This is a genomic window from Shewanella inventionis (genome assembly GCF_014641855.1).
GTDB lineage: Bacteria > Pseudomonadota > Gammaproteobacteria > Enterobacterales > Shewanellaceae > Shewanella > Shewanella inventionis.
Window position 1 is genome coordinate 1 of the sequence record NZ_BMII01000003.1, and the last position, 57,671, is coordinate 57,671.

The following is a 57,671-nucleotide window of genomic DNA, read 5'->3' on the forward strand; positions in this document are numbered from 1 at the left end:
TTACTTCAGGCACTTGTTTACCGAGTTGCCCAAGCGTCTACCTACCGACGATTTGACCGATTTAATGCCGTGGAATGTTGATCTAAGCAATATCGATTAACGCTTCACTGCTTCATTTACCGCTTACCAGTCAGCGCCGTGTTTAAGCCTGTTAAACTCTCGCGAAGTCATCACTTATTAACGTTATTCAGGCTAATAAAAATTGAGAAACATAAAAAAATACCGGATGATTTCTCATCCGGCATTTTCAAATAAATATGATATTGAGCAAGCTTACTTCAACCAATGCTTCACTTTAGTCCGGTTATTATTGTCACGGCTTTGTTTTATTAACTCATCATCCGCTTTAATTTGCGTTGTCTTAGCGAGGCGATCATAAAGCAGCACATTCACCGATGCGGCAAGGTTCATGCAGCCTACTGTCGGCACATAAACAACGTCAGTCGCGGCGTCAATTAATTGCTGCGGGATCGTACCATCTTCAGGTCCGAAGATATAAAACGCATTGTCGGGATGAGTAAATAATGGCAAAGGTGTCGCGCCAACCACCAAGTCAACGCATACGATTGTTGCGCCTTGAGGCACGCTTTCAAGTAAGGACTCAACACCCTCTAACGGAATGCGTTTAGCCGCATCTTTGGTGTCGACATCATATTGAGCGTCGCCCGACTTAGCCGCTAACTCATATCGCTTACCTGTGTAACAAACACGATTAACACCATAACAGCCAGCAGCACGCATAATACCGCCAACGTTTACCGGTGTTTTAGGGTTAACTAACCCAATTGTGACTTGCGAAGACGGATTTACCATAACACTCTTTGTTTGTTCCACACTTAAGCTGCTTGAGCAACAATACGTTGACGCAGTTGCTGCCAGGCAGCTTCAACGAGGGCGTAGTCTTGCGCATTTAATTCTTTGTCTGCTAAGGCTAGGCAACTTAATAGTTTTTTATCGAGTGCGGCTAAATCTTGCTCAGCTTCGACTTCTAACTCGGCTAACACAACAGCAACATGACCTTGTAAGTAACCACAAGCAAACAATGCATCATCATCACTGTTATTTACGCTTTCTTCAATCCAAGACTCTAATGCTGCATCGTACTGTTCTAACATGGTTTAGTTCTCCACCAAATCTGGGTTGGCCACTTGATACATCACGTAATCGTGGTAGCCAGTGACTATTTTGTAATAGCCAGTGAGTGCTTTGTCTAATTCAGGGTCGCCACTATCCACAATTAATGGCCTACCTTCAAGTGCTTTGAGCTTAGTTTTTGTGGCTAAGATTAAAATATTGTCTTTTGGGATGCGTTTTATCAGCTCAGGTGACAATTGCTGGTTACCGCGGCCTAATATATGCCCTTGTCCACCGATGAGGGTAATCACCAGCTTAACCTTGTCGGCAGGCATATCTTTGCTCAATTCGAGCAATTGATTGGCGCTGACATCTTGAGCAATTAACATGTTGTCTTGAATAACATCAACACCGAGTAAGGTATTGTCTATCCCCAACTCTTCCATCACAGCAGCAACGGTACTGCCCGAACCCATAATAAATAACTCATCGTCCATTGATTCAATGATGTCAGCTGCAATATCAGCTAACACTAGTTCATCAACTTCTTTGCCGCCCATTTTTACTGCTTGTATGTAACGCGGCTCTGCTGGCACGGTCATTTCACCAAACCGTTTTGCTCTAACGTTGCCTTGCCTAAAGGCGACTTCATCAATGTCCATCACATCAGCCGACATTAAACTCACCAGCTCACCCTGCAACAACATACTCACCACCAAGCCTGAAGCGTGTGGCGTAATACCGTAAACACCCGAGTGAATTTTAACCCCCGCAGGTACACCTAATACGGGCAAACTATCGTCAACCACAGCATAAATATCACGTGCGGTGCCATCGCCTCCGGCAAACAGCAATAAGTCTAATTGCTGCTCTAACAAACAGGAAACTGCATTTTGGGTATCTTGTGAGGTAGTGGTGCTATCACTGCAATAAACTTCAGTGGTAGAAAAGCCCATTTGTCGACACAAGTTTGCACCCATGTCGCCCGATGCAGTAATGATATCGAGTTTTTCTGCAAAAGGTAATATCACCGCTAATGCTTGCTGCATACGCATTTGAGCTTTAGGGGTTGCACCTTTGGCAATGGCTTCTAACGCCACACCATCAGACCCTTTTAGTCCTACACTGCCGCCTAGTCCGGCCAATGGGTTGATGATTACCCCTAAGCGAAAACGTTTCACAATAACTCCTTGCGACTCTTTTTAGATGTTAATTTTGTATTGCATTAGCGGTGACTTCACCATTGATATTGGGGATCAGCAATACCGCAATCATAGATAAAAACGCGCAGCTCGCAGCAAAGACCCATACCCACATGGTTTGGCTGCCATCGCCCCAAATCATACCGCTTATCCATGTACCAAGTGCACCACCTACACCAAAACTCACGCTGGCGTATAACGCCTGCCCAGTGCTGCGATGGCTAACATTAAAATGACGATGAATAAAATGAATAGACGCAGCGTGCACTAGGCCAAAGGTAAAGGCATGAAGAATTTGGCTTATGATCAACAACAAAAGCGATTCAACGCCAAAAGCCAACAATAGCCAGCGAATGGCTGTCAGTAACATACTCACCACCAGCAACGCTCGAATACCGTACTGGCGAATTAAACGTGACGAATAAAAGAAGATAATAATTTCAGCAAATACGCCAAGCGCAACCAGTATGCCTGCAATGGTTTCTGAATAACCAAACTGCTTTAAGTACAATACAAAGAAGCCATAAAAAGGCCCTACGCTCATTTGCAGCAGCATTGCTGATACCATAAACCAAATAAGTGATGCATCGAAGGTTAATTTGGGACGATCTGACTTATTAATCACTGCACTGCGATTAGCCGGTAACGGTAATGAACAGGCAAACAAGCCTAGAAATAATATCATGCCCATATAAGGCAGCACTTCAGGGCCCCAATAATCAATGGCAAAACCACCACTTATCACTAACACAATATAGCCGACACTACCCCAGCTACGAATTGCACCATAACGCTCAGCTTTGTCACCTAAGGTTTCTAAGGTAATCACTTCTAACTGCGCCAGAATTGAGTTCCAAAAAAAGGTATAAATGGCCAAGCTAATGGCAAGGTATAAAAAGCTGCCGTCAAAGAAAAAGCTGATGTAGGTCATTGCCGCAGCGAACGAGCCCAGCTTAATCAGCTCGGCGCGCATCCCTGTTCGGTCGGCAACAGCAGCCCAAATATTAGGCGCAACAATGCGCGTGGCCATTAATATAGCCAGTAAAAAACCAATCTCTTGCGCATTGAAGCCTCGACTATCAAAAAAGACCCCTAAATAGGGGACCATAATGCCGAGAATAGAAAAGAAAAAGAAATAACAGGCGCCGAGCCAGCGTAAATCTGGTTCAGCGCGATGATTTGAGGGCATTAACGCATACCAATCACAGGAGTTTGACGAACCACATCTTGGTTTTGCGCGCGGTGTCGTAATAAATGATCCATTAATACAATCGCTAACATGGCTTCAGCAATAGGCACTGCACGGATACCCACACACGGGTCGTGTCGACCTTTAGTGATCATATCAACCGTATCACCCTGCACTGTCATGCTTTGACCCGGTACACTAATGCTAGATGTGGGCTTTAATGCAATATGGGCTACAACAGGCTGGCCTGATGAAATACCGCCTAATACACCACCTGCATGATTAGAGGCAAACCCCTCTGGTGACATTAAATCACGACCTTCAGAGCCTTTTTGGGTCACAACACCAAAACCATCACCTATTTCGACACCTTTAACGGCATTAATGCCCATAAGCGCATGGGCAATATCAGCATCTAAACGATCAAATACTGGCTCACCTAAACCCACAGGTACGCCGGTGGCTGCCACGGTAATTTTGGCGCCAATTGAGTCACCCGATTTACGTAAATCGCGCATGTACTCATCTAATGCGTCTAACTTAGTTGCATCAGGAAAGAAGAATGCATTTTGTTCAATTTGGGTTAAATCAATTGTATCAGCAGTAATGGGGCCTAGTTGAGCAAGGTAGCCATGAATTTCAATACCATGCACTTGCTTAAGGTATTTTTTAGCCACGGCGCCCGCCGCAACACGCATCGCAGTTTCGCGCGCAGATGAACGCCCACCACCACGGTAATCACGCATGCCATATTTTTGCTGATAGGTATAGTCAGCATGGCCTGGGCGGAAGGTATCTTTAATGTCAGAATAATCTTGGCTGCGTTGATCGGTATTTTCAATCAACAAACCAATAGAAGTACCCGTGGTTTTACCTTCAAACACTCCTGATAAAATTTTCACTTCATCAGGCTCACGCCTTGCAGTGGTATAACGCGATGTGCCTGGACGTCGTCTGTCTAAATCATGTTGCATGTCTTCAACGGTTAATTCGAGCCCTGGTGGGCAACCATCAATGATACAACCTAATGCAACACCATGGCTTTCACCAAAGGTTGTGACTACAAAATTTTGACCGATACTGTTTCCTGACATGCGCGTTAACTACCTCTAAAATTGATTAATACACAGCTAAATGCTCTTATGCTTATTATTCACCATCTTTGTATATTGCGAAAAGTGATTGATTTTCAACTAGCTGATCACGAGTCAATACAAACACACCATCACCACCAAATTCAAAATCTACCCAGGTGAACGGCACATCAGGGAATTGCTCCATTAAATGCACCATTGAATTACCCACCTCAACGACTAACACGCCGTTTTCGGTTAGATAATCAGCTGCATTGGCTAAAATGCGTTTGGTTAAATCTAAACCATCGCGACCCGATGCTAAACCAATGGCTGGCTCATGATGATATTCATCTGGCATGTCACCAATATCTTCGGCATCCACATACGGCGGGTTTGAAACGATTAAATCGTAATGTGGCCCTTTAGGGATCGCTGAGAATAAATCAGACTGGATGGGGAAAACGCGCTCCATCACATCAAGTGACTCAATGTTAATTTGCGCAACGTCTAATGCATCTTCACTGATATCAAGCGCATCGACTTCAGCATCTTCAAAAGCATAGGCACATGCAATAGCAATACACGCACTGCCAGTACATAAGTCCATAATACGATGTACAGGCTTGTTGTATAACCACGGGCTAAATTGGTTATTAATCATTTCTGCAATCGGTGAGCGCGGCACTAACACACGCTCATCAACATAAAATTCAAGACCGGCAAAACTCGCTTTATTGGTTAAGTACGGCACAGGCAAACGTTCACGGACACGGCGAATAATTAACTCAACAATTTTATGTTTTTCACTACTAGTGAGGTTACTTAAGATAACTTGTTGACCGATTTCTTCGGGTAAGTGTAAAGCATGAAAAACCAATGCAATAGCTTCGTCCCAGGCATTATCTGTACCGTGACCATAATAAATATTGGCATCATTAAAACGGCTAACCGCCCAGCGCAACATATCACCTATAGTACGTAACTCAGTGACCGCTTCATCTACAAAGATTTTATCCAAAACACGCTCCTAAAAAATTGTTCTGCACTATTGTAACTGATGTCTATTAAGATGACCTAGAATTCAATACAATACCGTCATGAAAGACGAAAATTACCCAGACAACTCGCTGTTTAGTCAACTGATAGACGGTATCAAACCGCTTAAGCAAGATACCCACCATTTTAAACAGCCAGTCAAACCCAAACAACAATTCGAATTTAAAGAGCGTCAAATTCACGTTGACAGCTATTTTTCGGATACCTATCAGCCGCTGCTGCCGGTCGATGGACCTATGCGTTGGATTAATGACAGTGCAGATAAACTTGAGCTAAAACGCTTGAGGCGTGGTGACTATACACCCGATTTGCTACTCGACTTACACGGATTAAGGCAAGCAGAAGCCAAACTCGAGTTAGCGGCTCTTATACAAGCCTGTGTAAAGCAAAGCAGCATTTGTTGTTGTGTCATGCACGGATACGGAACTGGCATTTTAAAACAACAACTGCCCCTGTGGTTAGCACAACACCCCAAAGTCAAAGCGTTTCATCAAGCACCAAAAGAATGGGGCGGCGATGCTGCGTTGCTAGTGTTAATTGATATTGGGGAGCACCCCCACCGACGTTAATCGCAATAGCATAATTCGGGCTAAACTAATTTGGTATGGCTTTAAAAACGCAAAAAGGTAAGTTCACACTTACCTTTTTGTCATGTTTGTACCCAATTTACTCAATAAATGCACGATTTCAGCATCAATAATCTACCAACTCATAGTTGGGCATAATGTAGGCTGCATCATTAAGATACAACTTGATGAGGAGCGGTCATTGCAACAAAACTACATTGTTCCATATGCTTATCAATTTGCGCAATGGCAGAGGTTGCAAACAAAGGCGGCTCAATGCCCGCAACCAGCTCACTGACCATAAAACCTAAAATAGGCATGTGAGCAATCACTAACACTTTATCCGCTTTAAATTGGTCAGCATAAGCAAGTACTACATCAACCGCTCTTTTAGCATCACCAGAAGGCGTTACATCATCAAGAACAACAAACTTTCGAGGTTCGGGTAAATGTTTACTCACCTCTTGCCACGTTTGTTGAGCACGTAGATAGGGGCTCACTATTACCAGATCAAAATAACTATTATTTTTGACTAACCAATTAGCCATATAGCCACTGTGTACACGGCCAATTTCAGTTAATTTACGCTCTCTGTCTGACGGTGCATCAAAACTTGATTCACCATGTCGCATCAAAAATAGCTGCATACTTCTCTCTGGATGTTTTTATTATCATTCTTAGGCAATTGTAGCGCTAAATAGCACAACAACAAACCCTAGTATCACCGATAATTCGCTAAACTTTAGTCGATAAAGGCATAAAACATGCCTTCGCTATTTGCTAAAAACCCATAAGAAGATCAATATATAACAAGTTATGTTTTCTGGAGCCTTCTTTTGCCTGATTATCCAGCAGTTTATAAAAGCCAAAATGACCATCGTCAATATCAATATCGAGTATTAAGCAATCAATTGCGAGTACTACTGGTTGAAGATATGCAATCAAACCAGGCGGCAGCGTCTATGGCTGTCGGTGTTGGTCACTTTGACGATCCTATCGATCGCCCTGGCATGGCGCATTTTCTTGAACATATGTTGTTTTTAGGTACCGAAAAATACCCAGACTCTGGCGAATATCATGCTTACATTAATCAACATGGTGGCAGCAATAATGCTTGGACAGGTACCGAGCAAACCAACTTTTTTTACAGCCTTAATGCCGACGCCCTAGAAGGCTCTCTTGACCGTTTTAGTCAGTTTTTTATCGCACCTAAATTTGACTTAGCGTTAGTTGACCGCGAAAGACAAGCCATTGAATCTGAATTTAGCCTTAAGCTTAAAGACGACATTCGCCGGGTTTATCAAGTACAAAAAGAAACGGTCAATCCAAAGCATCCATTTTCAAAGTTTTCGGTGGGCAACTTAACCACTTTAGCTGGAAAACAAGCAGACATTCGTGATGAGTTATTAGCGTTTTACCAACAACATTACAGCGCTAATATCATGACATTGTGCGTTGTCGCGCCCCGTCCCATTGCTGAGCTAGAGATAATTGTTAATCGTTATTTTTCCAGCATTCAAAACCGAAATGTAAGTAAACACTATCCACAAGAGTCTTTGTTATCAAAAGAGCAACTGCAAAAACACATTCAAATAGTGCCATTAAAAGATCAAAAAAGAGTGAGTATTTGCTTTGCACTACCACCGATAGATCAATTTTATAAACGTAAGCCTCTCACTTTCATTAGTCACTTACTGGGTAACGAAAGCCCAGGTAGCTTATTGTCATATTTAAAGATACAGGGCCTAGCAAATAATTTATCGGCTGGCGGTGGTGTCAATGGATACAATTTTAAAGATTACTCCATCAGTATTCAGTTAACAGACAAAGGTCTAAATGAGCTAGATGAAGTTGTAACCTGTGTATTTGAATATATTGAACTAATAAAACAACAAGGCGTAGAAGCATGGCGCTACCAAGAGCGAGCCAATTTATTAGACACTGCGTTTCGCTTTCAAGAACAAATTAAAATTTTAGATTTAGCCAGTCATTTAAGCATCAATATGCACCATTACGACACCGAAGACATTATCTATGGTGACTACCGCATGGATGAGCTGCTAGAGCATGAAACAAAACAGCTCTTATCAATGATGTCAGCTGACAATATGCGTTTAATGACAGTCGCAAAAGAGTCGCAAGTTGACAAACAAGCAGCTTGGTACGACACACCATACAAAGTTAATGACTTAACGCCTGATCAACTAAAAAAATGGGCCACAGTAAAAACGAGAAATGCGCTAAAACTGCCTGAAAAAAACCCTTTTATTGTCGCCAATCCTCAAGCAAGGCCCGAGCCAAGCAACACCCTTGTGCCCAAAATTGTGGCGGAGGGTGAAGGTTATCGAATTTGGCATAAAAAAGACGATGAATTTAACGTGCCTAAAGGGCATTTATATTTATCGCTAGACTCAGATGAAGCCAGTTCAACCCCAAAACAGGCTGCATTAACACGGCTTTATGTCGAAATGCTCATCGACTATTTAACAGAGCCAACTTACCAAGCAGAAGTCGCTGGGCTTAATTACAACATTTACCCGCATCAAGGTGGTATAACGTTACACTTAACAGGGTTTACAGGTAACCAAGAAAGATTACTCACCTTAATTATTAACAAAGCGCGCGAACGTAATTTTACCGAACAACGCTTTAGTATGATTAAAAAACAAATTTTGCGTAGTTGGAATAATGTCGCCCAGGCAAAACCTATATCGCAGTTATTCACCAGCCTCACGGTAACATTACAAAAACGCAGTTTTGAGCCCGCCAGAATGGCAGAAGAACTGTCTAGCCTTACGCTAGAAGACTTACATAATCATGTCAGTGCATTTTATAAAAAAGTGTATTTAGAGGGTTTAGTCTACGGAGATTGGTTAGAGGAAGAAGCCCAACAACTCGGTAAACGCTTAAAACATTTATTGTCATTAGTCACCAAGCCAAGCACAGAGTCCTCTCGAGAATTAGTCAATTTAGATAAAAGAGGCTCACTGCTACGTGAAAAGAGCATTGCCCATCAAGACAGTGCCATCATTGTATATTATCAATCACGCTTTGCTACTCCAGAGCGTATGGCACTGTTTAGCTTGTTGAATCACACTATGTCTTCAACCTTCTTTCACGAACTGCGCACTAAGCAACAACTTGGCTATATGGTTGGCACCGGTTATTTACCACTTAATCGACATCCTGGGATAATATTTTACGTTCAATCCCCTACTACAGGGCCCAGACAATTACTCGAGGCAATTGACGAGTTTATCGCAGACTTTAATTACGCCGTGATGCAAATCACCAATGAACAGTGGGAAAGCACCAAACAAGGCATGATCAGCCAAATAATGGAAAATGACACAAACCTAAAAACCCGAAGCCAGCGCTATTGGGTTAGCTTAGGAAATCGAGATTATCACTTTAACCAGCGAGAACTTGTGGTGGCAGAAGTGATGAAACTCACCAGAGCTGATTTAATTAAGTTTATGGTCACTCACATGCGCAGTAAAGATTGTGATCGCTTAGTGCTATTTAGTTGCGGTGAACAACATCACAGCCAGGCGAGTCTTCGCACAGACAACATGATTGTTGACTTAAAAACGTTTAAACAACAAGCAGAAAAATTTCAGTTTTAATAAGATATTTAAACGAATACAAACTAAAGAGGCCTTAGCACATATTGAGTAACTAACGTGATGAGGCCCCATGTTATGCAATGTAAAGAATGTAAACACTGTTTACTGAACTTCATTCCATATAAAACTTTAGTATGACTAAGTTATTGATAAAAAACTAACTCTAGACCATCTTCTTTAGAATAATTGCTCAATAAACTATCAACCTCGTGATTTTTGTTAACATGCTTTTGACAAAGACGCAGGTTTCTGAAAAAGTAGACAATTCTTCTATATTATTGCGGCATCGAAAGAGAATAAACATAACAATTATGCCTAAAATTTTACTCAAACTCTGTGTCTACGCCAGTTTATTGTTAAGTTCATTTGCCCACGCCTTTGATAGCAATGGCACAGAATCAAACTTTGACCTTTTACTGAATCATACAAACTACGGTGTAGCCGACGGCTTGTCACAAGATACCGTCACTGCAATCGTAGAAGACAGCGAAGGTTATGTGTGGGTTGGCACCATAAATGGCTTGAATCGCTTTGATGGTAATGAGTTCAAACAATTTTATGCTGCTGATGATGGCAAATCTTTACCGAGCTCTTTTATTCGTAACCTACTTATCGATAATAAAGGTGCCCTGCTGGTTGGAACAGATAAAGGCTTAGTTCAATTTGATAGTGAAACTGAATCTTTTTCAAAAAACAGTATTTCTGAACATATCGGAGAACAAGCTGTTTGGTCATTATCGCAACAAGGTAATGAAATTTTTGTTGGGTTGAATAATAAATTTATTATTTATGATCTTGCAAATAAAGTTGTTAGTTTGCTTTATGAAAATGAAGAACTACATGAAATAAAAAAAATATTGAAACATGACAAAACTTTATACATAAGAAATTATGACGGTAAAGTGTTCACCTTAGAATCTTCAACATTTAAACTTAAATTACAAAAAAGTAACGAAATAGAGTTATTTAACAACGAAGTGTTTGCATCAACTAAAGATGGGATAATAAACCTAATAAATAACAAAAAAATATCAACAATAGGGATGTCAAGTTTAAGTAAATCAAAGAATTCACTAATCGGGATTTATGAAAACAAAGTTTACAGAATAAAACCAGAGGAAAACGAATATAAATCTTCCAACCTAGGGTTCATCAATCTAGAAAAAGAAAAACTTAATAAAAATTTCCTAACCGAAATCAACGATAGCATATACATTTCAAATTATATAGAAGGGTTTTTCAAAGTATCGGAAAGCAACAACTATATAAAAAGAATAATTTCCGACACAGAAAACATTTGGTCATTATCAAAAGATGGCGATGAAATATACATTTTAAATGATGGAAGCGATGTTGTTATTTATGACTATGTATTTAAAAACAAAAAAACAATAAAACTAAACCTACCCCATGGCCCAAAATCTATGATTACAAACAGCAATAACATATTCATAGGCACAACCATTGGATTATTAATAGTCAACAAGAAAGATAAAAGTATTACCACAGTTATAAATGAACCCATTTATAGTTTAAAATATTATGAAAATATCATATATGCTTCAACCTCTAATGGAAATGTCCACAGCATAGATAGTAATGGTAACTTGTTAAACACTTTAGAAACTGAGAAGGGTTATCCAGTATATGATTCTCTTAAAGTAAAAGATGAGCTTTGGCTAGCATCACAAAAAGGTTTATACCACTATAAAAATGGTATTAAAACTCATATTTTTAAAAATGATTTCGTTTTCAACTTACTTTATTTAAATAATACATTATATTTTGGAACTAGGAACTCTATATATACCACCAACTCAGATAAAAAGCATATAACAAAAAAAGTATTCAGTAGAAATAAAATAATATACTCATTGACAAGCGTAGACAATATAATAATCGCCCCATCAAACAGAGAAGTAAACATATTAGACACAAAAAACCTTACTAATTACACATTACAAATCAGCAATGGTTCTCTTAAAGAATACAACACACAAGCATCCCTTAACGCTGGTGATAATATTTTAATTGGTGGCACTGAAGGTATAAGTATCTTAAACCCCAAAAAAATTATAAACAAACTGTCAAACTCGAATTCAAAAAAAATACACTTCCAACAGCTTCTTTTATTTAACACACCTGTTAATATTGACGGAAGCATTTTAAAAAAACCACTCGAAAACTCCAGGGAAATCAGCCTTAAATATTCAGAGTACCCTTTCACTATAAAGTTTAATGTACTCAACGAAAATAATAATGATTTTGAATTCTTTTATTACCTAGAAGATCTTGAAAAAAACTGGCTATCTACAAATGGAAGCAACTCCGTTACTTACACAAATTTATCTCCTGGCAACTACACCTTTAAAATCTATGCTGAAAATAAATTAACAGGAAATAAAACAGATATTAGAGATTTAAAAATAATTATTACACCACCATGGTGGTTGTCTAATTTAGCTATTGGTATCTACTCTATTATTACTATTATTATTATATCTTTATTTTTTAGAAGCATGAATCGTCGCCGCCAAACACAAAAACAAATAGCCAAAAGTGAAGAGCGCTTAAAACTGTCGCTATGGGGCAGTGGCGATGAAATGTGGGACTGGGATATTGAAAGCGGTAAAATTTATCGTTCTAATATATGGGGCTCACTAGATTTCCCTCAAGATGGGCAACGCTCAGGCAAACCAGAAGAAGAAAGCAATATACATCCTCAAGATAGAGAACGGGTCACCAAAGCATTGAACGATCATTTCAATGCGATAACTGACCACTTTGAAATCGCCTATCGGGTTAAAGCACGAAACCAACAATGGGTTTGGATTTTAGACAGAGCAAAAATTGTTGAGCGAGATCAGAAGGATCGTCCGCTGCGTATGACTGGTACTATTAAAGACATCAATAATATTAAACAAGCAGAAGAGCAATTACGTTTATTTGCCAGAGCCATTGAAAACATTTCTGAAGGCATGTTTATTCTTAATGAAAAATACCAATATGTTGAAGTAAACCAAGCTTGTTGCGAATTAACGGCCTCAACACAAGAAAAGTACCTCAATAAAACCCTAAGCTTTAATCGTTATCCAGAAAGTTACTCTGAACAAATACTAACCCTATTAAAGCAACAAGGTCGTTGGAGTGGCGAAATTGAAGCTTGCCGAGGTAATGATGACTTTTTCCTGATGGAACTTACAATTGACGCCATCTACAATGAACAGGGCGAAGCAAGCCACTATGTTGGTGTTTTCTCTGACATTACTCGCCGTAAACAACAAGAAGAAGAACTCAGAAAATTAACCAATAATGATTTACTCACAGGATTACCTAACCGCTCTAGCTTGCAAGTAACCTTAAGTAACCTGGTAAAAAAAGACATTCACCATACTCTTATGGTGCTGGATCTAGACAACTTTAAGCGTATTAACGACTCTTTAGGGCACCAAATTGGCGATGATTTATTAATTGGCGTGTCTGAGCGTATTAAGCTAGCGATCCCTGCTCATGCCAGCCTTTACAGATTAGGAGGTGACGAATTTGCCTTGCTAGTTGATCAACATCCTGATATTGGGTCGTGTGCAGCCATTGCTACGCAGGTAATTAATTGCTTAAAACCGGCTTTTAACCTCAATAACGAATCTTTAGTGTTGGGGATCAGTATCGGTATTGTGCTATATCCTGAAGATGAACAAAATGAACAAGCTTTACTGAGAAAAGCTGACATTGCGATGTATCATGCAAAATCGGCAGGGGGTAACCGATATCAATTCTATTCAGAATCCTTAAACCAGAATGCGTTACGCCAACTCGAAATAGAAAACCTTATCAGAGAAGCATTAAAAGATGATTTTTTTGAGGTTTACTATCAACCTAAAATTGACGTTAAAAAAGATCGCTTAACGGGAATGGAAGCCTTGGTTCGCTTAAACCACCCAACGTTAGGCATCATTGGCCCAAATGAGTTTATTCCACTTGCTGAAGAAAATGGATTAATTGTTGAAATTGGTGATCTTGTGCTTCGCAAAGCCTGTTTTGCAGCTCAAAAATGGTTAGACGCAGGCCTGTTTAGTGGTCGGGTTGCCGTCAATTTATCGTCAAAGCAGTTTGCACTTCCTGATTTACAGCAACGTATTGAGTCAATTTTACGACTCACTAAACTGCCAGCTAAACACCTAGAATTAGAAATTACCGAAGGCACGGTAATAAAAAACCCAGAACAAGCCATTAAAGTCATGCAGCAACTGGCAAAAATGGGGGTAAGTTTGGCACTTGATGATTTTGGAACGGGTTACTCATCATTGTCGTATTTAAAACGCTTCCCGATTAATTGTTTAAAAATTGACAAAACCTTTGTTGACGATATCGACAAGTCAGATCGCGACTTAAAAATGGTTGATTCAATTATTACCATCGCTCATAACATGGGCCTAACCGTTGTGGGAGAAGGTGTTGAGCAAACAGCTCAACTCAACATTCTAAAAGCCTTAAATTGTGAAGAAATACAAGGCTATATATATAGCAAACCAATAAAGGAAACTGAGTTTGAGTTAATGCTCACAGCAGATAAACTCAAATTTGAGTCGCTTTCGCAAACACAAATAAAAAAATAAATCATTCTCTCTTATATTTGGCACAACAAATGCTAATACAGACTCAGTTGTCAAAAAAATAATGTTTTTAACCCTGAGCTTGAATTACTAAATATAAGAGAGAATAAAATGATTAAAGGAATAATTTCACTAGCAGTTTTATCGGCGTTGTCTGTTGGTAGTTTAGCTATGACTAATGTCAATCAAACTGCACAAATCCCTGGCCTTAAAGTACTAGACACTCAAGTTGCACAAATCCCTGGCCTTAAAGTACTAGACACTCAAGTTGCACAAATTCCGGGTCTTAAAGTACTAGACACTCAAGTTGCACAAATTCCGGGCCTTAAAGTACTAGACACTCAAGTAGCACAAATTCCAGGCCTTAAAGTACTAGACACTCAAGTTGCACAAATCCCTGGCCTTAAAGTACTAGACACTCAAGTTGCACAAATCCCTGGCCTTAAAGTACTAGACACTCAAGTTGCACAAATTCCGGGTCTTAAAGTACTAGACACTCAAGTAGCACAAATTCCGGGCCTTAAAGTACTAGACACTCAAGTTGCACAAATCCCTGGCCTTAAAGTACTAGACACTCAAGTTGCACAAATTCCGGGTCTTAAAGTACTAGACACTCAAGTTGCGCAAATTCCTGGTCTTAAAGTACTAGACACACAAACCGCTTAAGGAGTCTATGATGTTTACTTCTCTTAAGATAGCATTAGGTTTAGCAAAACCAGCACGTAAGAAAGTGAAACTTCCAGAAGGGTTAAACCACTTAGAAGTTATACCTGCCAAGGCTTGGTGGAAATAACCTTTGTCGGTTATCCCCATAAAAAAAGGAGCTCAGGCTCCTTTTTTAGTGTCATACAATGGAGTTAACACTGTATTTTATACCCGCCTTGACGCAATAGTTTTACATCTGCAAGTCGCTTGTGAGTGCTAAACAACGGATAGGTCAATGGGCCTAATAATAATGCTAAAAAGCCCCATCGCTTGACTCCTAGCCCTTGCCTGTAAGCTGCCACCCCAAAACCAATACAACTGGCTGCACTCGTTAAAAGCAGAACCACTAACCAACTAAACTGCATATATAAAACCTCAAAAAGTAAGCGAGCTCTCTATCACACTGTCGCTCAAGCTATCTATCGCACTATCTATAAAGCTGTCCTCAAACCTCCATGATGATTTATAACAGCTCAAGGTATCCGATGTTCACTATTAATAACGATCATTTAGCACCAATGTACGATTAAATATCGTAATAGCATCACTAAAGTCCAAGCATTATAGCGAAAAGCATAACAAGAATCGATTAAAAATACGGCAAAAGTATGCCTTATTTAGGTGGTATTCCGGCAAGCTGTTGCCGCATTTTTGCGCCATGTTAAATAACCACTATCACAATATTACTGTTACAAATACATCACTCCACTAAGAGTGTTTTCTAACTTAATTGAGCGACTTGAAAACCTGGAGTTAGATTACGGCGTTATCGTTGTCTTAAGTAACAATGGCTTAAAAATACTAGCCCGAATAACAGGCCCGTCATTTTACAATACCCATTGGTATTTTTAGCATCAATATGATGAATTTAAGCGATAAAAAAGCCGCTCTTACATGAGCGGCTCATAACATATTTTAAACTCTAGTTAGGGTAAAACTGGCTACCCTCGGTTGCCATTTTCACCAAGGTTTCGCAAGGCGCAAAACGCTCACCATAAAGAGTTTGATACCCTCTTAAGGTTGCCACTAAATTACCTGCTCCTAGGGTATCAATATAACGGAACGGGCCACCTAAGAATGGCGGAAAGCCAATACCAAATATTGCGCCAATGTCACCATCTCTTGCTGAAGCAATAATGCCCTCTTCAAGACAACGAACGGCTTCGTTTAGCATTTGGACAGTACAACGCTCTGCAACATCTTTTGCTTCTTTGTCTGACGCAATTAAAATATCAAGTACTTTGTACACTGACTCATCGACCAGTTTGGCTTTTTTAGCTTTAGGTCCATACTGATAAAACCCTTTGCCATTTTTACGCCCTTTACGCTCATCGGCTAATAACTTGTCAAAGGCCGCAGGCGCTTTAAAACGCTCACCTAACTCTTTTTCTAAAATAGGCGAAATCTTACCGCCTACATCAATACCCACTTCATCGAGTAATGTCATCGGGCCGACTGGGAAACCAAACTTAACAAGCGCTCGATCTAAGTGCTCAACACGTTGACCTTCTAATAACAGTTGCGCGGCTTCATTCATATACAAAGCTAAGATACGATTAACATAAAAACCGGCACCGTCTTGCACAACAATTGGGGTTTTACCTTGTTTGCGTGCAAAGGCCACTGTCGTTGCAATGGTTTCAGGCGAAGTGGTTTTATGGGCAATCACTTCCACTAACGGCATTTTTTCTACTGGTGAGAAATAATGCAAACCAATCACGTTTTCAGGACGGCTCGCTGCTGCAGCAATTTGGCCAATAGGTAGTGATGATGTGTTCGATGCAAAAATAGTGTTTTCACCGCATTCACGTTCTACATCTTTCACCATTTGATGCTTTAGGGCTAAATCTTCAAATACCGCTTCAACCACGATGTCAGCATCTTTAATACCTGTGTATTCGGTTGTTGTGGTCATCAAAGACATAATATTGTCACGTGCCGCTGGCGTCATATGACGGCGCTTAACGCCTTTATCTAATAACTTGTAAGCATAAGATAACGCGTTGCTTAAGCCCTGCTCTGAAATATCTTTAACACGCGCAGGAATTTTAGCTTTGGTGGTGGTAACAGATGCAATGCCACCGCCCATTAAGCCACCGCCAAGTACCATCACTTTTTTGACCTTGCGTGGAACAGCCCCTTCGGCGCCAGTTTCTTTCTTCATTTCTGTCGTGGCAAAGAATAAGCTACGTAACGCGGCAGATTCTTTTGACATCACCAAGTTTGCAAAATGAGTGGCTTCAACCTCAAGCCCTTTTGCCATGCCTTTATTCATACCTTGGCGAACACAGTCAATGATTTTAGCCGGTGCAGGATAATTACCCTGGGTTTTCTTCATAACCTGCTTACGCGCTTGATCAAACATAATATCGCGCGTAAACGAACTCGACTCTAAAAATTGATTCATTTTAGATTGTTTGACAGGTTTGGCTGCACCCTTGCCTTTTTTAGCTAATGCAACCGCAGTTTCAACTAAAATTGAATTAGGCACAACATCATTAACCAGCCCCATTTTCAAGGCTTGTTTAGGGCGAATTTGCTTACCTGTTAGCATCATATCTAATGCTGTGGCAATACCGACTAATCGAGGTAAACGCTGGGTTCCGCCGCCACCAGGCAATAAGCCTAATTGCACTTCTGGTACGCCTAACATGGTCTTTTTATCGTCACTACACACACGTAAGTGACACGCTAATGCGAGCTCTAAACCACCACCTAAACACGCCCCATTAATGGCAGCGACAACAGGGATCGACAAACCTTCAAGCTCAGAAAATACCACATGGCCTTGCTGAGACAATGCTTTTGCTTGTTCTTCACTTTTACATGCCGCTAGCATAGTAATATCAGCACCGGCAACAAAAGAGTCAGGCTTGCCAGAGGTGATCACCAAGCCTTTAATGCTATTGTCAGCTTTGATCTCAGCTAAAATCTCAGTGATTTCTGGCCCAAATTCGGCTTTTAAGGTGTTCATGGTTTCGCCAGGTACATCCATTGTTAAAATGGCAATACCATCTTCACGGCGCGCTAAATTAAATGTTTTTTCCATGCTCATTACTCCACCTCTAAAATCATTGCTGCACCTAAACCACCCGCGGCACACGCTGTTGCCAAACCAGTACCACCGCCGCGGCGTTTTAATTCACGACACACTTGTGTAATTAAACGCGTACCGGTTGCAGCAAATGGATGGCCATAAGCTAGTGAGCCACCTAACACGTTAAATTTGCTCATATCAATTTCGCCAATCGCGCGGTTGCGCCCTAGCTTTTCTTCAGCAAACTTTTTAGAGCCAAACATCTGCATGTTCGCTAATGTTTGTGCTGCAAATGCTTCATGCATTTCAATTAATGTTAAATCTTCTAACTCCATTCCAGCGCGCTTAAGCGCTAATGGCGTTGCATAAGAAGGTCCCATCAACATGTCTTGCCACACATCAATAGCAGTAAAGGCATAGCTCTTAATGTAACCAATAGGTTGATAACCTAACGCTTTCGCACGGCCTTCGCTCATTAAAATAATGGCTGAGGCACCGTCGGTTAATGGCGTACTGTTTGCGGCTGTTACGCTACCGTGTTTGCGGTCAAACGCAGGGCGCAATTTAGCGTAAGATTCTAAAACTGAATTTTCACGAATATTATTATCACGATCGATAAATTGTTTATACGGCGGAATATGTGCCGTCATCACCTCTTGCTGAAGCACACCTGAATTCCAGGTTTCAGTTGCTAAGGTATGCGAGCGATGCGCTAATGCGTCTTGGTCGGCGCGGCTAATGTTATACGTTTTAGCCATTTGCTCAGCCGTTTGCCCCATAGACAAGCCCGTTGAGTATTCGGCCACCGCAGGCGGTACAGGCATTAAATCTTTTAAGCCTAAACGGCGAGCAATAGCAAACTTGTCCTTAAAAGTACGAGCCTTATTAAGGTCAACTAATGCGTGAGCTAACTTTTTAGACACACCAATCGGTAACACCGACGAAGAATCAGAACCACCTGCCAAACCAATTTCAATATTACCAGTCATAATTGACTCAGCAACGTTTACCGCAGACTGAAAGCTAGTCGCGCATGCACGTGTTACAGAGTATGCATCAGTTGACACATTCATACCTGTGCCTAAGACAATTTCACGGGCAATGTTTGGCGCCGCAGGCATTTGTACTACCTGGCCATAAACAAGCTGCTCAATTAATTGAGGGTCGATTTCAGAGCGAGACAGCAACTCATTTACCACCATTTTGCCCATATCTAGCGCAGATACGCCATGAAAAGCTGTCGCTTGTTTCGCAAATGGAGTTCGTAAACCGGCAACAATCGCTATGCGTTCGCCCCGGGCATTTGTTACCTGTTGTCTATCACTCATATGTCACCCTTCTATTATTGTTAGCTCATCAAGGCAGAGCCGATAAGTTTTCTATTTTTGCCAGATTATCTGGTCAGACCATCAAAGTGTGACCTGATTCTAACTTTTTATTGAATAGTTTTAAACAGGCGTTTACAACTATCTGCTTCATTAATAGTTAAAATATGTTAATCCTACTAGCCAAAAACCAATAGAATTCATAACATAGGCTTCAATAACCCCAATGCCAACTAAATAAATTGAGTACAGCTATGCCGTTAAGTCGTTTCCACTCACTGCGCACCTATTTAGATACTGTTGTGTTAGGTCAACCTGTATTAACCGAAAACTTATTAATCGCACTTATCGCCAATGGCCATTTATTAGTAGAAGGCCCACCAGGTTTAGCAAAAACACGTGCAGTAAAAGCACTTTGCGACGGTGTTGAAGGCGAGTTTCACCGCATTCAATTTACACCCGATTTATTACCTGCTGATTTAACAGGGACAGATATTTACCGCCAACAAACCGGCACATTCGAGTTTGAAGCTGGGCCGATTTTCCACAATCTCATTTTAGCTGACGAAATCAACCGTGCACCGGCAAAGGTGCAATCGGCATTGTTAGAAGCCATGGCAGAAGGACAGGTTACAGTAGGCAAAAACAGCTACCCATTGCCACCGTTGTTTTTAGTGATGGCGACCCAAAACCCACTTGAAAACGAAGGCACTTACCCGCTGCCAGAGGCACAACTTGACCGATTCTTAATGCACTTAAACCTTGATTACCCAAGTGCAGAAACTGAATGCGAAATTTTGCGTCAATCGCGCAAAGAAGCACAAACACATCAATTACCAACAATCGACCCAGTCGCCCAAGCAGACGTGTTTGCCGCTCGTGATCAAGCGCTAGAAATTTACCTAGCCGATCCGCTAGAACAATACATAGTCGAAATCATAATGGCGACTCGTCAGCCTGCTCGTTACAGTAACGAACTAGCAAAATGGTTAGAATATGGCGTAAGCCCGCGAGCAACCATTTCACTTGAACGTTGTGCACGTGCTCGCGCTTGGTTAAATGATCGCGACTTTGTGTCACCAGAAGACATTCAAGCCGTAGCACCTAACGTACTACGTCACCGCTTATTGCTGAGCTATCAAGCACAAGCCGAAGGCGTGACCGCAGACCAAGTGATAAATCATATTCTTAGCCAAGTTGCCGTACCTTAAAGGCGAAATTGCATGTTGATATTAGCAAGTAAAGTCGCATTATGATGCTAGATACCCAATCATTGCCTCTATACAGCGACGGAGTAAACCTCACAGAGCAAGAGCTTATTGCTTGCCAGAGTCTGTCGCGCGCCATTCCAGACCGTCAATCTCGCGCTAAAGCGGCATTGTCTGGCCATAGAAGCAGCCTCATAAAGGGGCGCGGAATGGAGTTTGCTGAAGTGCGTCATTACCAAAATGGTGATGATGTTCGCACCATTGACTGGCGAGTGACTGCACGTACCGGTGTGGCTCACACAAAATTGTTTGTCGAAGAGCGTGAACGCCCTATTCTGCTGCTCATCGATTTAAGTCATAGTGCATACTTTGGTTCGCAACTTTTATTGCAGTCAGTACAAATAGCACACCTGGCTACCACACTTGGCTGGAATGCTATTAATCATGGCGATCGTTTAGGGGCATTAATTGCCAGTGAAGCAACACATTTAGAGCTCAAACCGCGCAGCCGACGCCAAGGGATTTTGCAATTAACCTCTGGTTTAATTGATGTACACCAAAAGCAATTAAATCAAATTAATCAGCTAGCCTCAGCCCCTGACCACCTGTTCAAAGCTTGTCAGCGTTTACAACGTATTGCAAAGCCAGGCTCATTGATTTGGATTATAACTGACGGCCAACACATTAATCAGCAATGTTTAGCACCGCTTACTGAGTTATCTCGGCACTGTGACATTGGCGCATTCATCGTCACTGACCCACTCAGACAAGGCACATTAGCTTTACCTAAACAATTTACTTTACCCGTACGAGATGGCCATCAACAATTAACTTTAACTCGCCAAAGTTACGATTCATGGTTAACAAACCAACAATCACAACAGCAGCAATTTATTAGTTTAATGAATTTGATTAAAGTACAGCCTAAATTAATTGATGCCGCTAAACCACTGAGCGCCCAATTGGATATTTTACGTTAAATGACAACTTCAAATTTACCAATGCCGCCAACAACAGCCGATGCCAGTGCTTCTCCACTAGCACAATTAAATGACATCCAATTACCAGACCCCATTAGTGCTATGCCTATCGCACCCGGTTATTGGATAATTGCGGCATTAATTATCGTTATTGCCATATGGTTTGCATACAGAATATACAAACAATATCAATACCATGCACCCAGAAAAAAAGCATTGTCACTGCTGGATCAGTACGACATTAACGATGACAATTTTGCAGCCCAGGTAAACAGTTTACTTAAACGAACCGCAATGACTTATCTGCCACGAGAAAGCCTAGCCAAGCTAAATGGCCAACCCTGGTTTGACTGGCTCGACAGCAGACTACCTAGCAAGCAACAACATGTAATAGGTGAACTACTGTTTAAGCGTCATCAGGCCAATGGCTTAACTGCGGACGAAAAGCAGCAATTAGCGCTGTTGGCAAAAATATGGCTAAGCAATAAAAAGCCGTTTAGTGACCCGTCATTAACCACTTATCTGCATACGCAGGAGGCCTAATGCTAGCATTATATTGGCCTTGGCTTTTACTGCTACTCCCTTTGCCCTTATTGATTAAGCAAACCAAAACACACGAGGTTGGTGGGCACTTACACATTCCGGGCATTGCCAGTGGCATCACAGTCGCTCACACCCGAAAAAACAAACACAGTCGTAAACGTTATTGGTTAATGTGGGCATTGTTATTAATTGCTATCGCAAGACCACAATGGCTTGGCGATCCCATAGAGTTACCCTCTAAAGGTCGCGATTTGATGGTGGCCGTTGACTTATCTGGCAGTATGCAAATTGAAGACATGGTCATTAATGGTCAAACAGTGAATCGTTTTACGTTAATTCAGCATGTGCTCAGTGACTTTATTGAACGTCGTAAAGGCGACAGGCTTGGACTAATTTTGTTTGCCGACCATGCATACCTGCAAGCCCCATTAACCTTGGACCGCCGCTCTGTTGCAACCTTTTTAAAAGATGCACAAATCGGTTTAGTGGGCAAGCAAACCGCCATTGGTGAAGCCATTGCTCTAGCCGTAAAACGGTTTGATCAAGTAGACGAAAGTAACCGTGTGCTAATTTTATTAACCGACGGTTCAAACAATGCGGGCAATATTGAGCCCGAAGTTGCTGCGCAAATAGCAGCCAAACGCAATATTACCATTTACACCATTGGAGTGGGTGCTGATGTATTAGAGCGCCGCACCATATTTGGCAAAGAACGCATTAATCCATCAATGGATTTAGATGAAACACAATTGAAAAAACTCGCAGAAATGACCAATGGCTATTATTTTAGAGCGCGAAACACTGAAGAGTTAGACAGCATATATCAACAAATCGATAAACTCGAACCCGTTAGCCGAGACCAAATCAGTTATCGTCCTAAAAGCGAACTCTTCTATTGGCCTTTGTTATTGTCATTCATCATGAGTTTACTCATCGTTTTGCAACAACAATGGCCAACGGTTTTCGCCTCTAAAAATGCAAATAAGGAGGCAAACTAATCATGGTGCATTTTATTCGACCTGAATGGCTGTTAGCCTTGCTTCCTGTCGCTTTAATTAGCTTATTATTTTGGCGTAGACATAGCCAGCAATCTGCATGGAAACAATATATAGCACCACATTTAAGCCAACTGTTAATTACCCAAAATCTGGATAATAAAAGCCAGCCCAAATGGTTACTTATTTTATGCTGGTTGATTGCGGTTATTGCTTTAGCTGGCCCCGCAATTAATAAACAAAATTTACCTGTATTTGCAACAGAGCAAGGCAGAGTGTTGATAATGGACATGTCTTTGTCCATGTACGCGACCGATTTAAGCCCAAATCGTTTGTCATATGCTCGGTTTCGCGCAACTGATTTATTAGCAGAATTAAAAGAAGGTGAAACAGGCCTTATCGCCTACGCAGGAGACGCCTACACCATAAGTCCGTTAACTCGTGACACTGCAACAATTTTAAACTTACTCCCCACCCTATCACCCGACATCATGCCAACAAAAGGCTCTAATCTTGCATCAGCTCTGAGCTTAGCCCAGGACTTACTGGCTCAAGGCGGACATGTGCACGGTGATATTATTGTCCTCACTGACGGTGTGTCAGACAGCCAGTTTAATTACGCTGTTAAAGAATTAAAAAATAGCCGTTATCGATTATCCATTATGGCCTTTGGTAGCCAACAAGGTGCCCCAATTAGCTTAGGTGACGGCCAATTACTGCGCGATAACAGCAACGAAGTGGTCGTTGCCAAAACAGATTATGGCTTACTGCAAAAACTCGCTCAGCAACATCAAGGTATCTTAGTGCCAGCCCAAACCGATGGTAGTGATATTGATACCCTAACTGACTGGCTAGCGGTAGAAGGTGAGGCAACAGAAACAGATTTAGCCGGCGAATCCTGGCAAGACCTAGGCCCCTATCTCGCCTTATTGTTAGTATTGCCAATGCTAATGAGCTTTCGTCAAGGGTTACTGAATGTGATGTTAAATCCATTGTTTTTGCTCGGTGCGCTGCTCAGTATCAACATGATAAACAGCCAACCAGTGCAAGCCTCCCTTTGGCAAGACCTATGGCAAACTCAAGATCAGCAAGCACAATCGGCGTTTGAACAAGGTGAGTTTGCTAAAGCGGCTGACACCTTTGAAAGTCAACAATGGCAAGCATCGGCACATTACAAAGCGGGCAATTACCAACACGCGCTTGAAGGTTTTGAGCAAGATAACAGTGCCAATGGCCTGTACAATCAAGGCAACGCCCTAATGCAACTTAATAATTATCAAGAAGCAATTAATCGTTACCAGCAAGCCCTTAAAATGCAAACACCATTTGTAGAAGCTCAGCAAAATCTTGAGTTAGCAATGAAATTGCTTGAGCAGCAAGCTGAACAATCACCTAATCAACAACAATCTGGTGACGGTGAGCAATCAAACCAAAATAACTCAAGTTCAGATCAATCTAACGCAAGTGATTCATCTTCATCACAACAATCACAGTCAGAACAAAACGGTGATCAACAGCAGAATAATCAAGGTGAGCAGCAATCACAAAATGATGCTGAAAACCAACAACAATCACCACAAGATGACAATAGCGAACAGTCTAGTGACCCACAACAAAGTGCATCTGACAACCCAAAAAATGATAATCAGCAATCATCTGGCTCGCAGCAGCAAGCTGGTGAGCAACAAAAGCCTAATAGCCCTGAGGCGGATGAGCAATCGGCCACCGACAGCACTCAAAGTGATATGCAGTCACAACCATCTGGACAACAGCCAAGCGACGAGCCATTAAGCAACGAAGCCAGCATGCAAGCGGCGGCTCAAGAAGCAGAAGAGCAAGCAAATCAGCAACAGCAAATTAGTGCGAGCTCAGCAGCAGAACCATCGTCACAGCAACCTCAAGGAGAGCCTGCTGAAACGATTTCTGCATCGCAAATTAACCCAGATGATTTACCCGCTGACATGCAACGAGCCTTGCGTGCCATCAACGAAGATCCACAAGTGCTGATCCGTAATAAAATGCAGCTTGAATACCAAAAACGCCGTCAAAATAGTCAACCGTCTAAGGATAATGAACAGTGGTAATCAGAACTCTATTTAGCCTATTGCTATTTATCATTGCCTCGCCCGCTTTTGCGCTAACTCAAGTACAAGCCACTGTCGATAGAAACCCCGTGGCCGAAGGTGAGTATTTTGTACTCGATATCGTAGCCGATGATGATCTCAACGCGGGCGCACTCGATACATCAGTATTATTAGACGATTTTATTGTCGGTCGCACCAGTGTTGGTCGTAGCACTAAAATGATTAATTTTGACACCACGCGCGAAACCCGCTGGCAAGTGTTACTCTCACCTAAATCAACTGGCACAGTCATTATTCCGGCGTTTAACATTAACAATGTCAGCTCAACACCCATCGCGTTAAAAGTATTACCCACTGGCGCATCAGCCGATGAGCTCGACAATGTTTTTATTAAAGTAGAAACAAACGCGACTGAAGCTTATGTTGGCCAATTAATTACCTATAAAGTTAAATTGTATCTCGCTGTAGAACTTCAACGCGGAGTGTTAAGCGCCCCCGCAGTAGAAGGGGCACAAATAAAACAAATTGGCGAAGATAAAGATGGCAGCGAAATACTCGATGGTCGCCGTTTTAGAGTGATTGAACGCACCTACGGGATTATTGCCGATTTGCCAGGCGAACTTGTCATCAATGGTGCAAGCTTCTCAGGTGATGTATTAGTTGAAGCACCTCGTCGCGGGGGAATGTTTGGTTTTAATGAAAGCAGACCGATGCAAACCGAAGCTGAACGCGAAGTGATTCAAATCAACTCAACACCTGCAAGTTACCAGGGCAAATGGTTAGTTAGCGACATTGCAATGCTAAAAGAAACCTGGCCAGACGATGTCAGCGAGTTTGAAGTAGGTAGCCCAATCACCCGCACTATCAGCCTTATTGCGTCCAATACCGACGACACGAGCCTGCCCGATATTGATATTCCGTTAGCTGAAGGATTAAAAGCGTACCCAGAAAAACCCGTTAGACAAACCTTTGTACGCGACAATCAAGTGGTGTCGCAATACAGCTTAACCACGGCCATAGTACCGACAAAACCTGGCACTTATACCCTTCCAGAAATTCGCGTGCCATGGTGGAATCCACATCTAAAAAAACAACAGTATGCAACCCTACCTGAACGCACAATTGAGGTCATTGGTAGCAGTGCAGCCACAACAGATATACCCGCGGCGGACAGCTTTAGTCCTGCCAGTAACCAAGAATATTGGCCCCTCATCGCCGCGGTATTCGCCTTACTATGGCTGATAACCTTAGTGCTATGGCGCAGGGCAGTTGCCGCAAGTTATTCATACAACCCACAACATGATATACACTCAAAGGCTGATGCTCCGCGTAAAACAGCCACTACAGGGTTAAATGCGATAATGCATGCATGTGATAAAAATGATAGCAGCGCAGCAATCACAGCCGTGCAGGCCTATTTTAGTGAGCGTTTAGGGCAGCCAATGACACTGAGCCAAATTAGCGCTTTATCAACACCGCTAGCTCAGGCCATTCATAAACTGCAAGCCGATAAATACAGCCGCCAACCACAGGCGATGGATAAAAAATCATTAATGGACGCCATTCTGGCTTACAAAGAGCAACCCCAGGCTTATAAAAAACCACTCATCGCAGACCTAAACCCTTAACCGTCCATTAGGTTTACTCCAATCACCCCAGCTCAAATTTATCGCTGGGGTGATTTGTCTTGCTATTCGCCCTTAGGGTTTTTAAGCTATTGAACATGTTTAACTAAAAAAAGTTAAAAAATGTTCGGACGCTTGCGAAATAAAAAGACTGATGTCGCGGTCTTATCTGACATGGTAGCAAAACAACGACGATACGATAGCCTTGTCAGGGCACTTCATACCGACATATTCCGTTACGCCTTTTGGCTTTGTGGCGATAAACATGTTGCTGAAGATATCACTCAAGAAACGTTCTTACGAGCGTGGCGCGCTTTAGACTCTTTAAAAGATGACAAAGCGGCAAAGGCGTGGTTAATCACTATTTTACGACGCGAGAATGCCAGACGCTTTGAGCGCAAACAATTTGACTACAGTGATGTCGAGCAAGAGTTATTAGAAGATGTATTTTCAACCAGTAATGAAGATGAAACCGAACAATACTGGCTACGGCGCCAAATAGGTAAGCTTGATATCGAGTATAGTGAACCATTGTTATTGCAACTTATTGGTGGTTTTAGCGGTGATGAAATTGCCGATATGCTCGAACTAAATCGCAATACAGTCATGACACGTTTATTTAGAGCGCGTAACCAATTAAAAGAAGCATTAGAAGCACCCGAGGTAAGAGGTCAATCAAATGGATGATCTACAATTTCGTCGCCAGGCATATGGCGATCCAAATAATCAATCTGACGAGTTTTTAGCACACCTTACTGAAAACAAAGACGATGCTGAATTTGTCAAAGACCTAAAAGCATTTGATAAAAAGTTAACCGCGGCATTACACATTGATGTGCCAAATGATTTAGCAGAAAAGTTACTGTTACGACAGCAATTAAGCGAACACCAAAACAGTAAAAAACGTGGCCGTTACATGATGGCAATGGCTGCGTCGATTGCTTTTGTGGTGGGCATTAGTGTGAGTTTATTGCGTTTAACACCCATTAACTTATCTGAAAACTCATTAGCCCACGTGCACCATGAAACCAAAGCATTAATCATGGAGCAAGATATTGGCTTTAACGACGTTAATTTTAAACTCGCAAGTGTAAAAGGCCTAAGCGAGTCTAAATTTATCAAGCAACCTGGCCGCGTTTTTTATACTTCGTATTGTGACTTTCAAGGCGTGAAGTCTTTGCACTTGGTGATGGCTGATGAGCTCGGCAATAAAGTGACCTTGTTTATCGTCCCGGCAGAAAGTCGCATGGTATTAGAAGAAGCCTTTGCCGATAATCAATACAAAGGAAAAAGCTTTCAAACAGCAGACGCCTATATGGTTTTAGTTGGTGAGCCAGCATCTGATTTAGACTTTGTCAAAAAAGAAGTTGAAAACACCTTCATATAACATGATCAATTTTTAACTAAAACCCGCTATCCCTTTGAATAGCGGGTTTTTTATAGATGAAAATTTTAAAGTGTGATATTGCTCAAACTTCTGCTAGGATTGCGGCCATAAAAATAATTCAATGGGCGCATTATGGAAATTCAAACACCAATCATCATTACTTTTATTGGATACCTGGCATTAATGATGGGCATAGGTTACTGGGCTTATCGCAAAACTGACACGGTAGACGACTATATTCTTGGCGGAAGAAAAATGGGCCCCGCCGTAACAGCGCTCAGTGTCGGCGCTTCAGATATGTCAGGCTGGCTGCTATTAGGACTGCCGGGTGCCGTTTATTTAAGTGGACTGGGTGAGGCATGGATTGGTTTTGGCCTCATTTTTGGCGCGTGGTTAAACTGGTTATTTGTTGCCAAGCGCTTGCGTATTTACACCCAAATGGCAGATAACTCGCTCACACTACCAGACTTTTTCGAAAATCGCTTTAATGATAGCCATGGGTTATTAAGAGTCGTTTCGGCTGTGACCATTTTAGTGTTTTTCACCTTTTATGCCTCTTCTGGCATGGTGGGTGGTGCCATATTATTTGAAAAGGTATTTGGTCTAGACTACACCACAGCTCTGGTCATTGGTTCGTTTATTATTGTTTCTTATACTTTTATTGGTGGTTTCTTTGCAGTAAGTTGGACCGACTTCTTTCAAGGCTGTTTAATGTTAATTGCCTTACTGATTGTGCCGGTTACCATATTTAGTCAACCTGACACTCAAATAGGATTTGAGCAAATCGACCCAGCAATGTTGTCATTTATTAACGACGACACCACAGTATTAGGCCTAGTATCGCTTCTTGCGTGGGGCTTAGGATATTTTGGACAACCCCATATTTTGTCGCGTTTTATGGCTATAGGCGATCCAAAAGAGTTAGTGCTGTCTCGCCGAATAGCCATGAGTTGGATGGTGTTATCGTTAATTGGAGCACTGGCAACAGGGATTGCAGGCAGCTTATATTTTGCCGCAAATCCATTAGAAAACGCTGAAACGGTCTTTATTAATCTTGCTCACGTTGCATTTAACCCGTGGATTGGTGGCTTGCTGATTGCCGCTATTCTTTCAGCCATTATGAGCACTATTGACTCTCAACTACTGGTTTGCTCGAGTGTGATCACCGAAGACTTTTACCTTAAATGGTTACGCCCAAAAGCCACTGATAAAGAACTCATGTTGGTTGGCAGAATAGGTGTTATCGCAATTGCTCTGGTGGCTGGCATTGTGGCGCTTAACCCAGAAAGCAGCGTCCTTGGCCTTGTAAGCTATGCGTGGGCAGGTTTTGGGGCAGCATTTGGACCCGTAATATTATTGTCGTTGTTTTGGCGTGGTTATAGTCGTAATGGTGCGGTATTAACCATTGTCGTAGGCGCTATAACGGTAGTGGTCTGGAAACAGCTTTCTGGTGGCATATTCGATTTATATGAAATTGTACCAGGTTTTGTATTGGCTACATTAGTCGGTATTGTGGTGAGTAAACTATCCCCACCAGCCCCTAAAACCATTGCGGACTTTGACCGTTTTAATGATTCATTAAAGTCATAACCAACACTAGATAACACTAGGTAACACAACCATATCAATGAGGTTGTGTTACCCTCCCACCATCTGTTCCGTCCAATTAAACTACCCCTTGATTTTTAACGTTTATTTTACATTCTATTTGCATGAATAAATTTTAATTAATTTATTTATTAAAAATGTGAGCAAGCCATATTTACATATACTGCTATGGTATCAACCACCTAGAACACCACAAAACCAAAATTAACCTAATATTAACAACAACTAACATCTGGTCGGAGTTGTTGGCAACATGGCACTTACCTAAGATGCCACAAACTTAACACCATAAGTGGTCCTACAAGTTAACATTTGCAGGTCATGATAATAATAAATGGAAATAATAATGAATAAGTTCAATAAGACTCTTCTTGCTTCAGCCGTGTTAATGGCCAGCGCTCAAGCATCTGCTGCGGGTTTTCAACTTAACAGCCAATCAGCGACCGGTATTGGTCGTGCTATGGCTGGCGATGCCGTCATTGCCGACAATGCATCTGTTTTATCACGTAACCCAGCAGCCATGGCATTATTTGATAACACCTCATTATCTTTAGGTGCCGTTTACGCCGATATCGATGTGTCAGTTTCTGATGTCACTGGTTCATACGGTGGTCAGGATGTTGACTATGGCAGCGAACACGATGCTGCAGAGTCAAAAGTTATCCCAAATTTTTATTACATCAACCCAATTGATGATAAATGGGCTTTTGGTGTTGCCGCATTTAGTAACTATGGAACAGGTACAGATTTAACCTCATTAGCAGACAGAACCCCTACCCTTGGGGGTAATGCCGTACCATTACCAACCCCTGTCGATTTACTGGGTAATACTGAAGTAGTTACCATTAACCTAAACACCAGTGTTTCATACCGTATTAATGACCAATGGAGCCTTGGCTTAGGCCTTGATGCTGTTTATGGCAGTGGCACCTTAACTCGTACCACTGAAAATACTCAAATTGGTACTATTGTTGACGTAGAGGCCGACGGTTGGGCATTAGGCGGTATTGCTGGTGTAGTGTATGAAATGAATCAAGATAATCGTTTTGGCCTAAGCTATCGTTTAAGCCCAACATTAACCGCTAAAGGTGATGTGAATTATGCTTATTCTGAATATAACGAAATTGATATCCCAATTGCCGACATTGCTCAATTTGCCGGGTTCCACCAGCTAACCAATGATTTTGCAGTGCATTACACCGCACAATGGACCAACTGGAGCAAGTTTGACAAAATCGAAGTCATTGATGGCGACAACGGTGCAGCACAAACTGATCTAAAAGAATATCATTGGAAAGATTCATGGTTTCTTAGCTTAGGCGCAACTTACAATCTAAGTGAAGATTGGACATTACGTGCAGGTATTGCCACTGACGAAGGTGTTGTTGATGAGCATTCTTCGCTGTCAATTCCTGATTCTGACCGTACTTGGTATACCGCAGGTGTAAGTTACGACCTCACCAACAAATCAAGCGTTGATTTTGGCATTGCTTTTGTTCGCGGTAAAGATGTTACAGTGTTAGAAAACAGTGCAATTTTGCCCATGGTTACGGGCTTAGACAGTGAAATATCAGCACAAACACGCTCAAATGCTGTGTATTATTCAGTGCAATACAACTACAGTTTTTAAGCCAAAGATTAATTAAGAACACCCTTTAGAGCATCGCCTAAAGTAAGCCGTTCTGTTAACTCAAGCAATTTCAACCAAGCCGCCTTTTACTTGTTAATGGGCGGTTTTTTTATATCTATTCGAGCTAATATATGAAATTTTTCTAATAAACCTATTGCGTAAAAAACCAAAGTTCATTAGAATTTTCTTATAGACTTTGTAAAGGTGGTATTATTATGTCTCGGTTAATCAGCTCTTTCTCTCTCATCGCAATAATTTGCTCAATGAGTTATTTCCCCGTAGGGTCATCTCAAGAGTTTGACACTTTGACGCTTCAATATGCAACTCACCTACAAACACGAGTTTTTGACGCAAAAGTTGAACCCATTAAAGCGGCAACGGTATCTGCGCAAACATCAGGTCGCATAATTAATATCCATTACGATGTTAATGATTTAGTGCCTCAAGGTGCGGCCCTGCTTGAAATAACCAACAAAGAACAAGGGGCGAGCTTAGCAGGCGCTGAAGCTGAATTAGCAAAAGCACAAGCCGTTTACAGTGAGGCTCAAGCGCAATACATCCGCTATAAAGAACTGTTTCCCAAAGGGGCTATTTCAAAAGGAGCTATGGATGAAGCAACCGCTGAAGCCAAAGCGGCAAAGCAAGCTGTTAGTGCCGCAAGAGCTCAACTGATTAAAGCAAAAGAAAGCCTAAACTACACCATAGTCAGTGCTCCATTTAGCGGCCGTGTGACTCAACGCTTTGTTGAACAAGGCGAAACCATCTCTTACGGCCAAGCGCTGTTTTCGGGTTACGACACCGAGCAGCTTAGAGTGGTTTTTCAGGTGTCACAGCAAGATTTAGCATTTATCAGGCAACTTGACCTTATTCGCATTCAACTCGCAGATGGCCAAGAAATTACAGCAACTGACATCAACCCATATCACTTTGCTGACGCTCAAACTCATAGCCATACTGTTAGGGTAAACTTTGCCAACCCAAATAGCACCGCCCCCCTTGTTGGCCAGTGGGCCAAAGTCATGTTTGAGCAACCAAGCAAACCGACATTATTGGTGCCGATGTCTGCTATTCATCGTGTTGGCGATCTCACCTCGGTATACCGTAAAAATGGCGACAAGCTTGTGCTTAACCAAGTACGCTTGGGGGTTGTAGATCACATCAATCTGCAAGCACAAGTACTATCAGGATTAATGCCATCTGATGAAATTGTTATCGACGCTGCCCAATATTTAATACACAGCCGCGCCGCTAAAGCGAAGGAGTAATGTATGTCTCCTGAAAAACGTTCAACTCGTTTAGGGATCTCTGGCCGTATAGCCAAAGCCTTTCAAAATAGCGCTATCACCCCGTTACTCGCCATTTTAGGCCTATTACTCGGTATTTTTGCTGTCATCATTACCCCCAAAGAAGAAGAACCGCAAATTGATGTCACCTTTGCCGATGTGTTTATTCCTTACCCTGGTGCAACACCAACTGAAGTTGAGCACCAGGTGACACTGCCTGCTGAACAAATCATTTCTGAAATTAAAGGCATCGACACCCTGTATTCTTTTTCACAACCCGACGGTGCATTGATTATTGCTATCTTTGAGGTGGGCGTTCCACGTGATGAAGCGGTAGTTAACCTTTATAACCAGCTGTATTCCAATCGCGATAAATTTAATTACGCTGCGGGAATTGGGGAGCCATTAATAAAACCCCGCGGTATTGATGATGTGCCCATTGTCGGATTAACCCTTTGGTCTGAAGATCCTAGCATGACAGCAGAGCAGCTAACCTCTGTGGCCTCTGTGATTGAAACCGAGCTTAAACGGATCCCCGGCACCCGAGAGATTTACAGTCAAGGGCAACATGAACTGGTATTAAATGTACGTTTAGATCCAATCAAAATGAACAGTTACGGTGTCACCTTTACAGACATCAGCAGTGCACTTCAAGACAATAATCAAACCTCTGCACTTGGTTCTCTGACGCAGTATAATCAAGAAGTTAAACTAAAAACAGGTGAGTTCTTACGTAATATTGATGACGTTAAAAACCTATTAATTAAAGTCAACACTGCCACCACCACAGGCGCTGCAGGTGTAGTGTATTTATCTGACATAGCCGAGATTCAATTACAAAGTGACATTCCTAAACAAAATGTTTGGCATGTGAATCAACAAGGCAGTTACCCGGCTGTCACCATTGCTATTGGCAAGCAAGCTGGCCAAAATGCAGTGGATATTGCCAATGCGGTGCTTTCAAAAATAGATGCCGTCGACAATGTGTTGATCCCCGACAATGTTAACGTCGCGATATCGCGCAATTACGGTCAAACCGCAGGTGACAAGTCTAATACACTTATTTTTAAACTCATATTTGCCACCTGTGCCGTAGTGCTGTTAGTGCTGTTTACTATGGGAGTTCGTGAGTCTGCGGTCGTAGGTATCGCCATTATCATCACGCTTGCCATTACCTTATTTGCATCCTGGGCGTGGGGGTTTACGTTAAATCGAATATCATTATTTGCCCTCATCTTCTCAATTGGGATTTTGGTTGATGATGCGATTGTGGTGGTCGAAAACATTCATCGCCATATGGCGCTTAGCAATAAACCCATGATTGAACTTATTCCACTTGCGGTTGATGAAGTGGGGGGGCCAACCATTTTAGCCACCTTTACCGTTATTGCGGCATTGCTGCCAATGGCATTTGTGTCCGGACTCATGGGACCATATATGAGCCCTATTCCTATAAACGCCAGTATGGGAATGCTTATTTCACTGCTCATTGCCTTTATTATGACACCATGGTTGAGTGGCCATTTACTCAAAGAGCATAAACATCACAGTAATAGCGAACCTTATACCGAATCAGAAACAGCATTGACGCGCTTGTTCACCAAATTAATGAGCCCCTTTCTCATTGGTGAACATGCAGGTAAAGCACGCAAAGGCCTAGCACTTGGTATTATGTTGCTCATCGCATTCGCAGTAGCCTTGCCAGTATTTCAAGCGGTAGTGTTAAAAATGCTGCCATTTGATAATAAATCTGAGTTTCAGGTGATGGTTGATATGCCTGAAGGCACACCTGTTGAACAAACCCAGCGAGTGTTACAAGATTTAAGTCAGTACCTAACAACCATTGAAGAAATCGAACACATTCAGCTTTATGCTGGCACTCATGCACCGATGAATTTTAATGGTTTAGTACGGCATTACTTTTTACGCAGCAGCCAAGAGCTGGGCGACATTCAAGTTAATTTAGTTGATAAACAATACAGAGACCGTGACAGCCACACGATAGCGTCATCGGTACGGGAGCCATTACAAAACATCGCATTAAAATATAATGCCAATGTCAAAATAGTTGAAGTTCCCCCCGGGCCACCGGTGTGGTCTCCTATTGTTGCTGAAGTCTATGCCCCCACCACTGCACAGCGAGAACAAGCAGCCAATGATTTATTGCAACGCTTTAAACAGACAGAATATGTTGTCGACATGGACATCTTCTTGCCAGCTCAGCAACAGCAATGGCAAGTGATAATCGATCGCAATAAAGCCCGTTTATTAGGCGTGTCCTATAGCAGTATTGTTCAAGCCATCAGTAGTGCAGTTAATGGTGATGACGCGAGTTACTTGCACCTTGAAAATCGTAAACACCCAACACCAATCCGCCTACAGGTGAACGAAGCCGCCAAGGTAGATTTACTGCAAGTGTTGCAGTTACATTTAGCGAGCCAAAGCGGTGAGCATATTGCACTTAATGAGCTTGTGAATATAAAACAACAAGCAATTAACGCAGCTATTGTTCACAAAAATATGGTGCCGATGATCATGGTAGTTGCAGATATGGCAGGCCCTACAGGCAGCCCACTGTATGGGATGTTTGATATGGTCAGTCAAATTAATCATGAAACAGAACAAGGTGAGCTTAAATACCCTATTGTTCAACGTTTTGTAGAACAACCAGATGGCTTAACCGACGTCGCTATTTTATGGGATGGCGAGTGGAAAATTACCTACGAAACCTTTAGGGACATGGGGATTGCCTATGCCGTGGGCATGATAGCCATTTACCTGCTCGTGGTCGGGCAATTTAAGTCTTATATTGTGCCCCTTATCATTATGGCACCCATTCCATTAACTGTGATTGGTGTTATGCCAGGACACGCACTACTAGGAGCGCAATTTACAGCGCCATCAATGATAGGGATGATAGCTCTGGCAGGAATAATCGTGCGTAACTCAATATTACTGGTCGATTTTATAAATCAGCAAACGGCGGCAGGCGTTTCATTTGAACAGGCCGTGATCCACTCAGGAGCCGTTCGAGCAAAACCCATTATGCTAACGGCACTGGCTGCAATTATTGGTGCATTGTTTATTATCGACGACCCTATTTTTAATGGGCTAGCAATAAGCTTAATTTTCGGGATTTTTATCTCAACCATTTTAACGCTTATCGTTATCCCCGTTCTTTATTTTTCAGTAATGAAATCAAAATTAACGACAAAAACAAACTAGTTACTCATGCTAATTAACCGGGTGTTACACCCAAAGGAGCTCGATATGTCATTAGAAAGAAGTATTATGGCCTTTGCAGGCTTTATGGTTTTATTGTCTTTAGTGCTTATGGCAACCGTTAGCCAACATTTTATCTGGCTTACTGTGTTTGTTGGCGCTAACCTATTACAAAGTGCCTTTACAGGTTTTTGCCCTGCTGCCATCATTATGAAAAAGATGGGTATTAAAACAGCAGCAGAAATTGCCCTAGGTAAATAACCGTATTGGGTTAACAACAAGGAACACCTGTTGAAAAAATCTATGCTCAAAACAATCAAACCTATGTTGACCGTACTGCTATTGGTGTCGGGATGCCTAACAACACCTTTGTTTGCGACAGAGCAACAAGGTTCTGTCGCATGGCAAAAAATTCACCAAAACGCCACATTAATTGACGTGCGTACAGCTGAAGAGTTTGCAGCAGGCCATATTGAAGGGGCGATTAATATTCCATTTGAAAATATCGTTACCGAGCTAGCCAAACTCAATATCGCTAAAAATACCGAAGTCGTGTTGTATTGTCGCAGTGGACGCCGAAGTGGCATTGCGCAAGATGCGTTAATCGAGCAAGGTTACACTGCAACCTATAATGCCGGTGGTTTTGATACATTAATGTCTACGCGTTAACTAAATAGCCTTATACCCCTAATCAACCTGAATATGCATGTTGCTGATCTTCTTCAGGTTGATTGGGTTTATCATAAGGCCACTTTTAAACAGTAAGTTTCCTACCTCAACAATTTCTACAAAAAATAGCCCATCTCAAATAACAGTAAATCTGGATAAACTCAAATTAAACAACACTCTACACTAATAAATTCGATATAAGCGCGATGTCACGTATAAATGCAATATAGTGAATGTAACGCTAAACCACTTATCATACCAATCAGTAAGAATGGGATCATTCTTACATCGCTTATAAAGGTCGTTAGGAATGTTGAAGGTAGAACAACGAGCTCGCTGCAATTTCTGCCTTATTTTAAGCGATTTCTCTTACGCTATCTCTGATCACTTATTTATCCAGATTTGGATTAACCAACGCTAGAAAGCATAAAAAATTTAAATAAATATTTTCGCATATTTTGCACTTTAACCACTTTTTTTAGTAAAGCGCTTTCATCAAGCTCAATGTCTTTATACATAGCTATACCGCCTACTAATCTATCGCAACACATCAGAATATTTATTCACATATAACAAATTAAAAATCAAAATCAATCAATTGCAACACGTTGGCAGCACCCCTATTTTGTTAACATTTTGTTTACATAATGTTATTTTTTGATTACATTTTGTCCCGTTAAGCAGAATAGCTTAACTGTAAACATAATTATAATGACCTATTTTTACCCTGATAACATGGAAGATAAAATGAAAAACAACCCCAAAAAAATAACGATGCTGAGCATGACAGCACTCGCTTTAGCTGTCTCGACCCATATCAATGCGCTACCGTTACAACCGTCAATTTCCATTAATAATCAACAAATTGAACAGCAATCACCATTACCTAAACGCTATATTGTGAAGTTTAGAAACGACAATGCTGCACAAGTGATGAACGACATTGCCATCAGCCAAAGTGCCAGCAATGACACAAATTTAAATAGCATGGACTATCAACCTCGTTCAAATGAGGTGTTTACTCAGCTAAGAGCACTCAACAGTGTCAAAGCTCGAGAGATGAAACGAATTGGTCGAAGCAATAGTTATTCAGCAAAACTCGACAGCGCCTCAATTAAAGCACTGCGTTTACGCCAAGATGTAGAATATGTCGAAGAAGATTTACCCCGTCGCCTATTAGCAGAAACCACACCTTGGGGACAAACTTATGTGGGTGCAACCGTGCTCAGCGACAGCCAGACAGGTAATCGCAGCATTTGTATCATTGACTCAGGTTACGACCGAAGCCACAACGATTTAAGCGGTAATAATGTTACAGGCACAAACAACTCTGGCACGGGTAACTGGTATCAACCTGGCAATAATAATGCCCACGGCACGCATGTAGCAGGTACGATTGCCGCTATTGCTAACAATGAAGGCGTAGTAGGTGTTATGCCAAATCAAAATGCCAATATTCATGTTGTTAAAGTGTTTAACGAAGCTGGCTGGGGTTATTCATCTTCATTAGTGTCAGCAATTGATACCTGCGTGAATTCAGGTGGCGCCAATGTTGTCACCATGAGCTTAGGTGGTAGCGGTTCAAGCACCACTGAGCGCAATGCATTAAACACCCATTATAACAATGGAGTGTTACTGATTGCTGCAGCAGGTAATGCTGGCGACAGCAGTTACAGTTACCCAGCCTCATACGACAGTGTCGTGTCAGTTGCAGCGGTTGATAGTAATCGCGATCATGCTGCATTTTCACAATATACCGATCAGGTTGAAATCTCGGGTCCAGGAGAGGCCATTTTATCGACTGTCACTGTCGGTGAGGGCCGTACAGCCGATATTATCATTGCAGGCCAATCATACTTTAACAATGGCGTTGTTCCGCATAATCGCCTAACGCCATCAGGTAGCAGTTATGCTGCCGCGCCAATTAATGCAAGTGCAACCGCAGTTTTAGCAGAGTGCTCGGTCAATGGTACAAGCTTTAATTGTGGCAACATGAGCAACAAAATCTGTTTGGTTGAACGTATTGGCAACCAAGGTACAAGCTACCCTGAAATTAATGCTGTTAAGGCGTGTAAAACTGCTGGGGCGAGTGGCGTTATTGTATACAGTAATACCGCACTGCCAGGTTTACAGAATCCATTTTTAGTCGATGCCAATAGTGAAATATTAATCCCATCCATGTCAGTTGACCGCACTACAGGCTTAGCCTTAAAAGCTAAAATAGGCCAAACAGTAACGGTATCTAACTTAGGTAATCAAGATTATGAATATTACAATGGCACATCAATGGCGACACCACATGTTTCAGGTGTTGCTACCTTAGTTTGGAGTTATCATCCTGAATGTAGCGCAGCTCAAATCCGTTCAGCGTTAAATGCTACAGCCGATGATTTGAATGTTGCAGGCCGTGATAACAAAACTGGCTTTGGTATGGTAAACGCAACTGCAGCAAAAGCTTACCTAGATGAATCTTGTAATGGCCCTACTGATCCTGGAACAGGTTCTGGTGATAATGTTCTGGTTAAAGGTGTAGCCAAAACCGGTTTAGCAGGCGCCAAGAATGATGAGCTCTACTATTCATTTGACGTACCAGCAGGCGTTACAAACTTAAGTTTTACCATGAGCGGTGGTACAGGCGATGCAGATTTATATGTACAGTATGGCGCATCCCCAACAACCAGTAGCTATGATTGTCGACCATGGAAAAGCGGTAATGCAGAATCATGCCCAATATCGACAGCACAAGCTGGCACTTATTATGTAATGGTACAAGGTTACAGTGCGTTTAGTGGCGTAAGCTTAGTGGCTAATTACACTGAATCGACATCAGGTGGTGGCACTGGTGGCGCGGCAACATACACCAATACAAATAACTATACTATCCCAGATAACAACACCACAGGCATTACGAGTCCGATTACAGTAACTCGTACTGGCGACTCTGGAACGGTTTCCGTGTCGGTAGGCGTTGTTCACACTTATATTGGTGACTTAACAATTCAACTTGTAAGCCCAACAGGTCAAACGGTTGTGTTGCATAACAAGACTGGAGGCGGCACAGATAATATTAACCAGACCTATTCTGCAAATATGACAGGTGTTGAATCAAGTGGTATTTGGTCACTCAAGGCTGTTGACAGTGCAAGACGAGATACCGGATATATCGATACTTGGAGCTTAAGTTTCCAATAACCATTTACTCGCTCAAAAATAGCCACTCATGTGGCTATTTTTTATAGGTTAAGTTTTAGGGGATAAAACAGTTTTACTGGGTATTCAACATTGCTGGTTGTTGAATTTTAGTGATCACATCGAAAATAGTAGCAAATGAAGTCGGCGTACTAACATCGACTGCTAATTTTAATCTTCTGGCGATGTCATTAGCAGACAATACACCTCTAATTGCATGATGTTTTCTATCCACTACCAAGCAATGCTGTTGTCCTGCAGATTGCAATGTTGCAATAACATCACCGATTTTGGCATAGCTTAAATCATCGTAATCAATTGCTTTGAGCCTGTCTTTTGGGATCATAAAATCGGTGACTTTAAGCTGCTCACGTTGATGCCCTTCTGCCACTCGCTTTAATATTTCTTGATTATGTAACGATTCAAAACTGATCAACCCCAAAAATTCATTGTTTTTATTAATCACTAATTTAAGTTTAACGTGAGATTTTTGCATCAAGCTCTCTACCTCTACAGCAGAAGAGTTTGATTCTATGACTAATGGGGTCACCTTCTTAAAATCAGTAAAAATATTAACTGCCGACGACAAGACCGAGATATCTTCATGTGCTTCTGGCGAGGTTAATTCGTCGATTTTTTCTACCGGGTATAGTGCCAACTTCTTCACAACAACATCCTTAATCTACAACCGAAACTCAATATTAATAAAACCATACAAATCAAATGCATGGGACGTTTTAAAGCGTTTAAAACACGCTTAGATTATCTGCCTGAGTTTTTATTAGTACAATACCTTAAAAGATTAAACTTTGTTAATAATGTCAATATTAAGATTAAATTCACATTTAAATGTTAATGGCTGTAATAGGCGTAAAAAAGTCAGTTTAAAAAGATAAAACACCACAACCCTTTCCGATAAAAATATTACAGTGCCAGCTGGTGATTATTTCAGTAATGACCCAGAAACGTGTTTACATGGCCGATATTTAACATTCTGCCATCACAATATTTGTGAGTCCTTCCACATCAAAAGTACCAACTGGGCATTAGGTGATTTTTATTAGGCTTTGTGGTTCAAACACGTTATCAAGAGCTGCGAAGGAGATCCAAGAAGGGCAAATATAGTCCCCTTCTTAGACGGATGTTGGTGAAGCAATACGGCTTTAATTGACTAGCTCACCGGAGAGTAGGCAACAATGAGCACTTACTTTTGAGAAATGGTTTAACTCAGCTAAAATGACGCTGCTACACCTTATGAGCATTATGCTTATTTAAGTTTTTCTGGCTCAATTAATACGCTATTGTCTTTATCAGAAAACCAAACCTGCCCTTCGCTAATGCTGATCTGCAACGCCATATTTCTGTTCACAAATACTGCAAGTTGCTTAACCGCATCTTCAGGAAAGTTAACCACTGATAAATTATCATAGCGAGTGAGTGCTTGTTGATTTTGTTGCCACCAAATAGGCACACTACGGCCACCATAAGTATATAAAATCACCTGTTTGGCACGCCCACAGGCTTTGCGTAACCATTTTTCGTCGGCCTGGCCAAACTCAACCCACAAATTAATCTCATCACTTAAGCTCTTATCCCAAAGCTCAGCCTCATCATCAACACATAAACCTTTACTAAAGGCCAAAGTGTCTGATGCATTTAATGCAAACGCTAATAAACGCACCATCATACGAGTATCTGTTTCAGAAGGGTGTTGCGCCAGGGTTAACGCATGATCTGCGTAATAGTGGCGGTCCATATCGGCAATTTGAAGTGCAACTTTAAAAACAGTAGCTTTAGTGGCCATAGGGGATCTCTAGACATAAAAAAGCCGAGTCTACTACAAAGTACACTCGGCGTGTTAAATCAAACAGACGAAATCGTTATAAAGCCCCGGGACGCAAATGTTTCGCTATCGGAAAATGAGCGATTAATTGGGCTATTTTCTCCGAATTGGCAACAATCAACATTCGCTCACCTAGTTCATATTGTTGAGAAATTTCACTCAGTTTAGGCATGCTGGTTCTGTTTGCATCCCTACGTAGTAACTCATTTGTATCATCATCAACTGGCTCATCACTATAAATAACATCAAGCTTTTGCAATAACGGCATAGCCGCTATCGGCAATAAACAGGCAGGGGTATGCTCTGTCAGTAAGAGTATTTCGCCATGGCGTGTCATGTCTTGAAAAGCATCAATATAGCGTTGCTCGGTAAGGTTATCGAATTTGTCTTGATTACTGTTAAAAAATCGCTCCCAAAATAGACGACGATCTTTACCGTCGGCTAAGGTTTGCTGAACTTCTTCGCGTTTGCTAGCCACAAAATCAAATAAAGGTGCTAACGTTGCTGGTAACATGGTTTCTAATCGAGAACGAATGGTTCTGGCAAACACTGGAGCGGCACCAGCGGTACTTATGGCCACGACTAAACGGCCGCGGTCAACGATTGAAGGTGTGATAAAACGGCAATAAGATGGATTATCAACCACGTTAACCCAAATTCCCCGTTCATTTGCCAAGTCAGCAAAATCCATATTCAACTGCTCGTTTGCGGTGGCTAAATACACAATATCAATATTAGCAATATCATCTTGGGTAACAACACGTCGAGATAACCGAATACGCCCTTGTTGATGGTACATTTCAATGTCTTTGGCAACTTCAGGGGCTACAACATGAATGATGGCATCCGTTCGCGATAATAAATCGAGTTTTCGGGTAGCAACCTCGCCTGCACCAACAAGTAAAACACGTAAACCTTGTGTATCAACAAACAGTGGAAAATATTGCATTTATATCTCAATCTTGAACGATAGGAAATTGATGTTGGATCCAAGCACGATAGCCACCAACCATTGAGGCCACATGTGTATAACCCATTAATTGAAGATTATAAGCCGCTAACGCGGCTCTTTGCCCTGCACCACAATAAAGCAAAATCGGCGTAGTCTTATCTGGAAAACGATGCTCAATATCACGCTCAATAATGCCACGGCTTAAATGTTTTGCATTTGGAAGGTGCCCCTGTAACCATTCGTTATCTTCGCGCACGTCGATAAGTTGCCATTGGTCTTGTTGTTGATATTGTTCGATAGTTATTAACTTAATATGAGGCATGACAGATTCGACGAGACTGGCAAAGGCTTGAGATGCTTGCATAATGAGTCCTTCAATAAAATGACGCTACGGTATGATGAAAAGTAACTACGCCATAACCGATAAAAAGGTTTATCAATTGGTTTAAAAATTATAAACAGACACGAGTATTAAAGACACTATTATCGGGATTTTACGACGCGTTACGCGTTATGCATCTCACTTTTTTGAGCACTGCATTGCCAACAAAGTTCAAAGCTTCCTTCGTTCATTTCATGGCACTGAACACATTGCCATTGTAGTTTCTCAACGTCTAAAGAATCAAGCAGGGTTTGTGCTGCAGCAAGTTGGCTATCTGTTACCCACAACTCAACAGTTTGCATTTCAATAGGCAGGCCTCCCACACCACCAATCAATGCTTCGCCTTTAAGATCAACCTCTATACCACTGGTTTCCAGTAGTCCTTTCCATGTGTGAGCCTGTAACAAATTACCACCGGCTAATAATACTTTTCGATGTTCCATGCGTTATCCTACTGCATTGCTCTTGCTGGCAAATTTGTTTCATCCTACTTCGTCAACTAAACTCTGTCGAGTGTTGTTTATAAATTGGACATTTATCTTAAACGGTGATTACCTTAAGGTTATCTAAACCACCAAACAAAAAATCATGGTAAAGGATTAACAATGGCAAAAATTGTTTTAAAAGGTGTATTTCAAATTACCCAATGGGATGAAACGCCCTATGCTGAACATGATGATGGCAGCAAACAGACAATTGCACACATAACACAAACATATTCAGGAGATATCACTGGCACAGCAAACATTTGCTATGTGATGTCACATCAAAAAGACACTACTGCTGTGTTTTCTGGATTAGAGCGTTTAAGTGTAACAACGCCTGAAATAACCGGAGAGATAATGCTGCAACATAACGGCACGTTTATCGCTGGTGTTGCTCAAAGTCAATTCAGTATTATCGCGGGTTCAGGTACTCAACATCTTACTGACTACATTGGCCAAGGAGAGTTTATCTCAACTGAAAACGGCCAAGCTGAATATATGGTCACACTCAATATAGCTTAACGGAATACATTTCAGCCTTGTTAAAACACAAACAAGCATTTTAATGATACAAAAGCACTAGCCATTAATTATTTTGTCAGTAATTAGTACTGCAATTTATGGTCCGCAATTACATTTGGCAATATTGCCTTGACTCGAAAATGATAGCGATAAATATAAGTCAATTTGCAACGGTAACTAATATTAATAAGTGTTTTTAATCAAACAATTAAGAAATCAAACGCACAGCTTGACTGAATTGTTAAAATGTTACATTTACAGTACACTGTAAACTAACGGGCCAACGGTATTATTATGACTTTATATAACACCGTTTTTTTGAGCATATACAACCGACTATTAAGAGCAAATAGAATGCGGATATCCAAAATAATTTTACTTTCTTTAAGTTTATTAGTCGGTTTATCACTTTTAGTTATATTTACGCTCAACCAAAGTTTACAAGTCTTTAATCGAGATAATAACAACGTCAATTTACAACAATTTGATCAGCGAGATGTCGCCCACATAACAGATCATTGGGCTAGCATGTTATTGAATTATAAAATTGTGTCCGACAACCAAAAAAATTACGTTGTATTGTCAAAGATTGATAATCAAATAAAAGTCATTAGCCTTAATGACGCGTTTAACAACATCATGTTATTTAGTAATTTGCCTTTGCTGCTTTTAGGCAGTTTTGCTATCGGGATCCCGTTTTATATTACCCGCAGGCAAAAGAGAAAGCTGGATAACTCATTAGAAGTCGTCAATAACGAGACCAACAAACTACTCGCCGCTTTTAATATCACCCCGCCTAACGTTGAGCAGCAAAATACTATCTCAAAGCTGAGTTTAGCCCTTATAGAACTCAACAAACAAATACATGAGCAACAACACAGAAACATCATAAGCCAACATCAAGATAAATTGACCGGGTTGATAGACCGCCACGCCTATTTACAGCACTTACAAACCCAACTTGAACAGGCCCAAGCCCAAAAGAAAAAACAGGCTCTATTGTTTATAGACCTAGATGGTTTTAAACAAGTAAATGACTCATTTGGTCACAGCTTTGGTGATGAAGTGTTAATTCAGGTATCTCAACGACTTGCAACCGTAGTACGCAATCGTAAACTCAGCCATTTTACATCTGAATTAGGCTTAGAGTTGAGTTTGTCGCGATTAGGTGGAGACGAGTTCTCGATTTTTATTGAAGATCTACATAACGACAATCTCGCAATAGAAGTGGCACAAAACGTATTACAAGAAATAGAAGGTGATTTTGTACTCGGTAACAAATTAATTAAAATTGGCGCCAGTATTGGGATTGCGGTATATCCCGACAGCGCTGCCAACCCAAATACATTATTGCAAATGGCCGACGTGGCTATGTACCGAGCCAAAACCGATGGCAGAGGTATTTACCGCGTTTATTCACCCGAAATGGGCAATAAAATGCGCCGCTATCACTACTTGCTTGAAGAAATGCGCCTTGCTATGGCCAGTCAAAACTTCAGTTTATCTTTTCAGCCTATTGTGGATGTGCACGATTTCAGCATTGATTATTTTGAATGTCTGGTACGTTGGCATCACCCAACAGAGGGGTCGATTTCTCCTGCCGAATTTATTCCTATCGCAGAAGACTCCAATTTAATCTTAGAACTGGGTAACTGGATCCTCATTGAAGCCTGCCGCCAAATGGCCGCCTGGTACAATGCAGGCATGAATAAAGTTCGTATGTCTGTCAATATTTCTGGGGTTCAATTAGCACATGTTCCATTACATGACTGGATTATAGAAACCTTAAATAAGGTCGGATTACCACCCAAAGCGCTACTACTTGAAATTACAGAGTCATGCTTTATTGATGCATCAGAACAAGTAATATCTGACCTCGATAAATTGCGTAAATTAGGGGTACTGATTGCAATAGACGACTTTGGCACAGGCTTTAGCTCATTATCAACTTTGGCAAACCTTCCTGTTGATGTAATTAAAATTGATAAGTTGTTTATCGATCAAGCAAATATTAACCCCAAATATGAAAAGATATTAAATTCTATAAGCGACCTAGGCAAAACGCTTGATTTAAAGATTGTTGCAGAGGGGGTAGAAACGGCGCCGCAATTTGAACTTGTGAAAAAACTAGGCATAGATTGCATTCAAGGTTATTTAATTAGTCGTCCTGAAACATCAAAAGATGTCGGCAGTAAACTGATTGGCCAGAATGTTAATCACATTGCAATGACAGGCACAGGAGTTTATGCCCCACAAGCTGATAAAAGCGCTACTGTCGTACAAATAAAAGCGGGGGAACTAGGACTGCATTTGTAACAGATGAACAATAAATCGCTGGCAATGAGCATTAACATCAGCCGTATTGATACTAAAGTGGGTACCTTTAGGGTTAACGCTAAGATGACCAAGATACTGTCAATCACCTCTATTGAGATACTTGGCACTGATGGCTGGGAAGCTTTGATTATTGATATCAATGCACCATGGTACCAGACTGTACTTAAAGCGTGTGAGCGACACATTCAGCAACAACATCAGCAACATCAGCAACAACAATAGTTTCAATAAACGCCTATCACCCAAAAATAAACCCCAGCAATGCTGGGGTTTATTGTTAAGGCTTTTTACAATGCGTTTTAAGGCATCATTGAAGGTTGATCAGCACCTTCTTTTTCAATCTCTACAGGCAGCATGTGCTCGCGGTTAATACCCAATTTAATGGCTAAATAACTGGCCACATAAATCGATGAGTATGTACCTACAAAAATACCCAGTAGCAATGCTGTCGCAAAGCCGTGGATCATGGTGCCACCTTTAAGGAATAACGCTATCACAGTAATCAGGGTCGTACCGGTAGTAATCACCGTACGGCTCATGGTTTGAGTAATAGACGTATTGACGATTTCTTCAGGCGTGCCTTTACGCATTTTTAAGAAGTTTTCACGGATACGGTCATACACAACGATAGTATCGTTAAGTGAGTATCCCACAACCGTTAATAATCCCGCTAAAACAGTTAAGTCAAACTCTAACTGTAACACCGAGAATATCCCTAAAGTCACAATCACGTCATGAGCAAGTGCCGCTACAGAACCTGCAGCCAAGCGCCATTCAAAACGAAATGACACATAGATAAGAATACAAATTAAGGCAACAATAACCGCTAGGCCGCCCTGCTCTGCTAATTCTTTACCCACTTGTGGGCCAACAAACTCAACACGCTTTTGCACAACGCCTGCATCAATTGACTGCGCCGCGGCTAATACAGCCTCAACTTGAGCATCACTTTTAAGATCTTCTAGTACAGGTAAACGCACTAGCACATCGCGGCTCGAACCAAAGTTCTGCACCACTGCGCCTTTTGCTTCATCTGCCGTCATGGTTGCACGTAGTGCATTTAAGTCGGCAGGAGCAGAGAACTCCATTTCAACAACCGTACCACCGGTAAAGTCTAGCCCCCAGTTAATGCCCTGTACGCCAAGCGATACAAAAGAAGCAATCACTAGCACCATCGACATAATACTGATTGGCATTGCATGACGAAGGAAGTCGACTGTTTTATTTACTGAAAATAACTGAAACATATTCAACTTCTCCCTTAGATAGACAATGACTTGACGCGCTTACCACCCCAAATCGCATTCACGATTGAGCGTGTGCCAACAATGGCTGTAAACATCGACGTCGCGATACCTATCATTAAGGTAACAGCAAAACCTTTCACCGCACCGGTACCGACGGCGAATAAAATCAACGCAGTCATAAAGGTAGTGATGTTAGCATCGGCAATGGTTGAAAACGCATTACCATAACCTTCATGGATAGCTTGTTGAACACTACGGCCACCGAGTATTTCTTCACGAATACGCTCAAAAATAAGCACGTTTCCGTCAACCGCCATACCTACGGTAAGCACCATACCTGCAATACCTGGTAGCGTTAATACCGCACCTGGGATCATCGACATCACGCCCACAACCATGATCAAGTTTGCCATCAATGCAAGGTTGGCAATAAAACCAAATGCACGGTAGTAAATCATCATGAAGACAAGTACAACAACCATACCCCATACCATTGCTTGAACACCGTTTTCGATGTTTTCAGCACCGAGGCTTGGGCCAATAGTGCGTTCTTCTACAATCGTTACTGGCGCAATCAATGCACCTGCACGTAGAAGTAACGCTAGGCTTTGTGCTTCGCTGTGTTCAAGGCCTGTGATCACAAAATTGCGGCCTAAACGGGCTTGAATGGTCGCAACCGAAATAACCTCTTCAATCTTGGTCATTTTAACGGTGCCATCAGGATTACGTAGGCCGCTGTCTTTATATTCGATAAACAATGTTGCCATTGGTTTACCAATATTGTCTTTGGTTACGTTCGAGAAAATCGTGCCGCCTTTTGCGTCAAGATTAATCGCTACCTGTGGTCGACTGTATTCATCAAAAGTAGGTTGTGCACCCGTGATATGATCGCCGGTTAACATCACTTCTTTCTTTAATACAACAATGCCGCCTTCACGACGCTGATATACTTCAGCACCAGCTGGCACGCGGCCACTTGCAGCAGCACTAACGTCTGCATTGTCGTCAACCATACGAAACTCAATAGATGCAGTCGCACCTAGAATCTCTTTTGCGCGCGCAGTATCTTGCACGCCAGGTAGCTCAACAATAATACGCTCAGCGCCTTGACGTTGAACAACAGGCTCTGCAACACCAAGCTCATTCACACGGTTACGAATAGTAGTAATGTTTTGCTGTAAAGCTTCTTCCTTAATTTGCTTAAGGTAAACATCACTCATGGTTGCCAGTAAGATAAACTCTTTATCAGTACTCGCGTCGGTATAGACCATGTCATTACTGCGGGTTTTTAAGTAGTTTTCAGCTTTGCTAACTGTGTCAGCATCACGAAACTTAATCGCAATCCCTTTTGGGGTTTTACGAATACCTGCATAACGGATTTTTTCTTCACGTAGTTGGCTACGAAAATCAGCCACTTTGGCTTCTTCCATTTTGCGAATAGCTTCGCCCATGTCCACTTCCATTAAAAAGTGAACACCACCACGTAAATCAAGTCCTAACTTCATCGGCGAACCGCCAACAGCTTCAAGCCATTCGGGGGTTGCCGGCGCTAAGTTCAGTGCTACTGTAAATTTTTGCCCAAGTTGCTCTGCAATGGCTTCTTTAGCCAGTAATTGTTGCTCTGCATTTTGTACGCGAACTAACAATTGCCCGTTTTCAAGCTCTGCACGCTTAATCGCAATGCCTTTGCCTTCTAACATTTGCACAACATTGGCTTGAGTTGTAGCATTAACCTCAGCACCACGAGTTGCCACAACCTGCACTGCATGGTCTTCACCAAACAGATTCGGTATGGCATAAAAACCACCAATGGCGATGATAAGCACCACCATGATGTTTTTCCACATTGGGTATTTATTTAACACACCATAGCCCTCTTGGCTTATAACGACTGGATAGAACCTTTTGGCAATACCGCTGCGATGTAATCCTTTTTAATGGTAATTTGGTTGTTATCATTGATGGCCAGTAACACATAATCACTTTCTTCACTGATTTTGGTCACTTTACCTAAAATACCACCACTGGTTAATACTTCGTCACCTTTTGAAATCGATGCCATCAAATTTTTGTGTTCTTTAACACGTTTTGACTGAGGGCGGAAAATCATGAAGTAAAAAATTAACCCGAACATGACAAGCATAAAAATTAATTGCATGGTTTCGCCACCGGCAGCGCCACCCATTGGGCTTGCATAAGCATTTGAAATTAACATAGTTCTCTCTTCTTATTGGTTAAAATTAATCGACTAACTCAGGTACTTCACGACCAAGACTGGTATAGAACTCCTTCACAAAGGCGTCTAATGTACCTGTCTCAATTGCGCCGCGCAAACCTTCCATCAACATTTGATAGTAACGTAAGTTGTGAATGGTGTTTAAACGCGCACCTAGAATCTCATTACAACGATCTAAATGGTATAAATAAGCGCGTGAATAGTTTTTACAGGTATAACAATCACACTTAGCGTCTAATGGTGAAGTATCATCACGGTGACGCGCGTTACGGATTTTAATTACCCCTTCACTGGTAAATAAGTGACCATTACGAGCATTACGTGTTGGCATAACACAGTCGAACATATCTACGCCACGACGCACACCTTCAACTAAATCTTCTGGTTTACCCACACCCATTAAATAACGTGGTTTATCAGCAGGAATTTGCGGACAAACATGTTCTAAAATGCGGTGCATATCTTCTTTAGGCTCACCCACAGCTAAGCCACCCACAGCATAACCATCGAAGCCAATATCAAGTAAGCCTTTTACGCTTTCATCGCGCAAGTCTTCATAAACACCGCCCTGAATAATACCAAACAGTGAATTTGGGTTTTCCAAACGGTCAAACTCATCGCGTGAACGCTTGGCCCAACGTAATGACATTTGCATCGATTTACGCGCTTCGTCATGCGTTGCAGGGTAAGGCGTACATTCGTCAAAAATCATGACAACGTCTGAGCCTAATGAATCCTGAATTTGCATTGACTTTTCTGGGTCTAAAAAGATTTTTTCGCCGTTGATTGGCGAGCGAAAATGCACGCCTTCCTCAGTGATTTTACGAATGTCGCCTAAGCTAAACACCTGAAACCCACCCGAATCAGTCAATATTGGACGTTGCCAGTTCATAAAGTCATGTAAGTCACCATGCTTACGCATGATCTCTTCACCTGGACGTAACCATAAATGGAAGGTATTGCCCAATAAGATGTCAGCTCCTGTGGCGCGGACTTCTTCAGGGGTCATCCCTTTAACGGTACCGTATGTGCCTACTGGCATAAATGCCGGAGTTTCTACCGTACCACGGTCAAATATCAAACGGCCGCGACGCGCACGTCCATCTGTTGTGTCTAATTCAAATTTCATAAATCACCTTGCCAGATAAACAGTCTGACTTGTTTAGTTTCTATAGTAATGAGGGCAAATTTTAATGCTTCAAGGTTAAGAACACATTAAAACATCAAAACGCCCACTATTAGCGGGCGTTTGTTGGGGCATATTGTAAATCAATTTCGAGGTTTAGGGGGCTTTTTTCGTCACAAACATGGCATCGCCATAGCTAAAAAAGCGATATTTTTGTGCAATGGCGTGTTGATATGCGCTCATCACCTCATCGTATCCAGCAAATGCGCTTAGTAACATAATTAATGTTGATTCCGGTAAATGAAAATTAGTCACCATTGCATCAACAATTTTAAATGTGAAACCCGGGTAAATAAAGATATCAGTATCACCGCTAAATGCCTCCAGTGGTGCATCACCACAAGCGCGAGCTGCACTCTCTAGTGAGCGGACAGAGGTTGTACCAACTGCAACAACTCGATGGCCACGGGCTTTAGTTTGTGCAATTAAATCAATAACATCTTGCGGAACATTAGCCCATTCAGAATGCATTTTGTGCTCGAGTACATTATCGACACGCACCGGCTGAAATGTCCCAGCGCCGACATGCAAGGTCACAAAAGCAATATTGACCCCCTTAGCTTTCAATGCGGCTAACATTGCATCATCGAAATGCAAACCCGCAGTGGGGGCAGCGACTGCGCCAGGAGTTTGGTTATACACGGTTTGATAACGCTCTTTGTCCGCATCTTCATCTGGGCGGTCAATGTAAGGAGGTAAAGGCATATGACCGACTTGCTCAAGCACCTCTAAAATGGTGTTATCACCGAGTAACTCAAGTTCGAATAAGGCATCATGACGCGCCAACATCTTCATTTGGTAGCCAGCGTCTAAATTAATTAACGCATCGACTTTAGGCGATTTAGAACTGCGAACATGAGCAAGAATACGTGTGTCGTCGAGCATGCGTTCAACTAAAATCTCAAGCTTACCGCCAGTGGCTTTTTGGCCAAATAAACGCGCTGGGATCACGCGGGTGTTGTTAAACACCATTAAATCACCGGGGTTAATCAGCTCAAGTAAATCAGTAAATTGCTTATCCGCTAGCTGTCCATTTACACCATTAAGGGTTAATAGACGCGACGCATTGCGTTGTGCAGTCGGATAACGAGCAATAAGTTCATCTGGAAGGTCAAAAGAAAAGTCAGCAACGCGCATAATCATATCTCAACAGTAAAAACGGCCGCTAGTCTATGGCGAGCGCACGTTAAGATCAAGTTTACTGATTATTTTGTCGGCTTTTGAGGAGAAGTTGCATCAACCTTGCTAAAGCTCTGGGATACTTTATTTTGAGCGTCGGTCTCATTTGATTTAAATGTATGCACTTCGTAGCGCATATCAATCTGTACTTTATTGGTTTTCGTTGCTGGCTGCCTACCGAATATTTTTTTTAACCAGTCTTTCATCATCCTTGATCCCTAAAATTAACCTTCGATTATATTCAACAAATTTATAATGTTTGTTTTATCCAAATCAACACGGAACATAATACTCCATGACATTTAAGCGTAAAGCGTTATGATTGGAACTTAATTGCAGTCAACAATGTAATGTTTTGTTACAAACGGCTAGTATCATACTGTAAAATAATAAAATTAGAAGCACAAAATATGAACTTTTTAGCACACTTACATTTAGCTGACATCAGCAACACCCATTTAATCGCCAATTTATGCGGTGATTTTGCCAAAGGCAAAATAGAAAATCATCCAAAACATCTTCAGCAAGGCATTTGGTTGCATCGCCAAATAGACCAAATCACCGATAACCATGAAATTATTATCGATTTATTGAAACAATTCCCTAAAACCTCGCGAAGAGTGGCGCCAGTGCTAATCGATTTAGCATTTGACCATTATCTCGCCTTTTATTGGGAAGAATATCATCATCAAAAATTGGATGTGTTTTGTCAAAAAGCCTACCAAGAACTTAATAGCACCGAAGAATTACCAGCCACTTTGCAAGCAATCTCGACTAACATTATTCAACAAGATTGGCTGACCAGTTACCAAACAAAGCAAGGATTAAATCAAGCGATCAAAGGGGTGAGTAAAAGACTGTCAAAACCCGAGTTATTTGACCACGCGATCCGAGATGTGGATAAACTTTACGTTGACATTGAAATTGCTTTTAGAACTTTTTATCCACAATTAATGGCTTACAGCAAAATATACAGCCGTAAAACACCCAGTCAATATTTACCTCAAACGTTAGATTAAATGCGAGACACTGATGACAAACTGGTTAACAGGGCCACTAAGTAGAGCGAAAAAACGGGCTGTCTCCCCCCGGTTTTGGTTGAAATCACTGCGGGACTTACTCATATTCGCCACTGTCTTGTATGCAATTAGTAGCTATTTACAGCGAGACATGCTCACCGGCACCGCATTTCCTATCAATAGCCCTTTAATCGATGGTCGTGAGGTGTCTTTTTTTTATCCCAGGCAACAAAGCAGCACTGACAAAGCAACCTTAGTCTATTTTTGGGGGACTTGGTGCCCGGTATGCAAAGTCACCTCGCCTATGGTCAACAGCGTGGCCAACACTCAAAATTATCGCGTTATATCAGTCGCAGTAGCTTCTGGCTCAAATGCTGACATTGGTACATTTATGCAGCAACATAATTACCAATTTGATGTGATCAATCAATTAGCTGAAGACAACTTAAGCCAACAATGGGGCGCAACTGCACTGCCCTCGATTTTTATCATTGATAACAAAAATCAAATCCGCTTTATGACATCTGGAGCCACCAGCAGATGGGGCATGTCATTGCGTTTATGGCTAGCCAGCACATAATCTTCTTATTTTCGTTACTGAAAAAATTTTGGTAAGATGCGCGCGAAAGCAATCAGGCACAACCTGCGTTTATTGAAGAGACAATCTCACCATGCACATCTTTACTTATCAACCGCCGTCTATTCCTTGGTTGGACATTCGTTATAAAGACCGTGATATTATTGTGATTAATAAACCGTCAGGATTATTGTCAAATCCAGGTCGTTCGCCAGACACTCATGACACCGCCATCACTCGCTTACAGCAAGTTTATCCAGAGGCAATTTTAATTCACCGCTTAGATTGTGACACGTCTGGTATCATGATTTTTGCTCGTAACAAAAAAGCTGAATCAAACCTAAAAACGCAATTTCAACATCGCCAAGCTAAAAAAGTGTATGTCGCAGAAGTCAGCGGGCATATGCAAACATTAGAAGGTAAAGTGAACTTTGCGTTAGGGCCAAACCCTGATTCCCCTCCATTTCAAATGACCACAGAAACAGGTAAGGCAGCACTCACTTATTTTCGTGTACTTGAACAACGAGCGCAAACAACACTGATGGAGCTCAAACCCCATACTGGGCGTACTCATCAACTCAGGGTGCACATGCTTGCACTTGGCCACCCTATTTTAGGCGATGAGTTTTATGCTGATGAAGCTACAATTAATGCTAGTAAGCGGCTTAATTTGCACGCACAATCATTAACGATAACGCACCCATACACCCAAATAGAAATGACTTTTTTTAGTCAGCATCCTTTCTAATCTTGTTCGCGACAAACAAATACAAAAATGCCGGCACCATAAATATTCTATAGGCCGGCATTTTTTGTGCACAAACAAATATAGTACTTTAACTTATTTGAGCCGCCTCTTTCGCTTCAGCAGCTTCACATGCTGCAGCGGTAAAGATAACGTCAGTTGAGCTGTTTAATGCAGTTTCAGCTGAGTCTTGGATCACTCCAATAATAAAGCCTACGGCGACAACTTGCATTGCAACATCGTTAGAAATACCAAACAAACTACAGGCTAACGGAATTAGTAATAAAGACCCACCAGCAACTCCTGATGCACCACAGGCTGATATTGAAGCCACAACACTGAGTAATAACGCAGTCATAAAGTCGACTGGAATATTTAGGGTATGTGCAGCTGCTAGGGTTAATACGGTAATCGTAATTGCTGCACCGCCCATATTAATGGTCGCGCCCAATGGAATAGATACAGAGTAAGTGTCTTTGTGCAAATTGAGCTGTTCGCACAATGCCATATTAACTGGAATATTGGCCGCACTAGAACGTGTGAAAAAGGCAGTCACCCCACTTTCACGTAGACATTTAAATACTAATGGATATGGATTTCGTTTAATTTTTGCGTAAACGATCATTGGATTAATAATCAATGCAATAAATAACATCGCACCGACTAACACCACCAATAATTGGGCATAACCCGCTAATGCATCAAAGCCCGTTTCTGCAAATGTTGCCGCAACTAAACCAAAAATACCAATTGGTGCTAAGCGAATAACAAAACGTACAATGTTAGACACAGCATCACTTAAGTCTGCCAGCATTTGTTTAGTGCTGTCGCTAGCATGATGCATGGTAATACCTAAACCCGCACCCCAGACTAAAATACCAATGTAATTACCTGTTAATAAGGCATTTACTGGATTATCAACAATTTTGAACAATAAGGTATTAAGGACTTCGGTTATGCCTTGAGGTGGATTAGAGCCTTCAATACCTGTCGCCAACATTAACGTCGTTGGAAAAGCAAAACTGAATATCACTGCCGTCAATGCTGCGGCAAAAGTCCCCAAAAGATACAAAGCAATAATTGGACGCATATTGGTGTGGCTGTCTTTCTTTTGGTTAGCAATTGATGATGCGACCAATACAAATACCAGCACGGGTGCGATGGCTTTCAGTGCGCCGACAAATAGTGACCCTAAAAAAGCCACACTCTGTGCACCGGTTGTTGAAACACTGGCTAAAATCACACCCAAGATGATCCCGCCAATAATTTTTAGCACTAAGCTACCACTAGCAATTCGTGCTAGCAGTGATGTTTTTTGATTCATTGTTTAACCTATGATTATTATATTAATGGCTTTTATTCGTTAGTAATGGCGCTGAGTCATGTCGTGGTTAAAACGGTGGTACGAATAAAACAACTGTCGTCATTATATCAATGAGGTACAACCTAACCGATATTCCTGAAAACACTCATGTTGTTGGCATCCTTGTTAACAATGTAACTCAACATAAGGTTAATAATTGATTTCAGAAATAACGTTATTACATTACTCCGGGACAAATACTCAGTGCCATGCACCAAAAAGCCTTGTAGCTATATATCAGGATGGAACGTAAGAAGTCTAGTGCATAACTCAAATGAATAAAAAAATTCAGCTTTTTCTGCTTAAGAGCACACAAAATGAGACATTCTTATAAAAGATGAAAATAAATTGTTAACCATCTTGGGGGCAAAAAACATCAAAAATATTATTTTTACTCGGGCGAGTAGAACGTTGCAGGGTGAACGATATTCGAGATAAAAACGAATTAAGGGCGGACAATGAATTACCACCTAGTAATCAAAATAATCCTTGTCTAAATGAGCAACAAGTCGCTGCAAAAAAATTAAAAGTCAGCACATCCCAGCAATTAAACAACGCCGTTAATGCTTAGCTTGAGCCCCTCGCAGCATGGCTTCAATCAATTCTTTGGCATCAAACTTTGTTAATGCTTCGTTTGCGCCAACCTGTTTAGCTTGGCTTACACTGATTTCACTTGAAAGTGAGGTATGCAAAATAATATAAGCACTTGCAATAAGCGGGTTATTTTTTACTTCAAAAGCCAACTCATACCCATCTAGACCAGGCATTTCAATGTCACTAACCAATAAATCAATAGGCGCGCGCTGTTCGGCGGCTTGTATCATCATTTGCAAAGCATCCCGCCCATCAGCAGTCACTTGATAAGCAATATTTATCGAATCTAATGCGTCAGACAATTGCTTGCGGGCCACTTTTGAGTCATCAACCAATAATATTCGCAGCGGTTTGAGTTTTTCGCGTTGAACATCGGTCAATATGGCTCGGCTTGCGATCGGATCATCAGGAAATATTTTTGATAACAGAAGCTCCACATCCAGCAATTGTACTAAACGATCATCAAACCGAGTCACACCGGTTAAAAAGGCATTTTTGCCTAAATTATCAGAAGGGGCTTCAATATTGCGCCAGTTACATTCGATGATTTTATCGATCGCTCGTACTAAAAAACCAATCACCATCCTTTGGCAATCTGTAATGATAATAAAGCAGTCTTTACGTTCTTGTTCTGTTACCGGTTTAAAACCAATACCAGCAGCCATATCAATAACAGGTATAGTCATACCGCGAATTGTAGCAGCACCCATAATGGCAGGATGTGAATGAGGGATTTTAGTCAGTGGGGTAAAGGGAACGAGCTCACGAATTTTCAAGGTGCCCAACGCAAATTGTTGAGTGTGGTTCAATCTAAAAAGCAATAAACCTTGCGATTGATTCGCTTTGCTCGTTTTTTGGCTCATCGTTTCCCCTTCTAAATGAAAGCTTGCAGTTCCACTATAGCATTTATCGTCAACGTTCAGGGTGTCTTTAGCAAGCACTGATCACAATACAAACTTTTTGGGGATAAAAATGACAAAAATAAAGGAAACAGACGATATATCAGCAAGATTTATTGTCTGTTTCCTTATCGTAAAATGACCCTAGCTCACCATGTTAATTTGAAGCAGACTGTAGCTCGTAAAGTACATCATAAACAAATTGGTCCCAAC

48 protein-coding genes (1 of these 48 running past the window's edge) are annotated in these 57,671 nt (G+C 41.5%); 25 read left to right on the forward strand and 23 right to left on the reverse strand.

All coding sequences use genetic code 11. The features are described from left to right. Positions 1–273: 273 nt before the first annotated feature. Genes IEW93_RS02270 through prmB form a run of 6 tightly spaced genes read right to left on the reverse strand, consistent with a single transcriptional unit; the run spans position 274 to position 5,559 of the window. Complete coding sequence (locus tag IEW93_RS02270) at positions 274–813, reverse strand: RNA methyltransferase (protein ID WP_188736799.1); 540 nt, start codon at positions 811–813, stop codon at positions 274–276. A 23-nt stretch (positions 814–836) separates the two neighbouring features. Then, complete coding sequence (locus IEW93_RS02275) at positions 837–1,115, reverse strand: YfcL family protein (protein ID WP_188736524.1); 279 nt, start codon at positions 1,113–1,115, stop codon at positions 837–839. 3 nt (positions 1,116–1,118) lie between these two features. After that, positions 1,119–2,255 carry an ATP-NAD kinase family protein gene (locus IEW93_RS02280; protein WP_188736526.1) on the reverse strand — a complete coding sequence of 379 codons (1,137 nt, stop codon included), beginning with the start codon at positions 2,253–2,255 and terminating at the stop codon, positions 1,119–1,121. Between the two features lie 28 nt (positions 2,256–2,283). Further along, positions 2,284–3,465: an MFS transporter gene (locus IEW93_RS02285; RefSeq protein ID WP_188736527.1), complete on the reverse strand. Its 1,182-nt coding sequence runs from the start codon at positions 3,463–3,465 to the stop codon at positions 2,284–2,286. Further along, entirely contained in the window at positions 3,465–4,559 is a 1,095-nt protein-coding gene (gene aroC / locus IEW93_RS02290) for a chorismate synthase (protein WP_188736529.1), read from the reverse strand. Before aroC ends, IEW93_RS02285 begins: the two co-directional genes overlap by 1 nt. A gap of 55 nt (positions 4,560–4,614) precedes the next feature. After that, positions 4,615–5,559: a 50S ribosomal protein L3 N(5)-glutamine methyltransferase gene (gene prmB, locus IEW93_RS02295; RefSeq protein ID WP_188736532.1), complete on the reverse strand. Its 945-nt coding sequence runs from the start codon at positions 5,557–5,559 to the stop codon at positions 4,615–4,617. A 79-nt stretch (positions 5,560–5,638) separates the two neighbouring features. On the opposite strand from prmB, the gene smrB reads away from it, so the two are divergent. Continuing rightward, the gene (smrB, locus tag IEW93_RS02300) at positions 5,639–6,166 is read left to right on the forward strand and encodes an endonuclease SmrB (protein ID WP_188736534.1); all 528 of its coding nucleotides are present in this window, start codon (positions 5,639–5,641) and stop codon (positions 6,164–6,166) included. Positions 6,167–6,336: 170 nt separating this feature from the next. On the opposite strand, the gene sixA is transcribed toward smrB, so the two are convergent. Continuing rightward, positions 6,337–6,810, reverse strand: a complete 474-nt coding sequence (sixA, locus tag IEW93_RS02305) for a phosphohistidine phosphatase SixA (protein WP_188736536.1) — start codon at positions 6,808–6,810, stop codon at positions 6,337–6,339. A 189-nt stretch (positions 6,811–6,999) separates the two neighbouring features. Here sixA and IEW93_RS02310 point away from each other — a divergent pair, with 189 nt between their 5' ends. From IEW93_RS02310 to IEW93_RS02320, 3 genes are all read left to right on the forward strand, one after another. Beyond that, on the forward strand, positions 7,000–9,789 hold the full coding sequence (locus IEW93_RS02310) for an insulinase family protein (RefSeq protein ID WP_188736538.1): 2,790 nt from the start codon (positions 7,000–7,002) through the stop codon (positions 9,787–9,789). 311 nt (positions 9,790–10,100) lie between these two features. Further along, positions 10,101–14,405 (forward strand): EAL domain-containing protein, encoded by a 4,305-nt coding sequence (locus tag IEW93_RS02315; RefSeq protein WP_188736540.1) that lies wholly within the window; start codon positions 10,101–10,103, stop codon positions 14,403–14,405. A gap of 108 nt (positions 14,406–14,513) precedes the next feature. Continuing rightward, entirely contained in the window at positions 14,514–15,068 is a 555-nt protein-coding gene (locus IEW93_RS02320) for a hypothetical protein (protein WP_188736542.1), read from the forward strand. A 961-nt stretch (positions 15,069–16,029) separates the two neighbouring features. Here IEW93_RS02320 and fadJ read toward each other — a convergent pair. Together fadJ and fadI are read right to left on the reverse strand one after the other, a co-directional pair. Continuing rightward, on the reverse strand, positions 16,030–18,156 hold the full coding sequence (fadJ, locus tag IEW93_RS02325) for a fatty acid oxidation complex subunit alpha FadJ (RefSeq protein WP_188736544.1): 2,127 nt from the start codon (positions 18,154–18,156) through the stop codon (positions 16,030–16,032). 5 nt (positions 18,157–18,161) lie between these two features. Beyond that, positions 18,162–19,472: an acetyl-CoA C-acyltransferase FadI gene (fadI, locus tag IEW93_RS02330; RefSeq protein ID WP_188736546.1), complete on the reverse strand. Its 1,311-nt coding sequence runs from the start codon at positions 19,470–19,472 to the stop codon at positions 18,162–18,164. A 251-nt stretch (positions 19,473–19,723) separates the two neighbouring features. Between fadI and IEW93_RS02335 the strand changes: the two genes are divergently transcribed. From IEW93_RS02335 to IEW93_RS02405, 15 genes are all read left to right on the forward strand, one after another. Next, positions 19,724–20,680 (forward strand): AAA family ATPase, encoded by a 957-nt coding sequence (locus IEW93_RS02335; RefSeq protein WP_188736549.1) that lies wholly within the window; start codon positions 19,724–19,726, stop codon positions 20,678–20,680. A gap of 44 nt (positions 20,681–20,724) precedes the next feature. After that, positions 20,725–21,657: a DUF58 domain-containing protein gene (locus tag IEW93_RS02340; RefSeq protein ID WP_373284864.1), complete on the forward strand. Its 933-nt coding sequence runs from the start codon at positions 20,725–20,727 to the stop codon at positions 21,655–21,657. Then, complete coding sequence (locus IEW93_RS02345; RefSeq protein WP_188736553.1) at positions 21,658–22,200, forward strand: DUF4381 domain-containing protein; 543 nt, start codon at positions 21,658–21,660, stop codon at positions 22,198–22,200. It begins immediately after the preceding gene. After that, on the forward strand, positions 22,200–23,198 hold the full coding sequence (locus IEW93_RS02350; RefSeq protein WP_188736554.1) for a vWA domain-containing protein: 999 nt from the start codon (positions 22,200–22,202) through the stop codon (positions 23,196–23,198). The genes IEW93_RS02345 and IEW93_RS02350 overlap by 1 nt, the downstream gene beginning before the upstream one ends. Positions 23,199–23,200: 2 nt before the next feature. Further along, positions 23,201–25,279, forward strand: coding sequence for a VWA domain-containing protein (locus IEW93_RS02355; RefSeq protein ID WP_229706556.1), 2,079 nt, complete (start codon positions 23,201–23,203; stop codon positions 25,277–25,279). Beyond that, a complete protein-coding gene (locus IEW93_RS02360; RefSeq protein ID WP_188736557.1) occupies positions 25,273–26,907 on the forward strand; it encodes a BatD family protein in 1,635 nt (544 codons plus the stop codon). Before IEW93_RS02355 ends, IEW93_RS02360 begins: the two co-directional genes overlap by 7 nt. A 120-nt stretch (positions 26,908–27,027) precedes the next feature. After that, positions 27,028–27,591, forward strand: coding sequence for a sigma-70 family RNA polymerase sigma factor (locus tag IEW93_RS02365; protein ID WP_188736558.1), 564 nt, complete (start codon positions 27,028–27,030; stop codon positions 27,589–27,591). Beyond that, positions 27,584–28,291, forward strand: coding sequence for a DUF3379 domain-containing protein (locus tag IEW93_RS02370; RefSeq protein ID WP_188736560.1), 708 nt, complete (start codon positions 27,584–27,586; stop codon positions 28,289–28,291). Before IEW93_RS02365 ends, IEW93_RS02370 begins: the two co-directional genes overlap by 8 nt. Positions 28,292–28,423: 132 nt before the next feature. Further along, the gene (putP, locus tag IEW93_RS02375) at positions 28,424–29,881 is read left to right on the forward strand and encodes a sodium/proline symporter PutP (RefSeq protein ID WP_188736563.1); all 1,458 of its coding nucleotides are present in this window, start codon (positions 28,424–28,426) and stop codon (positions 29,879–29,881) included. A gap of 364 nt (positions 29,882–30,245) precedes the next feature. Further along, entirely contained in the window at positions 30,246–31,529 is a 1,284-nt protein-coding gene (locus tag IEW93_RS02380) for an OmpP1/FadL family transporter (RefSeq protein ID WP_188736565.1), read from the forward strand. Positions 31,530–31,744: 215 nt separating this feature from the next. Beyond that, entirely contained in the window at positions 31,745–32,794 is a 1,050-nt protein-coding gene (locus IEW93_RS02385) for an efflux RND transporter periplasmic adaptor subunit (protein WP_188736567.1), read from the forward strand. A 3-nt stretch (positions 32,795–32,797) separates the two neighbouring features. Further along, positions 32,798–36,037 carry an efflux RND transporter permease subunit gene (locus tag IEW93_RS02390; RefSeq protein WP_188736569.1) on the forward strand — a complete coding sequence of 1,080 codons (3,240 nt, stop codon included), beginning with the start codon at positions 32,798–32,800 and terminating at the stop codon, positions 36,035–36,037. Positions 36,038–36,082: 45 nt separating this feature from the next. After that, positions 36,083–36,295 carry a YgaP family membrane protein gene (locus IEW93_RS02395; protein WP_188736572.1) on the forward strand — a complete coding sequence of 71 codons (213 nt, stop codon included), beginning with the start codon at positions 36,083–36,085 and terminating at the stop codon, positions 36,293–36,295. A 30-nt stretch (positions 36,296–36,325) separates the two neighbouring features. Beyond that, complete coding sequence (locus IEW93_RS02400) at positions 36,326–36,703, forward strand: rhodanese-like domain-containing protein (protein ID WP_373284860.1); 378 nt, start codon at positions 36,326–36,328, stop codon at positions 36,701–36,703. A 747-nt stretch (positions 36,704–37,450) separates the two neighbouring features. Continuing rightward, positions 37,451–39,895 (forward strand): S8 family serine peptidase, encoded by a 2,445-nt coding sequence (locus IEW93_RS02405; RefSeq protein WP_223418400.1) that lies wholly within the window; start codon positions 37,451–37,453, stop codon positions 39,893–39,895. 73 nt (positions 39,896–39,968) lie between these two features. Here IEW93_RS02405 and IEW93_RS02410 read toward each other — a convergent pair whose 3' ends face one another. From IEW93_RS02410 to IEW93_RS02430, 5 genes are all read right to left on the reverse strand, one after another. After that, positions 39,969–40,559 (reverse strand): CBS domain-containing protein, encoded by a 591-nt coding sequence (locus IEW93_RS02410; protein ID WP_223418402.1) that lies wholly within the window; start codon positions 40,557–40,559, stop codon positions 39,969–39,971. Positions 40,560–41,159: 600 nt separating this feature from the next. Then, positions 41,160–41,696: a YaeQ family protein gene (locus tag IEW93_RS02415; RefSeq protein WP_188736573.1), complete on the reverse strand. Its 537-nt coding sequence runs from the start codon at positions 41,694–41,696 to the stop codon at positions 41,160–41,162. A gap of 76 nt (positions 41,697–41,772) precedes the next feature. Next, a complete protein-coding gene (locus tag IEW93_RS02420) occupies positions 41,773–42,684 on the reverse strand; it encodes a precorrin-2 dehydrogenase/sirohydrochlorin ferrochelatase family protein (protein WP_188736575.1) in 912 nt (303 codons plus the stop codon). A gap of 7 nt (positions 42,685–42,691) precedes the next feature. Continuing rightward, positions 42,692–43,051, reverse strand: coding sequence for a rhodanese-like domain-containing protein (locus tag IEW93_RS02425; protein ID WP_188736577.1), 360 nt, complete (start codon positions 43,049–43,051; stop codon positions 42,692–42,694). Between the two features lie 140 nt (positions 43,052–43,191). Further along, complete coding sequence (locus tag IEW93_RS02430) at positions 43,192–43,512, reverse strand: putative signal transducing protein (protein ID WP_188736579.1); 321 nt, start codon at positions 43,510–43,512, stop codon at positions 43,192–43,194. Between the two features lie 162 nt (positions 43,513–43,674). Between IEW93_RS02430 and IEW93_RS02435 the strand changes: the two genes are divergently transcribed. The 3 genes from IEW93_RS02435 (at position 43,675) to IEW93_RS02445 (ending at position 46,635) form a co-directional block, all read left to right on the forward strand. Continuing rightward, a complete protein-coding gene (locus IEW93_RS02435; protein WP_188736582.1) occupies positions 43,675–44,076 on the forward strand; it encodes a DUF3224 domain-containing protein in 402 nt (133 codons plus the stop codon). A gap of 354 nt (positions 44,077–44,430) precedes the next feature. Next, the gene (locus IEW93_RS02440; protein ID WP_188736583.1) at positions 44,431–46,392 is read left to right on the forward strand and encodes a putative bifunctional diguanylate cyclase/phosphodiesterase; all 1,962 of its coding nucleotides are present in this window, start codon (positions 44,431–44,433) and stop codon (positions 46,390–46,392) included. A gap of 3 nt (positions 46,393–46,395) precedes the next feature. After that, a complete protein-coding gene (locus IEW93_RS02445) occupies positions 46,396–46,635 on the forward strand; it encodes a hypothetical protein (protein ID WP_188736585.1) in 240 nt (79 codons plus the stop codon). A 77-nt stretch (positions 46,636–46,712) separates the two neighbouring features. Here IEW93_RS02445 and secF read toward each other — a convergent pair whose 3' ends face one another. The 6 genes from secF to IEW93_RS02475 all read right to left on the reverse strand — a co-directional run bounded on the left by secF (position 46,713) and on the right by IEW93_RS02475 (position 52,470). Beyond that, positions 46,713–47,660, reverse strand: coding sequence for a protein translocase subunit SecF (gene secF / locus IEW93_RS02450; RefSeq protein ID WP_188736587.1), 948 nt, complete (start codon positions 47,658–47,660; stop codon positions 46,713–46,715). 14 nt (positions 47,661–47,674) lie between these two features. Next, complete coding sequence (secD, locus tag IEW93_RS02455; protein WP_188736588.1) at positions 47,675–49,525, reverse strand: protein translocase subunit SecD; 1,851 nt, start codon at positions 49,523–49,525, stop codon at positions 47,675–47,677. A gap of 17 nt (positions 49,526–49,542) precedes the next feature. Then, positions 49,543–49,875 (reverse strand): preprotein translocase subunit YajC, encoded by a 333-nt coding sequence (gene yajC, locus IEW93_RS02460; RefSeq protein WP_160055628.1) that lies wholly within the window; start codon positions 49,873–49,875, stop codon positions 49,543–49,545. Between the two features lie 25 nt (positions 49,876–49,900). Then, complete coding sequence (gene tgt / locus IEW93_RS02465) at positions 49,901–51,025, reverse strand: tRNA guanosine(34) transglycosylase Tgt (RefSeq protein WP_188736591.1); 1,125 nt, start codon at positions 51,023–51,025, stop codon at positions 49,901–49,903. Between the two features lie 153 nt (positions 51,026–51,178). Beyond that, entirely contained in the window at positions 51,179–52,219 is a 1,041-nt protein-coding gene (gene queA / locus IEW93_RS02470) for a tRNA preQ1(34) S-adenosylmethionine ribosyltransferase-isomerase QueA (protein WP_188736593.1), read from the reverse strand. Positions 52,220–52,287: 68 nt separating this feature from the next. Beyond that, on the reverse strand, positions 52,288–52,470 hold the full coding sequence (locus IEW93_RS02475) for a hypothetical protein (protein WP_188736595.1): 183 nt from the start codon (positions 52,468–52,470) through the stop codon (positions 52,288–52,290). A gap of 201 nt (positions 52,471–52,671) precedes the next feature. On the opposite strand from IEW93_RS02475, the gene IEW93_RS02480 reads away from it, so the two are divergent. The 3 genes from IEW93_RS02480 (at position 52,672) to IEW93_RS02490 (ending at position 54,605) form a co-directional block, all read left to right on the forward strand. Further along, the gene (locus IEW93_RS02480) at positions 52,672–53,280 is read left to right on the forward strand and encodes an acyl carrier protein phosphodiesterase (protein ID WP_188736597.1); all 609 of its coding nucleotides are present in this window, start codon (positions 52,672–52,674) and stop codon (positions 53,278–53,280) included. Between the two features lie 13 nt (positions 53,281–53,293). Continuing rightward, complete coding sequence (locus IEW93_RS02485) at positions 53,294–53,860, forward strand: protein disulfide oxidoreductase (protein ID WP_188736599.1); 567 nt, start codon at positions 53,294–53,296, stop codon at positions 53,858–53,860. 91 nt (positions 53,861–53,951) lie between these two features. Beyond that, positions 53,952–54,605 carry an RluA family pseudouridine synthase gene (locus tag IEW93_RS02490; protein WP_188736601.1) on the forward strand — a complete coding sequence of 218 codons (654 nt, stop codon included), beginning with the start codon at positions 53,952–53,954 and terminating at the stop codon, positions 54,603–54,605. Positions 54,606–54,693: 88 nt separating this feature from the next. On the opposite strand, the gene sstT is transcribed toward IEW93_RS02490, so the two are convergent. The 3 genes from sstT to IEW93_RS02505 form a co-directional block, all read right to left on the reverse strand. Next, a complete protein-coding gene (gene sstT, locus IEW93_RS02495; RefSeq protein WP_188736602.1) occupies positions 54,694–55,926 on the reverse strand; it encodes a serine/threonine transporter SstT in 1,233 nt (410 codons plus the stop codon). A gap of 599 nt (positions 55,927–56,525) precedes the next feature. Further along, on the reverse strand, positions 56,526–57,422 hold the full coding sequence (locus IEW93_RS02500; protein WP_188736604.1) for a chemotaxis protein CheV: 897 nt from the start codon (positions 57,420–57,422) through the stop codon (positions 56,526–56,528). A gap of 193 nt (positions 57,423–57,615) precedes the next feature. Continuing rightward, positions 57,616–57,671, reverse strand: the end of a protein-coding gene (locus IEW93_RS02505; RefSeq protein WP_188736606.1) for a dual specificity protein phosphatase family protein. Its footprint extends 424 nt past the window's final position; 56 of the gene's 480 nt are visible here — the last part of the coding sequence; its start codon lies off the right edge, out of view; it ends in the stop codon at positions 57,616–57,618.

Excerpts from the sequence above, each read along its gene's own strand:
- putP (WP_188736563.1), top strand. The coding sequence starts at position 28,424 with ATGGAAATTCAAACACCAATCATCATTACTTTTATTGGATACCTGGCA.
- IEW93_RS02420 (WP_188736575.1), bottom strand. The coding sequence starts at position 42,684 with ATGCAATATTTTCCACTGTTTGTTGATACACAAGGTTTACGTGTTTTA.
- IEW93_RS02500 (WP_188736604.1), bottom strand. The coding sequence starts at position 57,422 with ATGAGCCAAAAAACGAGCAAAGCGAATCAATCGCAAGGTTTATTGCTT.
- IEW93_RS02490 (WP_188736601.1), top strand. The coding sequence starts at position 53,952 with ATGCACATCTTTACTTATCAACCGCCGTCTATTCCTTGGTTGGACATT.
- fadI (WP_188736546.1), bottom strand. The coding sequence starts at position 19,472 with ATGAGTGATAGACAACAGGTAACAAATGCCCGGGGCGAACGCATAGCG.
- IEW93_RS02315 (WP_188736540.1), top strand. The coding sequence starts at position 10,101 with ATGCCTAAAATTTTACTCAAACTCTGTGTCTACGCCAGTTTATTGTTA.
- tgt (WP_188736591.1), bottom strand. The coding sequence starts at position 51,025 with ATGAAATTTGAATTAGACACAACAGATGGACGTGCGCGTCGCGGCCGT.
- IEW93_RS02340 (WP_373284864.1), top strand. The coding sequence starts at position 20,725 with ATGCTAGATACCCAATCATTGCCTCTATACAGCGACGGAGTAAACCTC.
- IEW93_RS02270 (WP_188736799.1), bottom strand. The coding sequence starts at position 813 with ATGGTAAATCCGTCTTCGCAAGTCACAATTGGGTTAGTTAACCCTAAA.
- IEW93_RS02365 (WP_188736558.1), top strand. The coding sequence starts at position 27,028 with ATGTTCGGACGCTTGCGAAATAAAAAGACTGATGTCGCGGTCTTATCT.
- IEW93_RS02475 (WP_188736595.1), bottom strand. The coding sequence starts at position 52,470 with ATGATGAAAGACTGGTTAAAAAAAATATTCGGTAGGCAGCCAGCAACG.
- IEW93_RS02415 (WP_188736573.1), bottom strand. The coding sequence starts at position 41,696 with ATGGCCACTAAAGCTACTGTTTTTAAAGTTGCACTTCAAATTGCCGAT.
- IEW93_RS02380 (WP_188736565.1), top strand. The coding sequence starts at position 30,246 with ATGAATAAGTTCAATAAGACTCTTCTTGCTTCAGCCGTGTTAATGGCC.
- IEW93_RS02435 (WP_188736582.1), top strand. The coding sequence starts at position 43,675 with ATGGCAAAAATTGTTTTAAAAGGTGTATTTCAAATTACCCAATGGGAT.
- IEW93_RS02355 (WP_229706556.1), top strand. The coding sequence starts at position 23,201 with ATGGTGCATTTTATTCGACCTGAATGGCTGTTAGCCTTGCTTCCTGTC.
- yajC (WP_160055628.1), bottom strand. The coding sequence starts at position 49,875 with ATGTTAATTTCAAATGCTTATGCAAGCCCAATGGGTGGCGCTGCCGGT.
- IEW93_RS02285 (WP_188736527.1), bottom strand. The coding sequence starts at position 3,465 with ATGCCCTCAAATCATCGCGCTGAACCAGATTTACGCTGGCTCGGCGCC.
- IEW93_RS02485 (WP_188736599.1), top strand. The coding sequence starts at position 53,294 with ATGACAAACTGGTTAACAGGGCCACTAAGTAGAGCGAAAAAACGGGCT.
- IEW93_RS02395 (WP_188736572.1), top strand. The coding sequence starts at position 36,083 with ATGTCATTAGAAAGAAGTATTATGGCCTTTGCAGGCTTTATGGTTTTA.
- IEW93_RS02440 (WP_188736583.1), top strand. The coding sequence starts at position 44,431 with ATGCGGATATCCAAAATAATTTTACTTTCTTTAAGTTTATTAGTCGGT.
- fadJ (WP_188736544.1), bottom strand. The coding sequence starts at position 18,156 with ATGGAAAAAACATTTAATTTAGCGCGCCGTGAAGATGGTATTGCCATT.
- IEW93_RS02350 (WP_188736554.1), top strand. The coding sequence starts at position 22,200 with ATGCTAGCATTATATTGGCCTTGGCTTTTACTGCTACTCCCTTTGCCC.
- IEW93_RS02345 (WP_188736553.1), top strand. The coding sequence starts at position 21,658 with ATGACAACTTCAAATTTACCAATGCCGCCAACAACAGCCGATGCCAGT.
- queA (WP_188736593.1), bottom strand. The coding sequence starts at position 52,219 with ATGCGCGTTGCTGACTTTTCTTTTGACCTTCCAGATGAACTTATTGCT.
- IEW93_RS02445 (WP_188736585.1), top strand. The coding sequence starts at position 46,396 with ATGAACAATAAATCGCTGGCAATGAGCATTAACATCAGCCGTATTGAT.
- IEW93_RS02390 (WP_188736569.1), top strand. The coding sequence starts at position 32,798 with ATGTCTCCTGAAAAACGTTCAACTCGTTTAGGGATCTCTGGCCGTATA.
- IEW93_RS02335 (WP_188736549.1), top strand. The coding sequence starts at position 19,724 with ATGCCGTTAAGTCGTTTCCACTCACTGCGCACCTATTTAGATACTGTT.
- sixA (WP_188736536.1), bottom strand. The coding sequence starts at position 6,810 with ATGCAGCTATTTTTGATGCGACATGGTGAATCAAGTTTTGATGCACCG.
- IEW93_RS02425 (WP_188736577.1), bottom strand. The coding sequence starts at position 43,051 with ATGCAAGCATCTCAAGCCTTTGCCAGTCTCGTCGAATCTGTCATGCCT.
- IEW93_RS02430 (WP_188736579.1), bottom strand. The coding sequence starts at position 43,512 with ATGGAACATCGAAAAGTATTATTAGCCGGTGGTAATTTGTTACAGGCT.
- aroC (WP_188736529.1), bottom strand. The coding sequence starts at position 4,559 with ATGTCAGGAAACAGTATCGGTCAAAATTTTGTAGTCACAACCTTTGGT.
- IEW93_RS02480 (WP_188736597.1), top strand. The coding sequence starts at position 52,672 with ATGAACTTTTTAGCACACTTACATTTAGCTGACATCAGCAACACCCAT.
- secF (WP_188736587.1), bottom strand. The coding sequence starts at position 47,660 with ATGTTTCAGTTATTTTCAGTAAATAAAACAGTCGACTTCCTTCGTCAT.
- smrB (WP_188736534.1), top strand. The coding sequence starts at position 5,639 with ATGAAAGACGAAAATTACCCAGACAACTCGCTGTTTAGTCAACTGATA.
- IEW93_RS02385 (WP_188736567.1), top strand. The coding sequence starts at position 31,745 with ATGTCTCGGTTAATCAGCTCTTTCTCTCTCATCGCAATAATTTGCTCA.
- IEW93_RS02320 (WP_188736542.1), top strand. The coding sequence starts at position 14,514 with ATGATTAAAGGAATAATTTCACTAGCAGTTTTATCGGCGTTGTCTGTT.
- IEW93_RS02405 (WP_223418400.1), top strand. The coding sequence starts at position 37,451 with ATGAAAAACAACCCCAAAAAAATAACGATGCTGAGCATGACAGCACTC.
- IEW93_RS02370 (WP_188736560.1), top strand. The coding sequence starts at position 27,584 with ATGGATGATCTACAATTTCGTCGCCAGGCATATGGCGATCCAAATAAT.
- IEW93_RS02275 (WP_188736524.1), bottom strand. The coding sequence starts at position 1,115 with ATGTTAGAACAGTACGATGCAGCATTAGAGTCTTGGATTGAAGAAAGC.
- sstT (WP_188736602.1), bottom strand. The coding sequence starts at position 55,926 with ATGAATCAAAAAACATCACTGCTAGCACGAATTGCTAGTGGTAGCTTA.